Genomic DNA, 57,671 nt, shown 5'->3' on the forward strand with positions numbered 1-57,671 from the left:
ATTGTTTTCCTGTGCCATTTCTTTATACACATGAAAATAACCTGCGGGATAGTTCGAGCAAGAACAGACCGCAAATTTCACTTGATCGCTGCGTTGTGGCAAGGTTTTGGTCTGTCCTATAGCAGAAACCGTATTACCAAAGCGGAAACGGTAATAATATTTAGTCCCTGCCTGTAAACGATCTGCGTCCACTTTAACAGTAAAATCTTGCGCTGCGCTGGTTTGTACTTTGCCAGTATTTACCAATTGCTTAAACGCCTCATCGCTGGCAATTTCCCAAACCACTTCAATGCATGCTGCCATGTCACTTGGCGTTACACGTGTCCATAAAATGATACGATCATGCAGCGGATCACCACTGGCGACACCATGCAAAAACTGCACCTTTAATGCATTTTCTGCTGTATTTTCATTGTCATCACCACATGCAGTTAATGCGACTGGCAATGACAACGCCCCAAAACCAGCCAAACTTTTTTGAATCAGCTCTCGGCGAGTTAAGCGAATGTTCATGAATATTCCTTTTATTTTTCTTGAGCGCTCAACATAGAAATTTATGATTTCGCTTTGATCTCAAATTCATGAAATATTGATGACAAACAGCAGAAATATACTGCAAACCGAACTTTTTTCAAGCTAATAAGTTGAATTGATTGAAAAGAAAGCAATTGTAAATAAATTTACTTGCCAAGATTTATTTCGTCCTCTATTATTGCGCACATGCCCGAGTGGTGAAATCGGTAGACACAGGGGATTTAAAATCCCCCGCCCTCAAAGCGTGCCAGTTCGAGTCTGGCCTCGGGCACCATTTTAATGAATCAAATCATTCAAATGGTGCGAATAAAGAACTCCAGCATTAAGCTGGTTTTTTTATGCCTAAAAAATATAATATTTAAAACAATAACATTTATGTACTGATGATTTAAAATGTTTCTACAACGCTTTATCTTCTCTTTCAAATGGATGATCTGTTTATGCTGCTTGCTCAGTTTTGCAAGCCATGCACAAAATCCCAGCCTTGAGTCAGCAACCGAATCCGTAAACCCAATTGAAACTGATGCAGAATTTTATGATGTTTTTGCAGGAACAGTGCAATATAAAAATCAAGAATTACAATTACGTCGTTGCAGCTTAGGCAACAATTTATATTTATTAAATTTCCAAAATCCTGAAGATAAAAAGCAACTCAAAACTTTGCTGCAACAAAATACAAAGTTTTGGGTCAATTTAATTGCACAGCCGAATGAACATAATGGGCTATATACGTTGAATGTTCGGGAAATTGCAGAACTACATACACAGCAAAGTTGCCATTTGGATGATGTTTTAGATGATTTATTGAATCACCCATAAATTAGAGCTGAAAGAGAGTGACCTATCACCACTCTCTCGTTGCAATCAACTCTTCCGTTTCAATCTCGAAATAACCTTGATCTTGCAACACCATCATCATCGCCTCAGCAATATAATCTGCTGCGGTATCGTCCAAATCTGAATCCAGATCTTCAAATTGTGGTTTCATTTTATTAATGGCTTGCACGGTCTGATCTGCAAAATGATAAATATCGGTTTCAGATAAATTGGATTTAGACACGTGTTTTGCAAACTGTTGAATCAGTTGTTTTAACTCAGCAACTAAAATATCAGGATAAAACTCATCATCAAACATCGGGAGAAGTAAATCTGCAAACATACAAGCACTCAAAAATACAGAGATTCAAGCGTGCCTATATAGCATAAGCAGGGCTTTAATTCTAGCTTCGCCCCAAATCTATAAACAGCGATTAATTTGCTAACAGCATTGCTTGCCAGACTTTAATGGCATCAGACATAGCCTTAACATCATGCGCACGCACCATACAAGCACCTTGCTGAATACTGAGTAAATGTGCCGCTACAGAACCAACTGCACGCTGTGTTGGCTCTGCCCCACCCAAAGCTTCACCAATAAAGCGTTTACGAGACAATGCCGATAAAATTGGATACCCCATACCATTCAGTTGATACAACTCATTTAACAATTTCAAGTTCTGTTGTGCATTTTTAGCAAAACCAAAACCCGGATCAATCATGATATTTTCAGGCTTGACCCCTACCGCCAAAGCATCAGCGACACGTTGCTGCAATTCTGCAATCACATCTGCTGTGACATCATCATATTGATCTAAATTGTTCATGGTAGTCGGTTCACCACGCATGTGCATAATAATCACGGGAATATTTAACTCAGCGGCTGTGTGCAACGCATTGGGGCGGGTCAGCGCACGTACATCATTCCAGATATGCGCCCCTGCAGCTACGGCAGCACGAATCACTTCGGGCTGTGACGTATCAATCGAAAGTACCACATCATAAGCAGATAAGGCTTCTACCACAGGAACCACACGACGAATTTCTTCTTCTACACTCACAGGACTAGCTCCTGGACGTGTTGATTCGCCGCCAATATCAATCACGGTTGCACCTTCGGCTATCATTTCCAAAGCACGCGCCACAGCAGCATCTTTTTCATTATGTCGCCCACCATCACTAAACGAATCTGGTGTCACATTTAGAATTCCCATCACATGCGGCTGAGATAAATCTAAACGCAAACGTCCACATTGCAATACGCGCTTGGGTAATGGCATCAGCTGCATGCTGGTCTTCCTTTCAATTTGAAAAGCTTATTTTAACAAGGGTAATTTTGAAGATGTGGAATTCTTTTCAGTGCGCTTCAACATTACCAATATTCCTGTTGCAACGGCGCATAAACCACACGAATAAAAAAAGAGCCTTTATACAAAGACTCTTTTTAACATTATGTGAACTGATTAGCTCGCTGGTAATGGTGGCGGTGTGCTTGGACCATCAGTTGGTGTTACATCAATCACAGGATTGTCTGCAATATACACTTTCGGTGGCTGTGGCTCACGACCTTCCATAATGTCGCGGATTTGGTCACGATCAATGGTTTCCCATTCCAACAATGCTTTTACCATTGCGTGGGCAATATCTTGGTTATTTTCCAAAATATCGCGGGCAACTTTATATTGCTCATCAATAATACGACGAACTTCAGCATCCACTTGTTGCTGGGTGGCTTCAGAAATGGTACGGCTGCCTAAACTACCCATGAATGATTGTTGTGTATCGTCTTCATAGACCATTACGCCTAACTTGTCAGACATACCGTATTTGGTCACCATCGCACGTGCTAATTTAGTCGCACGCTCAAAGTCATTCGATGCACCTGTCGACATTTGATTAATAAAGACTTCTTCTGCAATACGACCACCAAACAAGATAGACAAGTCGTTCAGCATTTTGTCTTTATAATGGCTAGTTTGGTCATGTTCAGGCAATTGCCATGTCACACCCAATGCCCAGCCACGCGGCATAATCGTTACTTTATGCACAGGGTCTGTACCCGGCAGCATTTCAGCAACAATCGCATGACCTGCTTCATGATAAGCCGTTGCACGACGTTCTTCTTCACGCAGCACCATCGACTTACGTTCAGGGCCCATATACAACTTATCTTTAGCATCTTCAAAGTCGTGCATATCCACCGTATTTTTATTACGACGGGCAGCAAACAATGCAGCTTCATTCACAAGGTTTGCCAATTGCGCACCAGAGAAGCCTGGTGTACCACGTGCCAAGACTTTGACATCTACACCTGTAACTGAAGGCAGTTTTTTCAAGTGAACATTCAGAATTTGCTCACGACCTTTAATGTCTGGCAAGCCAACCATGACTTGACGGTCAAAACGACCTGGACGCAATAAAGCTTTATCCAGTACATCGGCACGGTTTGTCGCAGCGATAACAATAATGCCTTCATTGCCTTCAAAACCATCCATTTCAACAAGCATTTGGTTAAGTGTTTGCTCACGTTCATCGTGACCACCACCTGTACCTGAACCACGGTGACGACCTACCGCATCAATCTCATCAATAAAGATGATACACGGTGCATGACGTTTAGCTTGCTCGAACATATCACGGACACGAGAAGCACCCACACCCACGAACATTTCAACGAAGTCAGAACCAGAAATGCTAAAGAATGGCACTTTGGCTTCGCCAGCAATGGCTTTGGCCAATAAGGTTTTACCTGTACCCGGTGGACCCACCATCAACACACCTTTAGGAATAGTTGCACCTAAACGCTTGAATTTAGCAGGGTCTTTTAAGAAATCTACAATTTCAACCACTTCTTGTTTTGCTTCGTCACAACCTGCAACATCGGCAAATGTGACTTTAATTTGGTCTTCAGACAACATTTTGGCTTTAGATTTACCAAAGCTCATCGGGCCGTTTTTACCACCTGCACCGCCACCCATGTTGCGCATAAAGAACATGAATAACAAAATGATTAAAAGTACAGGGAAACTTGCGATCAATAGTTGCATTAACAAACCTTGACGTTGAGGTGCAGTACCTTCAACAACAACGTTGTTTTTAATCAGATTCGGCATCAGTTCAGGGTCTTGAACTGCTGGACGAATGCTTTCAAAGGACGAGCCGTTGACTTTTTCGCCACTAATTCTTTCGCCATCAATTGTGACTTGCTTAATTTGACCAGCATTCACCGCTGTAACGAACTCTGAATAGTTCATTGCAGTTGGCTTTTCACTGTTATTGATGTTGCTGAAAATTAGAATCAGCACACCAAGTATAATCAGCCACAATACGGCATTCTTGAAGAGATCGCTCAAAGCTTTATTCCCATATCAATCTAATTTGATCATGCCCGTTACTGGGTGACCTTTCATTCAAAAAGCTGAAGATCAGCTAGACAATTCATTAAAAACGTACAAAATGCACAATTTTTAACGGCTTGGCAAGTAAACTTTATTTAGACGCTTTTTTACGTCCTTGTCCAATAAGGAATACTTCTTTGGAACGCGCGCGTGAAGCAGCGGGTTTTGCTGTCTTTAACACATCAAAACTGTCCACGACCTGTTTACGAAATTCGTCAAATCCCGAACCTTGGAACACTTTGACCACAAACTGACCATTAGGTCCCAATACGCGATTGGCAAAATCGAGAGCCAACTCACATAAGTAAATTTGACGCGGTTGATCTACAGCTTTATTACCTGATGTATTGGGGGCCATATCGGAAATTACAACGTCTACCGTGCGTCCGTTTAAAATATTTAACAATTTTTCGAAAACTTCTTCTTCGCGGAAGTCACCTTGTAAAAAGGTCACATCTGGTAGTGCGTCCATTTCCAAAATATCGGAAGCGATCACCAAACCTTTGTCGCCGACAAGTTTCCCTGCGATTTGCGACCAACTACCCGGTGCTGCACCTAAGTCCACCACCGTCATGCCCGGTTTGATCAGTTTATATTTTTCTTGAATCTCAAGTAGTTTGTATGCAGCACGTGCACGATACCCTTCTTTTTGCGCTCTTTTCACAAAGGGATCATCTAGGTGCTCTCTCATCCACGCACGACTACTTTTGGATAACTTTTGGTTGGTAATGCGTGTTGCCATAACTCTCTTAGTAACGAATAGCCATCTAAATTGCGATTGTACGTGAAAATTAGCAAGCTTGCAGTAGACATCTGTATCTAAATGCCAATAACTAACAAGTTTTTTCTATTAAATCCATCACTTATTTCTGTACTATGGCATAAAAAACCTCTCTCATCACTAATGGATAAACCTAAGCAAATGTTCAATTTTGATATTTTTGTACTGCTGCAAGATCGCGGATTATTTGCATAGAATTTACAGCGTTTCAAATTGGCTTTTGTTATACTAAGCCGTTTTTAAAATTAGGTTATCTTTATGGCGGCTCTCTCTATTCAGGAACGCAAGCGTTTACGTCAAATTGGTCATGCACTTAACCCTGTAGTGATGGTTGGCGGTCAAGGTTTGACTGAAAATGTAATTGAAGAAACCAACCGTGCTTTAAACGATCACGAATTGATTAAAGTTAAAATTGGTGGTGAAGACCGTGAAGTACGTGCAGCTGTAATTACTGAAATTGCTGCAGCAACAGGTTCTGAAGTGGTACAAACAATTGGTAAAATTGCTTTACTTTATAAAAAAGCAGCAAAACAAAATGCCAAGTTGTCAAATTTAGTTCGTCACGCTCATTTGTCTAACTAAGCTTATATGGCAAGTTACGAACTCAGCGCCTTTGATCGTCAGTTTCAAGCGATTTCTTTGGTCGGTGCAATTGAACAACAAAGTCCGTTTAGCTTAAATGTAGGTTATTGGCTGCGTGATCCGAATCAATGGGTCGAATGGCCTGCATTGGTGGCTTCACATCCGCGTCAGGACTTTTTGTGGGAACAGACCTGCTTTGAAATTTTCATTGGCGTTCAGGGCGAAGATTTTTATCGTGAAATCAATCTCTCCCCTTCTCAAGCTTGGCAAGCCTATGCCTTTGAAGAATATCGTTATCCTGAGCAAATGCCACCTGTGGCCGCTTATGATATTGAGTTGAATCAGCTAAAACGTACGCATTACGGTTTAAATGTCAGTTTGGATTTAACCGAATTTATACTGAAACATAAACTGAAATGGACAGATTTGTTTATTGGGCTCACAGCTGTATTAAAAACCAGTCAGGGCGAGCAGTTTTATGCCATGCAACACAGCAGTCCTGCCGCCGATTTTCACAATAAGCGCGATTGGCTACATCAGTTCTAACTGTGATTAATAGTAGTTTAGATTGAAACAACTAGTTTTTGGTTTGAGCAAGAAATTTAAATAAAAAAGTGAGGCGCATGACCTCACTTTTTTTTATGGCTGAATCAGCAACAGATTAAACTGGATTATGCTTGATCAGTTTCATCATTAGTTTCAGTTTTTGATGGATTTACTTTTTTCCACGCTTCTAGTGTGTGCTCTTTAGAACGCTTAAAAGTTTCAGCCAATTGATCTTTGTGTTTTACTGAAATGCTGCTGACATCTTCTTTCAACTCTTTACCAAGTTTAGAAAGATCTTCAATAATTGCGCTAAATTCAGTTTTTACAAAGTCTTTTAATTCGCCTAAATCTTTAGGTGAACTACCAAATTGTGCTTTTAAAGCTTCAATTTTTTGCAACACATCTTGCTTTAACTGACCCAATTGCTCTTGCACGCTGGCATTGAGTTGTTTTGCTTCGGCTTGAAGTTTTTCTTGCGTTTCCGCAACTACATCAAGCACCTGCTCTTTGGCATCATGCGTTACTTTTTCAAGCCTTTCAGCGCCTTCACTTACTGCTTTGATTGCACTGTTTTGTGGTTCAGTGGCTGATTTATCTTGTTCAGTCATTCGCTTTTACCCAAGGTCGTTGTTGTTTATAAATTAAGCATAAGGCAATTTAGACTCAAATGGGTTTTGGATTGTCTAACAATCGTAGATTGCTTACATTTGGACTACACGCTAAAACATAAACCTAGCAAAAAAAGCAAGTCTTTTATCTTACATATTCGTTAGATTCACAATGGACTTTTGGCGAGTTCATGCGTATAATGCAATGTTAAGTTCAAGCGAGCAGACATAGGAGGGTAGGTTTAAATATTGACCTTCCTTTTTTTTCGTCTACTCGCTTTTTTACAGCCCTATTTTTGTGGTTTTAGTTCAGGAGCTTTGGTTTGAGCACCCCCGCCATTTTAGCCCTCGCCGACGGTACAATCTTTAAAGGTACGTCTATCGGTGCAACGGGAAGCACGACTGGTGAAGTCGTTTTTAACACTGCCATGACTGGCTATCAAGAAATTTTGACCGACCCGAGTTATGCACAACAACTTGTGACTTTAACTTACCCACATATTGGGAACACTGGTTGCAATGATGAAGATGTTGAGTCAGGTCGAATTCATAAAGTATGGGCAAACGGTTTAATTATCCGTGATTTGCCTTTATTGCACAGTAACTTCCGTTCTACTCAATCTTTAGGCGAATACTTACAACAACACAATGTTGTTGCAATTGCCGATATTGATACCCGTAAATTGACCCGTATTTTACGTTCCAAAGGTGCGCAAAACGGTTGTATTCTTGCTGGTGAAAATATCACTGAAGAAGAAGCAATTGCAAAAGCACGTGCATTTGGCGGCTTAAACGGCTTAGATCTTGCAAAAGTATGCTGCGACCCTGAAGGTTTTGAATGGACTGAAGGTTCATGGGAACTTGGCAAAGGCTTTACTCAACCTGAACTTAAATATCATGTGGTTGCATACGATTACGGTGTCAAAACCAACATCCTGCGTATGCTCGCAGACCGCGGTTGCAAATTAACCGTTGTTCCTGCACAAACCCCTGCTGAAAAAGTCCTTGCGTTAAACCCAGATGGCATTTTCTTGTCAAATGGCCCTGGCGATCCTGCTGCATGTGACTACGCAATTGAAGCTGTAAAAACAATTGTAGAAACCACGAATACTCCTGTATTTGGTATCTGTTTAGGTCACCAAATTCTTGCACTTGCATCAGGTGCAAAAACAATGAAAATGCCGCACGGTCACCACGGCGCAAACCATCCTGTACAGAACTTAGAAACTGGTACAGTGATGATTACTTCTCAGAACCACGGCTTCGCGGTAGATGAAAGCACCTTACCAAGCAATGTATGTTCAACGCATCGTTCATTGTTCGATGGCACAAACCAAGGTATTCATCGTACAGACAAGCCTGCATTTAGCTTCCAAGGTCACCCAGAAGCAAGTTCAGGTCCACATGACTGCGCACTCTTGTTCGATCATTTCATCGAACTTATTGAAGCCGCTAAGAAGTAATTAAGGAGCGAAATAATGCCTAAACGTACGGATATTAAAAGCATCTTAATTATTGGTGCTGGTCCTATTGTTATTGGTCAGGCTTGTGAGTTTGACTATTCTGGTGCTCAAGCATGTAAAGCGCTGCGTGAAGAAGGTTACCGCGTTATTTTGGTAAACTCGAACCCTGCGACCATCATGACTGACCCTGCAATGGCAGATGCAACTTATATCGAGCCAATCACTTGGCAGACTGTTGCAGCAATCATTGAAAAAGAACGTCCAGATGCAGTACTTCCGACCATGGGTGGTCAAACTGCATTGAACTGTGCGCTTGCATTAGATGCCAACGGTATTTTAGCCAAATACAATGTTGAATTAATTGGTGCAACCAAAGACGCGATTGAAAAAGCCGAAGACCGTAAATTGTTTGATGAAGCAATGCGCAAAATTGGTCTTGAGTGTCCAAAAGCAGCAATTGCTGAATCTATGGAAGAAGCACTTGAGATTCAATCTCGCTTTGGCTTCCCTGTGATTATTCGTCCATCATTCACCATGGGTGGTTCTGGTGGCGGTATCGCATATAACAAAGAAGAATTCCTTGAAATCTGTGAACGCGGTTTCGATCTTTCTCCAACCAAACAATTATTGATTGATGAATCACTTATTGGTTGGAAAGAATATGAGATGGAAGTTGTACGTGATAAAAACGACAACTGTATCATCGTATGTTCAATCGAAAACTTTGACCCAATGGGCGTGCACACTGGTGACTCAATCACCGTTGCTCCTGCGCAAACTTTGACGGACAAAGAATACCAATTGATGCGTAATGCATCTTTAGCGGTACTTCGTGAAATTGGTGTAGAAACAGGTGGTTCTAACGTTCAGTTCGGTATTTGCCCGAATACTGGTCGTATGGTTGTGATTGAGATGAATCCACGTGTATCTCGTTCATCTGCACTTGCATCTAAAGCCACTGGTTTCCCAATTGCAAAAGTTGCAGCGAAATTGGCTGTGGGTTATACCCTTGATGAACTGAAAAATGACATCACAGGCGGTACCACTCCTGCGGCATTTGAACCATCAATTGACTACGTTGTCACTAAAGTTCCACGTTTCAACTTTGAAAAGTTCCCTCAAGCAGACGCGACTTTAACCACGCAGATGAAATCTGTAGGTGAAGTCATGGCGATTGGTCGTAACTTCCAAGAATCTGTAAACAAAGCCCTTCGTGGTTTAGAAACTGGCGCTTGTGGTTTTGACGAACAAATTGAAGTGGGTGCTGAAGGCGCACGCGACAAGATTTTAGTTGAATTGAAAGTTCCAGGTCCTGAGCGTATTTGGTACGTGGCAGACGCATTCCGTCACGGCTTTAGCTTGGACGAAGTTTTTGAAGCGACCAAAATTGACCGTTGGTTCTTAATTCAAATTCAAGACATCGTGAACACTGAAAATGAAATCAAAACTTTAGGTTTTGGCGATCTAAACGCTGACAACATCCGTTCGTTCAAACGTAAAGGTTTATCTGACTTGCGTATTGCGAACTTGATGGGAATTTCACAAAAGCAATTCCGTAAACACCGTTGGAACTTGGGCGTAACCCCAGTTTACAAACGTGTGGATACCTGTGCTGCAGAGTTTGAATCTGACACAGCATATATGTATTCAACTTACGATGAAGAGTGTGAATCAAATCCTTCAGCGAAAGACAAGATCATGGTGATTGGCGGTGGTCCAAACCGTATTGGTCAAGGTATCGAATTCGATTACTGCTGTGTACACGCTGCGCTTGCAATGCGTGAAGATGGTTTTGAGACCATCATGGTGAACTGTAACCCTGAAACAGTATCTACCGATTACGACACTTCAGACCGTTTGTACTTTGAACCAATTACTTTGGAAGATGTACTTGAAATCGTACGTACTGAAAAGCCAAAAGGCATTATCGTACAGTACGGTGGTCAAACTCCATTGAAATTGGCACGCGCTTTAGAAGAGGCAGGTGCGCCAATTATCGGTACATCACCAGATGCAATTGACCGTGCAGAAGACCGTGAGCGTTTCCAGCAAATGATTCAACGTCTGCAATTGCGTCAGCCTAACAACAGCATTGTAAAATCTGCTGAAGAAGGTATCGCAGAAGCAGCGAAAGTGGGTTACCCGCTCGTTGTTCGTCCATCTTATGTATTGGGTGGTCGTGCAATGGAAATCGTGTATAACGAAGAAGAATTGAAACGCTACTTGCGTGATGCAGTTCAAGCATCTAACGATGCACCTGTACTGTTAGACCGTTTCTTGGATGATGCGATTGAAGTTGACGTAGACTGCGTATCTGACGGTAAAGATGTGGTTATTGGCGGTATTATGCAGCACATCGAACAAGCAGGTATTCACTCTGGCGACTCAGCATGTTCAATTCCACCTTATTCATTGTCAGATGAAGTACAGGACGAAATGCGTCGTCAAACTGTTGCAATGGCAAAAGAGTTGGGCGTTATTGGTCTAATGAACGTACAGTTTGCAGTGAAAGGCAATGACGTTTATATCTTGGAAGTGAACCCACGTGCATCACGTACTGTTCCGTTCGTTTCTAAGTGTATTGGCGAATCATTGGCTAAAGTTGCAGCACGTTGTATGGCAGGTCAATCTTTAGAAGCACAAGGCTTTACTAAAGAAATTATTCCGCAACACTTCTCTGTGAAAGAAGCTGTGTTCCCATTCAACAAGTTCCCTGGTGTAGACCCTGTGCTTGGGCCTGAGATGAAATCTACAGGTGAAGTGATGGGTGTGGGCAAAACTTTTGGTGAAGCATTCTATAAAGCTGTGTTAGGCTCGAATGATCGCTTACCAGGAATCCCAACTGAAGGCGAAGTAAAACATGCATTCTTATCTGTACGTGAGTCAGATAAACCGCATGTGGCGCGTATTGCAAAACAATTGGCTGATTTTGGCTTCAAACTTGTTGCAACGGGTGGTACGCATAAAGTCATCACCGATGCAGGTATTGAGTGTGAACGTGTGAATAAAGTGACTGAAGGTCGCCCACACATTGTAGACCGCTTGAAAAATGGTGAGATTCACCTCATCATCAATACTTCTGAAGGCAAACAAGCTCAGCAGGATTCATTCTCAATCCGTCGTTCTGCATTGCAAGGTAAAGTGTATTACACCACGACCTTGAATGGCGCAGATGCTGTATGCCAAGCCTTAGCGATTAAATTACCAATGGATGTATATCGCCTGCAAGATCTTACTGTAGGTTAATACATTTCAATAAAGTCCCGTCACCTTTCGGGTGGCGGGCTTTTTTCATTTATAGACTTCAATATTTTTAAAGAGGGACAACATGCAACGTTATCCTATGACGCCTGAAGGTAAACACGCTTTAGAGCAAGAATTACAACAACTTAAATCGGTTGAACGTCCACGTATTACTGCAGCGATTGCAGAAGCGCGTGAACATGGCGATTTAAAAGAAAATGCTGAATACCATGCCGCACGTGAACAGCAAGGTTTCTGCGAAGGTCGTATCCAAGACATCGAAGGTAAATTAGGCGCTTGCCAAGTAATTGATGTTAAAGAATTGGAACAAAACGGACGTGTGGTTTTTGGTGTGACTGTGACCATTGAAAACCTAGACACCGAAGAGCAAAAAACCTACAAAATTGTAGGTGATGATGAAGCTGATTTTAAAATCAATAAAATTTCAGTGAATTCGCCTATTGCACGCGGTTTGTTGGGCAAAAATGAAGGCGATGAAGCCAAAATTGTCACTCCGCAAGGCGAAGTGGAATATGAAATTGTGAATGTAGAATATCTTTAAGTTTTAATAAAGATGACTACACGCGATGCCCCTCTTTGAGGGGTTTTTTATTGCCTATAAATCATACAGCCGAGCTTATAGATTATACTGCGATAAAAATAGAGGAAAATAAGATGGAAAATCGCATCATTCATGCATTTGTTTATGCGCTTTCTGGGGCTGTGTTAGGACTGATTTTAATTCCAGTCTGGGGACTCTTTATCAATACACAAACCAGTCCTGTCAGTATCGTATTGGCATCATCACTCTTTTTTGCTATTTGGGGATTCTTATTTCCAAACAGTGTTAAAAATGTTTTTATGTATTTGTGGAATTTTTTAAGATAGATACTTTAAGCTTTCAAATCACTAAAGTGTAGTGGTCAACTAATATTTTGAACATTCCCTCTCCTTCTAGGAAAGGGCTAGGGAGAGGTTCAAAATTTCAGATATAATCCCCTCATCTCTCCACACGAAAAAACCATGTCCGAAACGCTGATTAATTCCCCTGTTAAACACTGGTGCGAATTTGAGTTCATCTCCAAAACTGTGAAAAACCCCAACATCCACATCAAAGGCAATTACTCTTATTATTCAGCCTATTGGGATCAGGGTTTTGAACGTTGTGTGGTGCGTTATTTACATGACAAACCTGCAACAGCAGACAAGCCAATTGATCAATTACATATTGGCAATTTTGTCTGTTTTGGTGCGGAATGCGTGATTATGATGGGTGGCAATCAATTGCATCGCAGTGACTGGGTTTCGGCTTTTCCGTTTGATACTCGCAGTTTTGTTGCGGCAGGTGATACCACAATTGGCGATGGCTGCTGGATTGGCAGTCGCGCCATGATTATGCAAGGTGTTGAACTAGGCGAAGGTGCAATTGTGGCGACAGGTGCAGTGGTTACGCAAGATGTACCGCCTTACGCTATTGTGGCAGGTGTGCCTGCCAAAGTAATTAAATACCGCTTTAGTGAAACAGAGATTGCTCAACTTTTGGCGCTAAAACTGTATGATTTTGATGAAAAATATTTACTGAAAATCCGCGAACAATTGCAGAGTAATGATGTCAATCAACTGATCGATTTTTTGACAAACACGCAAACAAAAAATGACTAAAACTTTAGTTGAATTGAAAGCACAGCTTCATAATTTCATGCTAAATTAAGGTGAAATAAGGACTTACAGCACTCAATTATCTTTATGAAATTACTGGGTTTTATTCTATATGAATTCAGCGTAAGATAAGACAGGACTCAGAGCGAATATTTTATTAAAGTATTGAAATTACAATAAGGAGAAACACTCATGGCTTACCAAAACATCCTCGTACCAGTGGACGGTTCTGAAACTTCTTTTGCCGCTGTTGCAAAAGCTGCTGAACTTGCAAAAGCATTTGGTAGTAAAATCACTGTGGTACAAGTACTTACACTTGACCCGTATATTGCTGCAGAATACATCACTGCAAACCAAACCAATGACTTGATTGAACGCGCTCGCGCTTCTATCGTAAAAACTTTAGAAGAAGCAAAGCAAAAATTCACTGAACAAGGTGTTGAAGCTGAAACTAAACTACTTGAAGGTCAAGTAATTGCACGCGAAATTACCAATGCTGCAAAAGACTTAAATGCTGACCTTATCGTGATTGGTTCACATGGCCGCACTGGCTTGAAAAAATTATTCTTAGGTAGCGTTGCGCAAAGCATCCTAAGTGAAGGTACAACACCTGTATTGGTTGTACGTCAATAAGATTGCGTGTTCCTCATTTCTACGGAAGTGAGGAACTTCCCCTCTCATTTAGATTTCTTTGTTTGTTCTAAAATTTTTATTTGCAGCACTCTATTCAGCAAATTTTCTCAGTATCACCATATCTCAATATTAAACGCTCGATTTAGCAGCTCAGTTTAATTCTGCCATTGGTATTGTTTTAAATTCACCTTTTCTGCAATTACCACAATCCCTTCTTCCTGTAATTTTAAAGTTTGTATATTTTCTCCTTGGGCGTTTAGTTTGCTTAGGCTAATTTTTCCTTGCGCATTAATCACCCGATGCCACGGCACAGTATGTTCTGCCGATAAATGCCTGAGGACATAACCGACCAAACGTGCATGTTTGGGCAGACCCACTAGGCGTGCCACTTGCCCATAGGTCGCAACCTGACCTGCTGGAATCAAACACACCACGTTCAAAATCATGTGTGCTAATTCATCACTCAGTTTACGGCTTAACGTTGTTTGCATCTATCCACTCGCATTCATTTAGCCTATAAAAAAGGAGCGACTGGCAGCACTCCTTTTGTTTATAAAACTTGATTTTTAAGTCAGTTAAATTGCGGCATTGAATGTATCACAATCACTGATCAAGCCTGATTTTAAGCCAGTCTGGAACCATTGTACGCGCTGTGCACTGGTACCATGCGTAAAGCTATCAGGCACGACTTGCCCACGTGCACGTTTTTGTAAATAGTCATCGCCAATTTTATGTGCCGCATCCATTGCTTCTTCAATATCACCTTGTTCGAGGAATTGAGTACGTTGATGGTTATGATGCGCCCACACTCCCGATAAACAGTCCGCTTGTAATTCCTGACGTACCGAAAGCTGATTACCCTGTACTTCGCTGACTTGCTGACGTGCTTTATGCACTTGTTCTGAAATCCCTAAAATGGTCTGAATATGATGACCAACTTCATGCGCCACCACATAGGCTTGAGCAAAATCGCCCGCCTGATCATTTCGGCTTAATTCAGTCTGATTTTGTTCACCACCAATGCCCATTTGCTGACGCATGGCTTGGAAGAATGAAGTATCAATATATACTTTTTGATCGGCAGGACAATAAAATGGCCCCATTGCCGATTGTGCCGTACCACAGCCAGAATTGACCACACCTGTAAATAACACCAGTTTAGGTGGTATATATTGGCTATTTAACTGCTGCTGAAACACTTGTGACCACGTATCTTCTGTATCGGCCAAAACAGTGCCCACAAACTCCATCGCCTCTTGTTGTTCAGGACTTGGATTATCTAAACCTTTAGTTTCAGCACTTTGCGCATGTGAGGTGACTTGCTTGGTCGCTTGATAAGCCGATTGCGGATCGATGCCAAAGAACTTCCATGCAACAAAGGCCACCACTAAGCCCAAAATACTGATACCGCCCGCTTTTGCTCCACCGCCACCACGGCGGTCTTCTACATTCGTGCTAACTCGACGACCTTTCCAACGCATTATTCTTATCCTTCTCTTAAACTCTGATAATAGATTAAGCCGATTTAGACTTTGACCACACTTTTTGAACAAGTGCGACCACAATCACCACCAAGATGCCTGCCAAAATACCCACGACAAGGTTCATCAACATTGGCGTGACTGAACCTACAATACTGCCCATCGTTGGGATGTCTTGTACATACTCTACCGTATCTTCTGTGAAATGGTGCACAAAAGGAATAGCATGATTGATAATTCCTCCACCAACCAAGAACATCGCTGCAGTACCCACCACAGATAAAGTCTTCATTAAAATTGGAGCAAATGCCAGTAAACCACTCCCAATACGTTGTTTAAAATTGGCAGCTTGTTCTGTGAGGTATAAACCAATGTCATCAATTTTGACAATTAACGCAACGAACCCATAGACACCCACCGTCATGGCAATCGCAATTAAACTTAATACTGTCACTTTGGTTAGAAAGCCTGCCGCAGCCACAGTCCCCAAAGAAATAACCACAATTTCCGCCGATAAAATAAAGTCAGTACGCACAGCACCTTTAATTTTTTCGGTTTCATAAGCCGCAAGGTCTTGCTCAGTTTGAATTAGCTCAAGTTGCGCTTCTTTAGCCGTTTGGGCTTTTTTGTGTTGTAAGGTGTGCATGATTTTTTCCACACCTTCATAACTTAAAAATAGACCACCAACCACCAATAAAGGATTGATTAACCACGGCGCAACGACACTAATTAATAACGCGAGCGGTACTAAAATTAGCTTATTGATGAATGAACCTTTAGCCACACGCCATACCACAGGCAACTCACGCTCTGCACGTACACCACTGACTTGCTGCGCATTCAACGCCAAATCATCGCCCAAAACCCCTGCGGTTTTTTTTGCAGCCATTTTGCTCATAACTGCCACATCATCTAAAACTGTTGCAATGTCATCTAATAAAAGTAATAAGCTGCTCGCCATTGCGTTGTTATCCTTATGCGATTTTCTATTTATTTTAAACTGTACGCAAATAAACTCTGTATTTACTTCATTAATTTTTTAAACGAATTCAATTCAATCTGTTTAAGGAAGTGACATTGAAAAATGTTATGCCTTACAATGTAGCAATTCATCGGTACATAGATGTCGTAGATACGACTTGGAATAAAAAATGAGTAATCAAGATAATCGTCCTGTGATTTTGACGGGCGATCGTCCGACTGGACAGCTACATTTAGGTCACTTTGTGGGTTCTTTACGTTCACGTGTAGGTTTACAAGACTCACATCATCAACACCTGTTACTTGCCGATGCTCAAGCCTTAACTGACAATGCCGATAACTTTGAAAAAGTCCGTCGTAATATTATTGAGGTAGCAACCGATTATTTAGCGGTGGGGATTGATCCAACAAAAACCACCATTTGCGTGCAATCTTGCCTGCCTGCATTAAACGAACTCACCATGTTGTATTTAAACTTCGTGACTGTGGCACGTTTGGAGCGTAACCCAACCATTAAATCTGAAATTCAGATGCGTGGTTTTGAGCGTGATATTCCTGCAGGTTTCCTGTGCTACCCTGTAGCTCAAGCAGCCGATATTACTGCATTTAAAGCAACGGTCGTTCCTGTAGGTGAAGACCAAATTCCAATGATTGAACAGACCAATGAAATTGTGCGTCGGGTGAATCGTCAAATTGGTCATGACTTGCTACCTGAATGTCAGGCATTGTTGTCAAATGTCGGACGTTTACCTGGTTTTGATGGTAAAGCGAAAATGTCAAAATCACTGGGCAATACCATTGTGTTAGATGCCACAGACAAAGACATTAAAAAAGCTGTCAATGCAATGTACACCGACCCAAATCACCTGCGTATCGAAGACCCAGGTCAGGTTGAAGGCAACGTAGTATTTACTTATTTAGATGCCTTCGATACCAACAAAGAAGAACTTGAAGAACTGAAAGCGCATTATCGTCGTGGTGGTTTGGGCGATGGTACGGTGAAAAAGCGTTTGGAAGGCATTCTAAAAGAATTGATTGGGCCGATCCGTGAACGTCGTATCGAACTTGCTAAAGATCCTGACTACATTATGGATATTTTGAAAACAGGCACCGACAAATGCCGTGATATTACCCAACAAACTTTAGATGAAGTGAAAGCTGGCTTGGGTGTATTCCGCTTCTAAGCATTTTGTAGATACAAATATTTTAAAGTCTCTTATTCACATGAATAAGAGACTTTTTATTTGAGTGAAAAATCAACACAAGCTGACTCGACTCACAAAAAACACTTATTACTTACGTGATTTAACATCACGTAACCTGAATACTGCGGAATAGTGTTCATTCTCAGTTTAGTATACTTACATGCTTTAGGAGCCATCCTAATTTCATAACATTTCTCCGTTATCGAAGCTGTGAAAGCAGATTCGTTTTTCATACGCAATGATCACCCCAATCATTGCGTATTTTTTTATTTGAATCAGCTGTTTATACAGCTTGTACAACAATAAAAATAATTTCCCGAGATGCAAAAAATTACTTGAACGGCTTTGTCGCACAAAGATTTCATAACTATATGATTTAAAAGTTTTGATTATTTTTTGATACAAAACTAAATTTATTTAAATCAGATGCTTACATATTTATGCAACAAAGCAATACCAAATTAACTCTTATCATATACTTTATCTCTCAAATGTGGCTAATTTTTCAACATAAAAAATCCCCAAAATTGGGGATTGAGTACTGAATAAAATCAAGATCTTCAAAATTTGTTATTTAAGCAAACCTTGATCTTTTAATACTTGCCACATGGTAGAACCCAATTCAGCAGGGCTACGCGTATAAGCAATTCCAGCACGCTCAAAGGCTGCAAATTTTTCTTCCGCAGTGCCTTTACCGCCTGAAATAATTGCACCCGCATGTCCCATACGCTTACCTTTAGGTGCTGTCACTCCTGCAATATAACCCACCACAGGTTTGCTAACATTCGACTGGATATATTCCGCAGCTTCTTCTTCTGCCGTACCACCAATTTCACCAATCATAACAATCGCATCGGTGTCTGGGTCGTCTTGGAACAATTTTAAAGCATCAATTTGGTTCATACCTGGAATTGGGTCACCACCAATCCCGATACAGGTCGATTGCCCTAAACCTAATTTGGTGGTTTGTGCCACAGCTTCATAGGTCAAAGTACCTGAACGTGAAATAATGCCAATTCGTCCTGGTTGATGAATATGCCCTGGCATGATGCCAATTTTACATTCACCTGGTGTAATCACACCTGGGCAGTTTGGTCCCACCAAACGTGTACCATTGCCATTGGTTTCTAAATAACGCTTGGCTTTGAGCATGTCGATGGTTGGCACACCTTCCGTAATCACCACAATCAAACCTACTCCAGAATCGACTGCTTCTACAATCGAATCTAAAACAAACGGTGCAGGCACATAAATCACCGATGCATCTGCACCTGTTTCACGTACAGCTTCTTTCATGGTGTTAAATACAGGTAATTCCAAATGGGTTTGACCACCTTTTCCTGGCGTTACCCCACCCACCACTTTAGTTCCATAATCAAGTGCTTGTGCTGAGTGAAAAGTACCATTTTTACCAGTGAAACCTTGTACCAATACTTTGGTGTCTTTATTAATTAATACGCTCATCCTGATTCTCCTTAAGCTTTCACTGCAGCAACAATTTTTTCTGCGGCATCAGACAAGCCGTTTGCAGAAATAAGTTTTAATCCTGATTCATCGAGTAATTTTGCACCAAGTTCCGAGTTGTTCCCTTCTAGGCGAACCACTACAGGTACTGTCACATTTACTTCCTGAACCGCTGCAATAATTGCTTCCGCAATCATGTCACAACGTACAATTCCACCAAAAATATTAATCAGTACGCCTTTAACCGAGTGATCTGCCAAAATAATTTTAAAGGCTTCAATTACGCGTTCTTTGGTTGCACCACCACCTACATCCAAGAAGTTCGCAGGCTGACCACCATAGAGTTTAATAATATCCATGGTTGCCATCGCCAAACCTGCACCATTCACCATACAACCAATATTACCTTCTAAGGCAACATAGTTCAGGTCAAATTCTGATGCACGCAATTCACGTTCATTTTCTTGTGTTTTATCGCGCAGTGCCAAGACTTCAGGCAAACGATACAGCGCATTGGAATCAATACCAACTTTGGCATCGACACATAAAATGTCGCCATTTTCACGTACAGACAATGGGTTAATTTCAAATAAGGCAAAATCATTGTCGATAAATGCCTGATAAGCCGCTGTCATAATCTTCACAAACTGCGTGATTTGACTGTCTTTGAGTTTTAATGCAAAAGCCACTTCACGTGCCTGAAATGGCAATAAACCCACTAAAGGATCAACTTCTACTTTAATAATTTTTTCTGGGGTTTCTTCTGCCACTTTCTCAATTTCAACACCACCTTCAGTAGATGCCATAAAAGTGACGCGACGGCTAGAACGATCTACCACTGCACCCAAATACAGTTCACGCTCTACAGGATAAACATCTTCAGCCACTAAAATACTATTTACAGGCTGACCATAGGCGTCGGTTTGATAGGTGACCAAACGTGTTCCAAGAATTTGGTTGGCATAGTCTGCTGCTTCTTGTGCAGATTTTACGACCTTCACGCCGCCGGCTTTACCGCGACCACCTGCATGCACCTGAGCTTTCATCACCGCAAATTTACCGCCCAGTTGCTCGAAAGCTTGCACGGCTTCTACGGCTGTAGTTGCCAAAATGCCTTCTTGTACTGGCATACCATATTTTTTTAATAGCGCTTTTGCTTGATACTCATGTAGATTCATTGACTAACCTTTTACTACTTCTTTTATTCAGTTATCACCACCAATATCAAACCGAAGTTTTAATATTGCTTTCCTTGTGTGGTGTTTTTCCTATGCTCTTTACTTTTAGATGATTATTCCCATAAATACAACCATCAAATGCAAAAAGAGCGGCCTAAGCCGCTCTTTTTAGTTTTATTTGCGTTTACGCTGAATCGCGTGAATCGCACGCCCATCTACAGCTAAAGCGGCTTCATGCACCACTTCAGAGAAGGTTGGGTGACCAAATGTCATTAATTGTAAATCTTCAACTGAAGATACAAACTCAAGTGCAATCATACCTTGGTGAACGATGTCAGACGCAGCAGGGCCAATCACGTGCATACCCAATAAACGATCTGTTTTTGCATCTGCAACAAACTTCACGAAACCAGCACCTTCGCCTGCAGCTAAAGCACGACCATTTACCGCGAAACCGAATTGACCAGTTTTCACTTCGTGGCCTTTTTCTTTCGCTTGCTCTTCAGTTAAACCAACCCACGCCGCTTCAGGGTGTGTGTAGATTACTGAAATGATTGTGTCGTAGTTGACTTGTGCAGCATGACCATGAATACGCTCAACTGCCATTACGCCTTCTTCCATTGCTTTGTGTGCAAGCATTGGACCACGTACCAAGTCACCAATTGCATATACACCTTCAACAGAAGTTGCACACCAATCGTTTACTTCAACCAAACCACGTTCAGTCAGTTTAATACCGCAGTCATCTGCCAATAAACCTTCAGCATAAGCACGACGACCTACACAAACGATCAATTTATCGAAAGTTTGTTCTTTGTCTTCGCCGCCTTGGGTATATTTAACAGTCACTTCACGACCATTAACTTCAGTACCTGAAACTTTCGCACCGATACGGATATCCATACCTTGCTTGGTCAATAGTTTTTGGTAGTCTTTTGCCAAAGCTTTGTCAGCCATTGGTAAGAATGCATCCATTGCTTCAAATACAACAACTTCTGCACCTAGACGACGCCATACTGAACCAAGTTCAAGACCAATTACGCCTGCACCAATCACACCTAAACGCTTAGGCACTTCTGGGAATTCTAATGCACCAGTAGAATCAACAATAATGTCTTGATCTACAGGAGCAACAGGAATATTTACAGGAACTGAACCAGTCGCAAGAATCACATACTTAGGCTCTAAAACTTGAGTTTCGCCTTCATGAGAAACGAACTCAACTTTTTTACCTGCAAGCAATTTACCCGTACCTTTTAACCACTCAACACCGTTACCTTTTAATAACTGATCAATACCGCCAGTTAATTGGTCAACGATTTTGTCTTTACGTGCTAATAGCTTCGCAAGGTCAAACTGTACTTCACCTGTAGTGATACCATGATCAGCCAAGTGATGAACCGTATCTTCATAACGATGTGAAGAATCAAGTAATGCTTTAGATGGGATACAGCCCACGTTTAAGCATGTACCACCCAAAGATGGTTTACCTTTGTGAATACGTTTTTCGATACACGCAACTTTAAAGCCAAGTTGAGCCGCACGAATTGCCGCTTCATAACCACCTGGGCCACCGCCAATAACAACAAGATCAAATTGTTGAGACATTTTTATCTCCAAAAATGGGCTTAGAGGATCGCTCCAAGCCCACTGATTTATTCTTTAGAATTAAAGGTCAAGGATGAGTTTAGCTGGCTCTTCTAACAATTCTTTGATTGTTACAAGGAAACCTACAGCTTCTTTACCATCAATTAAACGGTGGTCATAAGAAAGCGCTAAGTACATCATTGGCAAGATTTCAACTTGACCATTTACCGCCATAGGACGCTCTTGGATTTTGTGCATGCCCAAAATTGCAGTTTGTGGCGTGTTTAGAATTGGTGTAGATAACAATGAACCGAAAGTACCACCGTTAGTAATGGTGAATGTACCGCCAGTCATATCTTCAATACCTAGCTTACCGTCACGTGCTTTATAAGCATAGTCACGAATACCGTTTTCTACTTCAGCGTAGTTCATGCGGTCTGTATCACGTAATACAGGAACCACTAAACCACGGTCAGAAGAAACCGCAACACCGATGTCGTAGTAACCGTGATATACGATGTCTTCGCCATCAATAGAAGCGTTTACTGCTGGGTAACGTTTCAATGCTTCAGTTGCAGCTTTCACGAAGAAAGACATAAAGCCTAAACGTGCACCATGACGTTTTTCAAATGCGTCTTTGTATTGTGCACGCATTTCCATGATTGGCTTCATGTTCACTTCGTTGAATGTGGTTAACATTGCAGTTTCTTGAGTCGCTGCAAGTAAACGCTCTGCCACGCGCTTACGTAAACGTGTCATAGGAACACGTTTCTCGATACGCTCACCTACCGCAACGCTTAATGGCGCAGCTGCAGCAGCAGGTTTAGCTTGATGATTTGCAACATCTTCTTTAGTGATACGACCACCACGACCTGTACCAGAAACGTCTGCAGCATTGACACCTGTTTCAGTCAACGCTTTACGTACTGCTGGTGCTTGGTCAGCAACTGGTTGTGCACGCTCAACAACTGGCGCAGCGCCTGCTTCAGTTTTCGCCGCAGCTTGCTCTACTTGTGCTTCAGACTGAACTGCTTGAGTTTGAGCAGCGCCAGAAACAGCACCCGCTTCAAATTGAGCAATTACTTCGTCTGAAAGAACGGTGTCGCCTTCGTTTTTAATGATGACAGAGATCGTACCATCTGCAGGAGCGACTACTTCCAAAACAACTTTATCGGTTTCAATATCACAGATCACTTCATCACGTGAAACTGCTTCACCTGGTTGTTTGTGCCAAGTTGCAATCGTACCGTCTGCAACTGACTCTGGAAATACCGGTGCTTTAATTTCGGTTGCCATTATTTCGAATCTCCTGTTATTCAGCTACGATCGCAAGCGCGTCATTGATGAGCTGAGCTTGTTGTTTTGCATGCAAATATGGTGAACCACACGCTGGTGCTGCAGATGCTTCACGACCCGCATAACTAATGCGAATCTGTTTACCAGTTTTCATTACGTCATCATATAAACGTGGCGCGATGAATAACCAAGCACCTTGGTTCTTCGGCTCTTCTTGAGTCCAAACTAATTCTTTTACGTTTGGATAAGAAGCAAGAACTTCAGCAAGACGTTGTTCTGGATATGGGTACAACTGTTCAATACGAACAATTGCAGTATTGTTCAATTCTAATTCACGACGCTTTTCAAGCAAGTCGTAATACACTTTACCACCACACAATACCAAACGCGTCACGTCTGATTTGTTGATGTTGTCAATTTCATCAATCACAGTCTGGAATGTACCAGTTGCAAGCTCATCAAGGTTAGACACTGCTAACTTGTGACGAAGTAAAGACTTCGGCGACATGATGATCATTGGCTTACGGATTGGACGAATCGCCTGACGACGTAAAGCGTGGAAAATCTGTGCAGGTGTTGTTGGTGTCATCACTTGCATGTTTTCTTCCGCACAAAGCTGTAAGAAACGCTCTAAACGTGCAGATGAGTGCTCAGGACCTTGACCTTCAAAACCGTGTGGAAGAAGCATCGTTAAACCACACACACGCTCCCACTTGGTTTCGCCAGATGAAATGAACTGGTCAATCACCACTTGAGCACAGTTTGCGAAGTCACCAAATTGTGCTTCCCAAATGATCAAGCTCTTTGGAAGTGTCGTTGCATAACCGTATTCGAATGCCAATACTGCCATTTCAGACAATAAAGAGTCGTAGATTGCAACACGTGGTTGGTTCTCTTTGATATGGCATAACGGAATATAAGTTTTACCATCGACTTGGTTGTGCAATTTTGCGTGACGGTGTGAGAAAGTACCACGACCTACGTCTTCACCCGTCAAACGAACTAAATAACCTTCATCCAACAAAGTGGCATAAGCTAAAGTTTCAGCTGCACCCCAGTTCAGTGGCATTTCACCCGTTTGCATTTTTAAGCGATCATCAATCACTTTTGCAACTTGGCGCTGCATTACGAAACCTTCTGGAAGTTTACGCATGGTTTGACCAAGTTCTTTCAAACGCTCAACTGGGAAAGTCGTATCCCAAACGTCTGTATAGTCGTGGCCTAAGTACGGAGACCAATCTACAAACATTTTGGTATTTGGCTCAAGTACCAACGCATTCGCAACGTGATTACCCGCTTCTAAATCAGAACGGTAGTCTTCAACCATTTGATCTGCCGCAGCACGATCCAACACACCTTCTTGCACCAATTGGTCAGCATATAAAGTACGTGTTGTGGTCTTTTTGTTGATCACTTGATACATCATTGGCTGAGTTGCTGCTGGCTCGTCAGCTTCGTTGTGACCACGACGACGGTAGCAGAACAAATCAATCACGACGTCTTTACGGAACGTATGACGGAAATCGTGCGCCAATTGAGATACAAAAATCACAGCTTCAGGGTCATCGCCATTCACGTGGAAAATTGGCGCCTGAATCATTTTTGCAATGTCAGTACAGTATTCTGTAGAACGTGCGTCACGTGGGTCAGAAGTTGTGAAACCAACTTGGTTGTTAATCACAATGTGAACTGTACCACCTACGGTATAACCGCGAGTTTGTGACATTTGGAAGGTTTCTTGGTTAACACCTTGACCTGCAAATGCGGCATCACCGTGAACGATTAATGGCAATACATCATCACCACCAATGTCTTTACGACGTACTTGGCGCGCACGTACAGAACCTTCAACCACAGGTCCAACAATTTCTAAGTGCGATGGATTAAACGCAAGTGCCAAGTGCACTTCACCACCCGGAGTCATCACGTTAGATGAGAAACCTTGGTGATATTTTACGTCGCCAGAACCTTTTTTATGCAAGCTCTTACCTTCGAACTCACCAAATAGGTCTGCAGGGTTTTTACCCATGATGTTCACAAGCAGGTTCAAACGACCACGGTGTGGCATGCCAATGACGACTTCTTTACAGCCAACAGCACCCGCACGTTGAATGATTTCATTTACCATCGGGATAAATGATTCACCGCCTTCTACACCAAAGCGTTTCGCACCAACGTATTTATTACCTAGATATTTTTCTAGACCTTCAGCTGCTGTTAAGCGCTCAAGAACGTGTTTCTTTTGATCTGCAGTAAATGTGAACTTACCACGTGCGCTTTCTAAGCGTTGTTGAATCCAGCGTCTTTCTTTGGTATCAACAATGTGCATGTATTCTGCACCAATTGAACCGCAGTAGATCGCCTGCATGGCATCAACCATTTCGCCTAGTGTTGCTTCAGACTTACCAATTTCCAAATTACCTGTATGGAAAACAGTATCTAAATCAGACTTAGTTAAACCATGCGCAGCAAGATCAAGATCTGGCACATCTTCACGTTTTGCCAAACCTAGTGGATCTAATTTTGCTTTTTGGTGACCACGGTTACGGTAAGCAGCAATCAGTTGCAACACGCCAATTTGACGTTGTTCATGTTCAGAACTCACTGAACCTTGAACAATGGCTTGAACGCGATTTGAATTACGACCTAATAAAAGGAATTGCTCACGTACATTACTGTGTGGTTGATCACCCTTCGGGAATTTATCGAAATATTCGCGCCAATCAGCACCGACTGATTCCGGTGACGTCAAATAATGCTCGTAAAGTTCTTCAATATACGCTGCACTATCAGCGGAAAGTTCAGTGTCAAGACGCAGTGCGTCAGCAACTTCTTGCATTTGTGGACCCATTTCCTATTGCAAAAACATTTTCCAGGATGCTTTTTAAGCAAAACCCATGATTGATAATGTCAAATTGGTAACATGACATTAGTCCCCAGTTGACATATGTCATGAGGCGTTATCACTACATTAGGAAAACCCAATGTCATTTATGAATCATAACGCCCTCATTGGCATCATCACTCATTTATATACTCGACCCAAGCCGAGCAATTTTTTGCAAAATCGTTTTAGAAAAAATAAGTGCTCAGTCTTAGCTTTTCTAATACGACTTTTCTGCAATAGTCCTGATTTAATAACACATCATTTGCACTTAAAATGTTGATAAAATGTACAAAAATTCAACATTTTTCAGATATAGTCATTTGTTAATCGTAACATGATCTCAGAAATGCAATTGATTTTTTTGACACATACCTCCTATAAATTGGCGAAATACACTGATTCTATTTTCATCTAACATATGGTGCTTTATTTAAAAAACAGATGCAATTTAGACCAAAGTCCAACACCGCTATTTCAGATAAAATAAAAGAGAGCACATCTCTCAATCTGCCCTCTCACTTACACGTTACATGATAACATCTAAAAATAAATATTGCAGCTAAACTTGGCATTTGCCCATGCTTTACAACAAAATAGCAGCACTGGATTACAATTGTGTGCAACTTTAGTCGGCTAAATGCTGTTTTTGTCTATTTATCCAACAGTTATACCTAAAAAATATCAAATACTCACTTTTTAATCACTTCTTTGCATGCAACATTTTTCATTTACGTACTCATCAAAAACAAGCAACTTATCACACGACTTTTATCGTAATTTTGGCACAAAAAAAAGCACACCTAGGTGTGCTTTTCTCAACTGATCACGCAGTCTATTAGCCAGCCATATCTAAAAGCATGTTACGGATGTGACCGATTGCTTTAGTTGGGTTCAAGCCTTTAGGACATACAGATACACAGTTCATAATACCTTTACAACGGAACAAAGAGAATGGATCGTCAAGACGAGCCAAACGCTCTTGAGTTGCAGTATCACGCGAATCGATAATGAAACGATATGCATTCAACAACGCTGAAGGACCCAAGAACTTGTCTGGGTTCCACCAGAATGATGGGCATGAAGTTGAACAACATGCACAAAGAATACATTCATACAAACCATCAAGATGCTCACGCTCTTCTTGAGATTGTAAACGCTCTTTTGGTGGCGCAGGTTGGTTGTTGATCAAGAACGGATGAATCTTGTTGTACTGATCGTAGAACTGATTCATGTCTACAACCAAGTCTTTAATTACAGGAAGACCTGGAAGCGGACGAATTGTGATCACTTCTGGTAAATCGTTTAGGTTCCAAAGACACGCTAAACCATTTTTACCATTGATGTTTACACCATCAGAACCACAAATACCTTCACGACATGAACGACGGAATGTCAAAGATTCGTCTTGTACCTTCAATTCAAGAAGTGCATCAAGCAACATACGGTGCTTATCAGTCAATTCAAGCTTAAAAGTTTGCATGTACGGTGCTTTATCCTTATCAGGATCGTAGCGGTAGATATTAAATGTACGAGTACCTCTACTCATCTTACTTCTCCCAATTAGAATGTACGTGGTTTAGGTGGAATAGCAGCTACAGTAAGTGGCTTGTAACGTACTGGTTTGTACTCAAGACGGTTATCTGTAGAGAACCATAAAGTATGCTTCATCCACTCATCATCACGACGACCATAAGAATAAGTTGGGTGATCTGGTGGTAACTCAAAGTCTACAACCGTATGCGCACCACGACATTCTTTACGTGCAGCAGCTGAGATCAGTGTCGCTTTAGCAACTTCATACAAGTTTTCAACTTCTAATGCTTCTACACGTGCAGTGTTGAATACTTTAGATTTGTCTTTCAAATGAATGTTACGAACACGTGGCTCAAGCGCAAGAATTTGTTTCACACCTTCATCAAGCAATGCTGAAGTACGGAATACACCTGCGTGGTCTTGAACGATGTTACGAATTGCATCAGCAACTTCTTGAGCGTTTTCACCTGAAGTCGATTCGTCAAGTTTACGAATACGGTTCACAGTGTTTTCAAGTACAGTTGTTGGAAGTGGTTCGTACTCACCATCGTGTTGCTTAGTCACATACTCAATGATGTGTTGACCCGCAGCTTTACCAAATACAACCAAGTCAAGCAATGAGTTTGTACCTAAACGGTTAGCACCGTGTACAGATACACATGAACACTCACCAATTGCATAGAAACCTTTTACTGGTTTAGCAAAGTCACGGTCGCCCGCGTTGGTTGTATATGTATCAGTTTCTGCGTTATAGTTCGCAACCAACTCTTGAGTTTCACGGCTTTCTGGAACAACCACTTGACCATGAATATTGGTTGGAATACCACCCATTTGGTAATGGATTGTAGGAACAACAGGAATTGGCTCTTTAGTACAGTCAACGTTCGCGAATTTCTTACCAATCTCAAATACAGATGGAAGACGCTTCATGATTGTGTCTGCACCCAAGTGCGTCATATCAAGCAAGATGTAGTCTTTGTTTGGACCACAACCACGACCTTCTTTAATTTCTTGGTCCATAGAACGTGATACGAAGTCACGTGGCGCCAAGTCTTTCAAAGTTGGTGCATAACGCTCCATGAACGGTTCGCCTGAATCGTTACGAAGGATACCACCCTCACCACGACAGCCTTCCGTTAACAATACGCCCGCGCCCGCAACACCTGTTGGGTGGAACTGCCAGAATTCCATATCTTGTAATGGAATACCTGCACGCGCAGCCATACCAAGACCGTCACCAGTGTTGATATATGCGTTTGTAGATGCACGGTACACACGACCTGCACCACCTGTAGCAAACAATGTCGCTTTCGCTTGGAATACTGCGATTTTACCTGTTTCTTGGTCAATTGCAGTCACACCTAGTACATCGCCAGCTTCGTTACGGATCAAATCAAGAGCGATCCATTCTACGAAGAATTGAGTGCCCATTTTCACGTTGCTTTGATAAAGCGTGTGAAGAAGTGCGTGACCTGTACGGTCAGCTGCAGCACATGCACGTGGAACCGCTTTTTCACCGTAGTTTGCAGAGTGACCACCGAATGGACGTTGGTAAATTGTACCGTCTGCGTTACGGTCAAATGGCATACCCAAGTGTTCTAATTCATAAACCACTTGTGGCGCTTCACGCGTCATGAATTCAATCGCGTCTTGGTCGCCCAACCAGTCAGAACCTTTTACTGTGTCGTAAAAGTGGTAGTGCCAGTTATCTTCTTGCATGTTACCAAGAGATGCACCAATACCACCCTGCGCTGCAACAGTGTGTGAACGTGTAGGGAATACTTTGGTCAATACCGCAACTTTCAAACCTGCTTGAGCAAGTTGGTAAGATGCACGCATACCTGAACCACCACCACCAACGATGACTGCGTCAAAGAATTGGTGTGGAATATTTGTATAATCTTCTTTAGGGTTAATCGCGCCCATGATATTTTCCTATCAATTCGCCCAGAAAATCTGGATTGCCCAGATTGCGTATGCAAAAACAGCAATAATCACTGCTGAAGTCAGCACTAGGCGTAAACCTGAAGCTGAAGGACCCATTTGACGAGTAGTCACATAGTCAGTGAATACTTGCCACATACCGATCCAAGCATGTGCAACAAGAGATAAGACTGCCAATAAAGACATAATCTTCATTGGTAATGTCATCATAAAGCCGTACCACTGTTCAAAGTTGAATCCACCGTTAAGAAGAATCCAACCAAATACCACAACGGTATAAACAGCAAGAACAACAGCACTAATACGTTGGATAAACCAATCGCGAGAACCTGAACCCGTTAAACCTGTAGCACTTTTCATTAGATTACAATCCATACAAATGCTGCAACGATACCGATAGCAGACAAGATCAATGAAATAGTAGCTGCAATGCGACCACTTTGCAGTTCTTCTGCAAAACCAAGGTCAGCAAGTAAGTGCTTAACACCAGCAATGAAGTGATAGATTAAGCCGGCTACAAATACCCATACGATAAAGCGCACAAAGAAACCGTTAAAAATTTCTTGAACTTGAGCAAAACCTTCAGGTGAAGACAAAGACTTGTCTAACAACCATAAAAGTACCGGTACGAGTAAAAATACGATGACACCAGAAAGACGGTGTAGAATTGATGCAATAGCCACGGGCGATTTTAAGTTTACTTCTAAAACTTGACCCATGGACAAATTGACAGGTCTGTTGCTTTTCACAGCGGGCATCCTGTAAGTAAAAACTCCATCCGGAGTTTGTTGGAATAAATTCGAAGGAAAGCTGGCATTGTTAGGCAAATTCATGCCTAACCTTAAAACGACACTGAATTATAAAACGTCAACTGTTAAAATACAAACAACTCTACTCGGCTTTTTGGCTAAAAACCCTTTAAATAAGAATCATTAACAAGTATAAAAGCAAACCACTCGCCATCAATAGCCACACAAGCAAACATAAACCCATGTTTTTTCAATCAATTATTAAAATAAAAATTCTTAATGACACAATAAACAGCTTTAGAATATTTAGACTAAAGATAAATTTGTACTTTGTTTTTCTGATGTTCTTTGGGTTTTCACATACTTATATATAAGTATGTAGCGCTATATATGTATGCACTCTACTTCGTTGCAGCAATTTACAACCACAACACAAGACTCTTAGATCCAGACAGCCCATCACTTTGCTTTGGTCAAGGTACACCTGATCATGGATTAAACTTTAATGACGGCACATACCTCAATCTATTTATACAACTTATATTTACTTTAAACACAACACCCAAATAAATATTAAAAATGACAATCATCATGCGAAAGAATGACTTATCCAGTATTTTCTAATATTACACAAAACGAGAAACACTTAGTCTTATGCAAAAACCCATATTCTTTTGGCCAAAAACCAACGTTTTCTAAAAGTTTTTCTTTGTTTAATCAGTCATTTTTTGATCAATTAACATCTATTTTAAATACCCGACTTGCAGCCTGTATCCAAAAGACAAACCTGCCTGATGGCAATGCAAAAACGTGTAAGTTATGAGAATTAGATAAATTTAAGTTTTGGACTGCAACCCACCGCAGAATCACCACAGCAAAACCATTATTTAAAATTGCTTACAATTAATCCCAAACGATGATTTTTTTCTGCACATCCAACAAATTTTGACTTATGATACTGCGGCTGTGCTGTGATTTTATTGATTTTTTTACTGGAATTTTTTCGGCTTTTTCTGCAAACAGTCGTCTACTTAATCCATAAGTATAATTGACAAAATTTCAGTACTCTCTAATCTTAGAGCAAATTTTTAATCCGTCTGACTTGCGCATTAAAAGATTGATACTTCGAGTCAGATCAACATTCACCAGGACAGGAGATCTATTGAATGTCTGAAGCAACTGGCAAAAAAGCCGTATTACAGCTTGATGGAAAAGAAATTGAATTACCAATTTACAGCGGCACATTAGGCCCAGATGTAATTGACGTTAAGGATGTGTTGGCGGCAGGTCACTTTACTTTTGATCCTGGTTTTATGGCAACAGCGTCTTGCGAGTCTAAAATCACATTTATTGATGGTAACAAAGGTATTCTTTTACACCGTGGTTACCCAATTGACCAATTGGCAACTAAAGCTGACTACTTAGAAACTTGCTACTTATTATTAAATGGCGAGCTTCCAACAGCTGAACAAAAAGCTGATTTTGACGCAAAAGTTCGCAACCACACTATGGTTCACGACCAAGTTAAGCGTTTCTATAACGGTTTCCGTCGTGATGCTCACCCTATGGCAATCATGGTTGGTGTTGTTGGTGCGTTATCTGCGTTCTATCACAACAATTTGGACATCGAAGATGTTAACCACCGTGAAATCACAGCGATTCGTTTAATCGCGAAGATTCCTACTTTAGCGGCTTGGAGCTACAAGTACACAGTTGGTCAACCATTCGTTTACCCACGTAACGACTTAAGCTACGCAGAAAACTTCTTGTACATGATGTTTGCTACACCAGCAGACCGTGATTACAAAGTTAACCCTGTTCATGCACGCGCTATGGACCGTATTTTTACGCTGCACGCTGACCACGAACAAAACGCGTCTACTTCAACTGTACGTTTAGCTGGTTCTACTGGCGCTAACCCATACGCATGCATCTCTGCAGGTATTTCTGCACTTTGGGGTCCTGCTCACGGTGGTGCGAACGAAGCTGTTCTTAAGATGCTTGACGAAATCGGCTCTGTAGAAAACGTTGCAGACTTCATGGAAAAAGTGAAGACTAAAGAAGTGAAGCTTATGGGCTTCGGTCACCGCGTTTATAAAAACTTCGACCCACGTGCAACAGTAATGAAGCAAACTTGTGACGAAGTTCTTAACGACTTAGGTATCAACGATCCACAACTTGCACTTGCAATGGAACTTGAGCGTATTGCGTTATCTGATGAATACTTCATCAAGCGTAACTTATACCCTAACGTAGACTTCTATTCAGGTATCATTCTTAAAGCGATTGGTATCCCAACAGAAATGTTTACTGTAATTTTCGCTCTTGCACGTACTGTAGGCTGGATCAGCCACTGGTTAGAAATGCACAGCGGTCCTTACAAAATCGGTCGTCCACGTCAGCTTTACACAGGTTACACTCAACGCGACATCAACCGTTAATTCGGTTCGCGTTGTACCTTGTAAAACGAGTACGACTCAAAAAACCACCTTCGGGTGGTTTTTTTTATTTTTGAATATTTATCCACACTAGAATACAAAGCCTTGGTAGTTTGACTTAGACAACATAATTAAATTGGGTCACAACCCATTTTACGCTATATTTTTAATGTCAGCCTTTCATGATCAATTTACATGCTGCAACTGCATTTCTTATTTTTAAGTCTGCTCATGCGTTTTTTAAAACTTGCGCAGTTTAAATATCGCTACTTAACACCTGCAGAAATACAGCTCTGCCAGTCTGTGTTCGGCCATTTAATTGACTACAGCAAAGTCAGAGTCATGAATCACCCCTATTTACCTTGGCAACCACAACATATATTTATGGCACCCTGTGGTGATATTCATGTGCGCAATTTGCATTACCGTTCAGACTACACTCAAGCACATTTAGGCTATCAAGCCATTTTTATTCACGAAATGGCGCATGTCTTGCAATATCAACAGAAAATCAATGTCTTGCTACATGGCGCACTCTTACAAACGGCATATTATTTAAGCTTTAAACAGTACAATCCATATCGCTATCAATTGACTACAAACAAGCCTTTTTTTGCCTATAACATTGAACAACAAGGTGACATCGCTAAAGATATTTTCCTGAAAAAAATTGACAATATTATTCTGAATCCACCAAAACCAATTGCTTAACTGAATATTCTTTAACTTGAGCGATCAGGCTTAAAACCACAGACAAACCTAATCTTAAAATATAATAATTTCAAATAAATAGCATAAAAATTCTGTCACATTTCAATGATATTCTGCAGCATACAAGAATAAAGTGTATTCGATGCTAGCATCTATTCTAAATTACGATAAAATAGCAAAAGTCTCTATTTTTGCACCGCAAAATAAGATCTTTATCTGTTAGAGGCTTTGTTGCATAAATATGTAAGCATCTGATTTAAATAAATTTAATTTTGGATCAAAAAATAATCAAAACTTTTAAAATCATATAGTTATGAAATCTTTGTGCAACAAAGCCTCTGTTAGATAATAAATGGTTTTTATTTGTGCCTTTCGGCAGTCGTTTAATCCACAATACACTGCGCTGAAATTTTTATAACAATAATAATCAGTTGTTTATGTGTATTTTAAACCTATAGGAATAGGACTTAATTTAAATGAAATCTTTTAAAATTGCCCTTGCACAGTTCTCTCCACACATCGGCAATCTCGAAGCAAATGCGCAAAAAATGCTTGAACAGGCAAATGAAGCGAAAAAACAACACGCAGATCTGATTATTTTTCCTGAACTTTCTCTCTTGGGTTACCCAGCAGAAGATTTATTACTGCGCCCAAGCTTGAACAAACGCACTCAACAAGCATTTGAACAATTACGTGAAATTAAAGATATCGTTTTAGTTTTCGGTTTTGTGAATGAAACTGAAGATGGTCAACGCTTCAACTCTGCTGCAGTCATGAAAGATGGCAATATTCTTGGTATTTATAACAAACAAAATTTACCGAATTATGCCGTATTTGATGAGAAGCGTTATTTCGATGAAGGTCATCAACATCTGGTATTTGAATACCTTGGACATAAATTTGGTGTATTAATTTGCGAAGATTTATGGGCACTGCCAACGGTACAGCAACTCGCACAACTCAATGTTGAAACAGCATTGGTGCTCAATGCATCACCTTATGAAGTGGGCAAGCCACAACATCGTGTACAAACCATGACTGAGCTGGCTAAGCAACTCCATTTAAATGTCGTGTATGTGAACCAAGTGGGCGGTCAGGATGATTTAATCTTCGATGGTACCAGCTTCGTGATCAATCAAGCGGGCGATGTTGCACTACAAGCACCGACGTATCAGGAAGGTGTATTCTTCGTTGAGTATGATGCTGCTCAGAAATACTTTAAAACTGCAGAGATTAGCCCCGCTTTAGATACGTTGGCAGAAATTTACCAAGGCTTGGTTTTAGCTACACGTGACTATGTTCAACGTTCAGGCTTCCCTGGGGTTATTTTAGGTTTATCGGGTGGTATTGACTCTGCGCTGACACTTGCAATTGCAGTCGATGCCATTGGTGCAGACAAAGTACAAGCGGTGATGATGCCATATACTTATACTGCGCAAATCAGTGTTGAAGATGCGGCAGAGCAAGCCAAAGCTTTAGGCGTAACCTTCGGTATTGCGGAAATTCACCCTGTAGTAAATAGCTTCATGCAAACCTTGTATCCGTTCTTTGGTAATAGCCCAAGTGACACTACTGAGGAAAACTTACAAGCCCGTGCACGCGGTACGATTTTGATGGGACTTTCCAACAAATTTGGTAATTTAGTCCTGTCTACAGGCAATAAATCTGAACTGGCTGTTGGCTATTGCACCTTATACGGCGATATGGTCGGCGGTTATGCCGTACTTAAAGACGTGTATAAAACCATTGTATTTGAACTGGCAAAATACCGTAACAGTATTGCTGATGCGCCTGTTATTCCAGAGCGTGTGATTACTCGCCCACCTTCTGCAGAATTGCGCCCAGATCAGAAAGACCAAGACTCTTTACCACCGTACGAAATTTTGGATGCAATTTTATATGCCTACATTGAAGAAGACCAAAGCCAAGAAGATATCATTGGCAAAGGCTTTGAACGTGCGATGGTTGAGAAAGTCATTCAATTGGTTGATCGCAACGAGTACAAGCGTCGCCAAGGTGCATTAGGACCACGTATTAGTTCACGCGCTTTTGGTCGTGAACGTCGCTATCCGCTCGTCAATGGTTGGAAAGCAGGGATTTAACGCTAAAGCATTGCTTAAACAAAGATATAAAAAACCAAGCTACGGCTTGGTTTTTTTGTACCTGCCATTAAACCAATGCTGCAAAAAGTAGCCTAAAATTTTGACATAAAAAAAGACCAAGCTGAGAGCTTAGTCTATAAAAATGGTGGCTATGACGGGACTTGAACCTGTGACCCCCGCATTATGAGTGCGGTGCTCTAACCAACTGAGCTACATAGCCATAAACTGTGTGCGCATTATCTAAACTTAGCCCTGCATCGTCAAGTATTTTAACTTACAAACGCTCACAGTTTAAACAAATACTTTTCAATTTATTAGTTTTTAGGCAATTTACCTTTTTCTTACGGATTATCATCCACATTTACTGCAAAATTTATTCAAATGACCAGAGAAAATACTATGTCTGCTACTCTTCGTTTTAAATGGCTTGCTGTTGCAGGCTTAGCTTTGAGCTTAGGTGCATGTCAGGTCGTTGGGCCTATTTTGGTCGACTACAACGGTGTACGCCGTGACGTAGCACAATATATCAACTCGAAAATGAGCTACAGCTTTGCTGACAAACATGTATTGGTGGCCTATGCCAAAGGTCAGCAAAAGATTCTTACTGCAGATCGTCTCAGTCCTGAAGCCCAGCAGCAATTGGCCTATGAGCGTGCGGTGGGGCGTTATTGCGCATCACAACATATTTCACTGAAAAAGTTAAATCAGGTGGATGCCAAAATTTTTAGCTATCCTGATCAGCAAGCCAACTGGCAACATATTCAAAACCTGCAAATGCAAATTCAGCTCGACACCAACAACATAGATTGCACAGGTAAATTTTAAAGATAAAAAAAGACCACATTAGTGAATGTGGTCTGAAAAATGGTGGCTATGACGGGACTTGAACCTGTGACCCCCGCATTATGAGTGCGGTGCTCTAACCAACTGAGCTACATAGCCAAAAACTGTGCGCGCATTATCTGCTGTAATGCTATAGACGTCAAGCATTATCACACAACTATTGCTTAAAATTTGGTGAAGTGAACCGATAAGCCGGGTTCTGTCAAGAACGATCATTCCTCTAGGCGTACAATCACTCATACGCTCAAGCGACCTACCCGAATCCAGTACGGGCCGTACCTCAGGATTCCTATTTGGTCTTGCTTCTGGTGGGGTTTACCATGCCATGAACTGTTACCAGCCATGCGGTGCGCTCTTACCGCACCCTTTCACCCTTACCTTCAATTTCTTCCGAAAAAGAAACCATATGAAGGCGGTCTACTCTCTGCTGCACTTTCCGTCGGCTCACGCCGCCCAGGCGTTACCTGGCACCCTGCCCTATGAAGCCCGGACTTTCCTCCCCTGTTTCAGTCACGGAGACCTCCACAGCAGCGATCGTCTGGTTCACTTCGAAGGCGCATCTTAGCAAAATTATAAGTTAATTGCTTGCGCTTTTTTGAGCAATCAGTTTTTTATATTTTTCCAGCAATTGTTCCTGTGTTTCTACATGCTCTGGATCGAGCGGAATACAATCGACTGGGCAAAATAACTGACACTGCGGCTGCTCGTGATGTCCTACACATTCAGTACATAATGCTGGATTAATCTCATAAATCAGCTCACCCATATAAATTGCCTCATTTGGGCATACAGGTTCACAGACATCACAGTTAATACATTTATCGGTAATATATAAAGACACGCTACCAACCTTGTCGTAATTTACGCTCAAAGGCTTCGACCACAACAGGTGCAACAAATTTAGTCACATCACCTTTTAAGCGTGCAATTTCACGAACTAATGTAGAAGAAATAAATGAATATTGCTCTGAAGGAGTCAGAAATACCGCTTCATATTTCGCATCTAATTGACGGTTCATATTTGCCAACTGAAATTCGTATTCAAAATCTGAAACAGCACGCAAACCACGCAAAACTGCAGTCGCATTTTGCTCACGGAAAAAATTAACCAATAAACCATCAAATCCGACAAATTCAACATTAGGCAAATGCTTTAAAGATGCCTGTGCCAATTCCACACGTTCTTCCAAAGTAAAAATTGGATTTTTATGATGTCCAATGGCAATTGCGACCACGACTTCATCAAACATTTTTGCAGCACGTGTCACCAAGTCAATATGACCATTAGTAATCGGGTCAAAGGTGCCCGGATAAATTACGCGAGTTTTAGACATCCATTATGCTCTAGTTGGTTTTGTCAAAGTTAGTTTAACAAATACAAAAAACTTTAGTGAACAAAGTCTACCAAATTATGAAATATCAAAGCAGTTTAGCCAACAGTTGTGATGATTTTGATTTGTCAGCAAGCCTTGGTTTGAGGCACAATAGTCATAAGTTTGGAAGTAATTGAATATGGCGAAGCTAACTGTAGTTAAAAAAAATACGGGCGGAACAATTGCACAGAATAAACGTGCACGCCACGATTATTTTATTGAAGAAAAATTTGAAGCAGGACTTTCTTTGCAAGGTTGGGAAGTCAAATCTTTGCGCGCAGGACGTATGACTATTACCGAAAGTTATATCCTGTTTCGTGACAATGAAGCCTTTTTATTTGGTGCACAAATTCAACCACTCTTGTCGGCTTCAACGCATGTAGTGCCTGAAGCGACCCGTACCCGCAAACTCTTACTTTCACGACGTGAAATTGAAAAGTTGATGGGTGCAGTCAATCAAAAAGGTTATTCTTGCGTACCTTTAGCATGTTATTGGAAAGGCCCTTTAGCGAAGCTTGAAATTGCTTTGGTGAAAGGTAAACAATTGCACGATAAACGCGCTTCTGAAAAAGACCGCGATTGGCAGCGTGATAAAGCACGTTTGATGCACAAATAATTTTGCACATTCCGCCCATAAAAAATGCTCGAGATCAACATCGAGTATTTTTTATGGAAGTTGTAAAACTAAAAATGCTTAGTCTTTAAGTTTTAATTCCACCAAATATTTACCAAATTTGACTGCAGTTTCCAAATCACCTTCGGGTGGCGTAACTTCAACACTGGCATTATCAGACTGCGTCATTAAACCCAAAAAGCTCGACATGCGGTTAATATCGTGTGGACTACGCCCTGTCGGCATAAACGGTAAACCTGACCACAACATGCCATGCTGCATCGCAAATAAATTAATTTGTTGCAGCACCGCCAGTTTATCGCCACTTAAACCACCGCCATTGGTAAAACCTGCCGCCAGTTTACCCTGCCAAGTTCTGGCCAACCAACGCTTAGACGATTGCTCCATAAACTGTTTTAAAGCCGAAGTAATGCTGCCCATATAAGTTGGACAGCCCATAATGATAATATCGGCTTGATCTAGGCTATCCCATTCAATTTCAGCCACATCCATCAAAGTCACCTGAGCATCCATTTGCGCAGCACCTTGTGCAATATGCTGTGCCACCTTAGCAGTATGACCATAAGGACTGTGATAAACCACCGCCACACGAATAGCAGCGCAAGAAGATGTTGAATGAGTCACTGACATGAGAATGTTTAAAACCAAATAATTAAGTCAAGTTTAACACTAAGCCTGCATAAACACGAATGTTGCCATACGTCCTGTACGTGCTTGACGGCGGTAAGAATAGTAATCATCGGCTTGTTGATACGAGCACTGATCACCGCCCAAGACCGTTGTAACACCATGCTGCTGCAAAATAAAACGCGCGATCGCATACAAGTCAGCGAGATATTTACCTTGCTGCTGCCCTGCAATAAAAGCCGTGTCTAATTCAGGATATTTATCGCAAAATGCCTGTTTCACCTCAGCCCCAACTTCAAAACACGGCTGACTAATAGCCGCACCCAACCACGCCCATGTTGGCGCACTTTGCATTTCGACGATGGTGTTTTCGATAATACCGTTGGCAAGACCACGCCAGCCTGCATGCAGATTCGCAACCTCAGTGCCTTCGGCATTGCCCAAAACCACAGGTAAACAGTCTGCGGTCATCATCATTAAAGCATGCGCTTTACGCTGAGTGACCAAACCATCGCCTTCTAAAGCTTCACAAGTGATTTGCTCATTAATGGTCTGACACAACACGCTATGTGTTTGCGTCATCCACGTCATTTTATCGACCCCATATTCAGCAAACTCTGCCAGTAAACTCATACGATGCTGCTGCACACGCCATGCATCATCCTGCACATGCAGCGCCAGATTAAAACCAGATACATCGGCACAGTCTGTCGCTAAAGCTTGCACATGTTGTATGCGGGTTTGCCCAACATACACACCTGCAGGTAATCCTTGAACAAATTGCATAAATCTATCCTTAGTCGTTTTCTGGCATTGCCGTATCTGAGTTGATCTTGTTAATGCTGTCTATGCAACAATTAATAGGCAGCATTTTCACTGCGTAACACGTCTACCAATTGTTTAAAGTCTTCAGGCCACGGCGCTTCAAACATCATTTCTTCTTGAGTACGTGGATGCACCAAACCGAGTTTGACGGCATGTAAGGCCTGACGTTTAAAGTTACGCAAGGTATCGTTTAATAATGCCGATGCGCCTGCTGGCACACGTACACGTGGCGTATAAACAGGATCGCCAACCAAACCATAACCAATATAACTTAGATGCACACGAATTTGATGAGTACGTCCAGTTTCCAAACGCGCCTGAACACGAGTGAAATGCTGAAAGCGTTCTTTAACATTGTAATGTGTGACGGCGTCTTTGCCGCCCGGCAAAACAGCCATTTTCACTCGATCTACAGGATGGCGTTTAATCGGCTCATCGACAGTGCCTCCCGCAATCATGTTGCCGTACACCACCAAGTCGTATAAACGATAAACTGACTTTTTCGCCAGTTGCTTGGTCAAGGCAAACTGTGCTTCCAGATTTTTGGCAACCACCAGCAAACCCGAAGTATCTTTATCAATACGATGCACCAAACCTGCACGAGTTAACTCTGCCGATTTTGGATAATGATGCAGCAAGGCATTTACCAGAGTTCCAGAGCTATTTCCCGCCCCCGGATGCACCACCATGCCCACAGGTTTATTAATCACCATGATATCATCATCTTCATAAATAATATCCAGTGGAATATCTTCAGGCAGGCTGCGGGTTTGCGCTTCAAGCTCGACTTCTAGGGTAAGAAGCTCATCACCTTCACACTTATATTTAGGTTTGACCGTGTTACCATTTACCAACAAATGACCGTCTTTGAGCCACTGTTTTAGCTTTTCACGTGAAAATTCACTCCAAATGATGGCTGCAACTTGGTCGATGCGTAGTCCTAAGTGGCTGTCATCCAATTGAAATTGCAACGATAAACGTGTTGCAGTTGAGTCTGAAGTATGGTTATCTGCATCCTCAGCATCTTCAAGTAAATTGAACTCAGTTTCAGGTAAATTGGAATGGGTAGATTGTGCTTGACTCATTTGCTCATTCAGACAAAAGTGGTTTAATAGCGCAATTGTAGCTCATTGCCCGTATTAACAGAGGAATTTTTATGTCGCTACCACGTTATAAAATAACAATGCTTGCTCTTTCACTCGGCGTTGCGTCTGCAATTGTGGGCTGTAGCAGCAATCCAAAAAAAGAAGTGGTCGATACTGGTCCGCAATCTAGCGAACAGGTTTATATTGAAAAAGCAGAAAAAGCACTGGATCGTGGTCAATACACCGATGCCGTTAAGCATCTTGAAGCTTTAGAAACCTATTATCCAACGGGTGATTATGCGCAGCAAGCGCAGCTTGAATTGTTGTATGCAAAATTCCAGCAAAAAGATTATGAAGGCGCAATTGCTGTTGCAGATCGTTTTATCCGCATGAACCCGCAGCATCCTAAAGCCGATTATGCCTACTATGTACGTGGCGTAGCGAATATGGAACAAAACTATGATGGTTTGTTGCGTTATACCTCGCTCAAGCAAGCGCACCGTGATGTCAGCTATTTAAAACTAGCGTATCAAAACTTTGTCGATTTTATCCGTCGCTATCCATCAAGCACTTATGCGGTAGATGCTGCACAGCGTATGCAGTTTATTGGTCAGGAACTGGCAGAAGCCGAAATGAATGCAGCACGTTATAACATTAAACGTAAAGCATGGGTGGCTGCAGTAGAGCGTTCATTGTGGGTAGTTGAGCATTATCCGCAAACTCCGCAAATTCCAGAAGCGTTGGCAACGGTGGCTTATGGTTATGGCAAACTGGGCGATCAAGCCACAGCTCAGCAATATATTGATGTGTTGAAACTGAACTATCCAAATTTGGTTAAAGCAGATGGTAGCGTGAATTTACGTGCTGCCCGTCATGACGCAAGCTGGATTAACCGTGCAACTTTGGGTATTTTCGGACGTGAAGCGCAAAGCAGCACCGAAGCACAACAGTCAGATACTAAAGCACAAGCAGAGCCATCACGCAGCCTCACCAACCGTTTGAGTTTTGGCTTGCTCGATCGTCCAAAATCTCAAAACGACAGCACTGAATAAAACCATTCCGACTGATTTTTCAGTTTTGAAAAATGCAAAGGGCAAGTTATGATACTTGCCCTTTGTTCTTTTATGGGCTTGTTTCCTGTCCTAGAAAAAGATACAAAAGAGAATGCTCATTGAGTCAATCAGCACAGTCTGATGTATTCAACCTGTTCGGCGAACCTTTCACTACCAAGAGATAACAGACAAAACCGTATGGCCATTCCACAGCACACGATTGATCAAATTTTAGATCGCACTGATATTGTCGATCTGATTGGTCAGCGCGTGAAATTAAAAAAAACTGGTCGTACCTATTCGGGCTGCTGCCCGTTCCATCAGGAAAAAAGCCCGTCTTTTCACGTTTACCGTGACAAGCAGTATTATCATTGCTTTGGTTGTCAAGCAAATGGTAACGCCATCCGTTTTTTAATGGATATTGATAACCGAAATTTTGTAGATGTCATGAAAGACTTAGCCAGTCAAACAGGCATCGAACTCCCGAAAGATCAGCACGACAGCAAAAAACTCTCCTATAAACGTGAAGCCAAAAAGCCAGCAACAATTACAAAGCCAAAACCGCCTGTAAAAGATCAGCAGGAAACTGCTGCGGCTCCAACTGCAACAAACGAACATGCTAACGATGCTGACACGAGTGTGGGAATCGACTTTGATCCTTTTGCCGAGTTTCAAAGCACTGAATACTCAAGTTCTGAATTTCAGAACAGTACAGACCCGTTTGCAGGTTTTGAACAATGGGACGCCATACAGGAAGCACCTGCGCAGGAAGGTAACTTATACGACTTGCTCGAAAACGTGGCTCAATATTATGAGCAGCAATTACCGCATAGCCCTGCCGCACAACAGTATTTCCAAAAACGTGGTTTAACTGCACAAACCCTGCAATTCTGGCGTTTAGGCTATGCACCTGAAGACTGGCAACATTTGGAAAAAGCCTTTCCACAAGACATTGCAGGCTTAAAGCTTCTGGGCTTGATTCGTACCAGTGACAAAGGGCGTGACTTCGATTTACTGCGTGATCGGGTGATTTTTCCAATCCGTGACAGCAAAGGACGTGTGGTTGGCTTTGGTGGTCGCGCACTTAATGATGAAATCAAACCCAAATACATCAACTCGCCCGACTCAGAAGTGTTTCATAAAAACCAATTGCTCTATGGTTTATATGAAGGACGCAAACAAAAAGCCCAAGATTATTTAATGGTCGAAGGCTATATGGATGTGATTGCCTTGCAGCAATACGGCATTCATGGTGCTGTAGCGACACTCGGTACAGCCAGTAATACCGATCATTTAAACATTCTATTCCGCCAAAACAACCGCATTACCATCGCTTTTGATGGCGATGCCGCAGGTCAAAAAGCCGCACGTCGTACACTGGAAATTGCACTGCCTTTGCTCAATGATGGACGTGAACTGAAGTTCTTTGTTTTACCCAATGAGCACGACCCTGACTCACTTATTCGTCGTGAAGGCATCGAAAATTTCCGACGTTTATTAGATCAAGCACCTTTGCTATCAGATTTTGTCTTTGCGCATCTCACCCAAAACCATAATATCAGTACCCCTGAAGGCAAAAGTCAGGTCATGGGTGAACTGCGGCAGTTGACCGAACTTTTGCCCAAAACGGGTTCTTATCGCTATTTGCTGCAACAGTTTTTCCGTGAAAAGTTAGGCTTTAACCGTAAATGGCAGGCACAGACCAATAACGATGCATCTTTGAGTTTTAGCACCAAAGTCGATGCCGAAGAATATGTGATTGCGATTCTAATCAATCACCCGTATTTGTATATTCACTTTGAACCGTTACGTGCGCTGATTCCAAATGATCATCTGCTACACCAAATCTTAAATATTTTAAATACTATTTTTGATGATCTACCCGATGATCCTGAACAAGCCAAATATTATATTTTGGGTGCATGCTCAGCGTATCACTATGAATTACAGCGCATTTTACAACAAGCCAATGTCAGTGATTACACGACTTCTCCTGAACACGTCGATAAATTGGCGCAGGATTTTTCGACCAAATTGCAATACGACTGTTTACAGCAAAAAATTCGCTCCAAAAAATTCAGCAGTATTGAAGAAATGAAGCGATTGAAACATCAAATTTATGAAATTGATAAAAAAAGATCGCTGACCTTGTTAGAGGAATAAGCGATCTGGTCTGATTAGATTAAGTTTGTATCGTCAAAAATCTTTTTTGTAAATCACGTTAATCTTACTTATTTGCGACGACGTTTGGCAGTCGCTGCTAAATTTTCCTGCATAAACTCAAAACATTCAGGCTCATCACCTTTGGCTGCTTCACGCAATAAAATAGAAGTTGGATGCAGCAGTTTTTGGGTTAAACGATAGGAAAATTCTTGCATAACTTGTGCAGCATCTTCACCTTTGGCAATACGCGCCATCGCCAAATTTAATTCTTCCTGACGCAAGCTTTCGCCATGTTCACGGTAAGCATGAATGGTCGCACCTGCTTGCTGAACTTTTTGATGGGTCACCAACTCAGTCACAAGCTGATTGACCATTAGCTCTGCTTCCACAGCCGCCTGACGACGCTGCGCCAAGTTTTCATCAATCACGCTTTGCAGGTCATCGACCCCGTACAAATACACGCCATCCAAATTTTCAATTTTAGGATCAATATCACGTGGTACGGCCAAATCGACCAACAACATTTGCTGATAGCGACGTTTCTTTAACGCTGCTTTCACTTCAGGATAAGCAATCACCTGATGCAAACTACCCGTACAGCTTGAAATTACATCAGCGCGGTGTAAATTGGCTGCTAACTGATCAAATTCAATAATTTCAACTTCAACCCGATGCGCAATTTCTTGTGCCAAAGTTTCGGCGCGGGCGCGGGTACGGTTACAAATTAAAATTTTAGCGACGCCCATCTCAGCTAAATGCTTCGCTACAAGGCTATTCATTTCGCCTGCTGCCACCACCATCACGGTTAGTTTTTCAGGATGGCTAAATACTTGTAACGCCAGTTGCGCTACCGCATAACCCATAGACACGGCATGGCTGCCTACGGCAGTTTCTGAACGTACCCGTTTGGCAGCATAAAACGCATATTCAAAAATTCGGTTGAGTTGTTGCGAAACCGTATGTGAGTCTTTGGCTAAAGACAGCGCAGTTTTGACCTGACCTAAAATTTGCGGCTCACCCAACATGAGTGAATCTAGCCCACTGGCTACGCGCATTAAATGCGACACCGCCTGTGCATTTTCATAACGATAAACATGACGACTCAATTGCTTCGCATCAATACCATTGACGTGTGCAAGCCAATCCAACACCTGTTCTGGATGTTCAGACATGGCGTAGACTTCGGTACGGTTGCAGGTAGACACCACCACCAAATCATTCAGTTCGGGATGTTGGCTTTGCTCAGCAAGTAAGGCACTTAACTTTTCTGGGTTAAATGCAATTTGCTCGCGCAACTCTACAGAGGCGGTTTGATGGTTGACACCCAATGCAAAGAAAGACATATCAGATCATCATTTCGCTAAATTTATGCTATTGTGCAATAACGGTGTCATAAAAAGCATTACTTGGATCAAGAAAAATTGCGTCAAACAAATAGCCGACCATACGGCGCGACAATTAAGCAATATTCTACCACATTCTTACTGGTCGGTAGCATGGCTTCAGTTGCTCATCTTAGAGCATCTGAAGAAATTTATCATGCAAATTCAAATTATAATGCGGTAAAACAAACCATGGTGGCAGAATTTGCCTTGGCTTATGGCGATATTCCAACTGCATTACACAACTACACGGTCTTGGCAATTAAGAACAATTCGACTTCCATTAAACAACGCGCCCTGAATATTGCCATTGAACAAAATGACCTACGTGCCGCATTAGATATTGCAACACATTGGGTGGTACAAGAACCATCCGATGTCCCTGCACTGTTTTATTTGGCGCACATTGCACTCAAAGCGCATGAATATGACTTGGCTGCAGAAACCTTAGATAAAATTCTAAATATTGATGCCACGGCTGACTTAGAACAAATTTTGGCGGGAATTTCCCCTGAATCTGTAGAAGACCGTGAATTTCTGATTCAAGCCCTGCGCACCAGCAAAGCCAAAGACAATCCATCTATTTTGGTATTGATTGCAGGTTTAAAAGCGCAAAATGGACAATATCAAGCCGCGCTCGACACCATTAACAGAGCGTTGCGCAAACGCCCGAAAGTCACTGGCTATATTTTAATGAAAGCCAATTTGTTGAGCGTACTTGGCAATGAAGAAGAAACGGCAGCTTGGTATGCAAAATCCAGCCGTAAACACAAAAATAATTTTGAAGTCCGTTTAGCCGAAGCCAAATATTTGGTCAAAAAAAATGAAGCAACTTTGGCGCTAACAAAGCTAGAAGCTATTTTAAAAAAATGGCCTACGGAAGATGAAGCCTTATTTATTGCAGGTTTGACCAGTATTGACTTGAAACAATACGAAAAAGCCGAAAAATATTTAGTAGAGTTGCGCTATTCAGCCCAATATCAAAACGAAGCCTATTTCTATTTGGCAGTCAATGCCGAGCGTAAACAGCACTTTGAAACAGCCAAAGCCTATTATCGTTTGGTGGATGGTAGCCTCTATACGGTTTCACGTCGCAACATGATCAGTATTTTTGCCCAGCAAGATAAACTGAACGATGCCCTGCGCTTTTTAACGCAGGAACGGGTCAACTATCCGCAGCATGCCAGTTTTTTATATCAGGCACAGGCCGATATTTTAAAACGCATGGACAATAAAAAAGCAGCTCTGCGTTTGTTAGATGAAGCCATCAAAAACCTGCCCGATGATCCTGACCTGATCTATTCAGAAGTCTTACTATTGGATGCACATCAGGAAAAAGACAAACTGGATCAACTGCTCACCAAGTTACTGGAAATTGAGCCGAACAGCCCAACCTATTTAAATGCCTACGCCTATACTCTTGCACTGCAAAATCGTCGTTTGGATGAAGCGCGTCGCTATGTAGAGCAAGCACTTGAGTTTGCACCTGAACAAGCCTCTATTTTAGATACTTTAGGTTATGTCAGCTATTTGCAAAATGACTACACTGCTTCGGCACAGGCTTTGGAAAAAGCCTACGCGCTGAGTCATAGTGCCGCGATTGGCTCACGTTATGCAAAATCGTTGTATATGCAAGGAGATATTCAAAAATTCAGCCAAGTGTTACAACAATTACAACAAAATCATCCGAATGATCCGCAATTGCAACAATTAAATTCGCTATTGTTACCGCAGCCAGTTAAAAAGAGTTAAAAGATTCATGCGTTTATTTTCAAAATTAGGATTAACCCTTTTTGCCACCAGTAGCCTTGTACTGACAGGTTGTCAGCCTTTCGTACAAAAACCAGCCAACATTTCACAGCAAGTTGAAGCCGAAAATCAATTTAACCTACAAGGCAAAATTGGTGTGCGCACTCCGCAGCAATCTGGCAGTGCCTTTTTTACTTGGGTACAGCAGCAACAGCAGTTTGATATTGAACTGAGCGGCATTTTGGGCGTTGGTAAAACGCAAATTAGCGGACAACCAGGACAAGTCACCCTCAACAATGCCAAAACAGGGATAATTTATGCCGAAAGTCCTGAAGAACTGTTAGAACAAGCCACAGGTTGGCAAGCGCCCATCACCCACTTGGTCGATTGGGTACAAGCCCGACCTGCAACGGTCAATGCCCAAATTCAAAAAGACCCCCAACAGCGCCCGACTCAATTTATTGAAGATGGTTGGACGGTCGATTTGAGCTATAACGACAGTGCTAGTTTGCCAAACCGTCTGATTTTGAAACAAGCACTTGAATCAGGGCAAGAAAACCGTATTACAATGCTCATCCAAAATCGTTAATCACTTGCCAAGTTTCGCCATGATTCGTGTACCCTCACCTGCCAAATTAAATCTGTTTTTGCACATTACTGGGCGTCGTGACAACGGCTACCATGAATTGCAGACGATTTTTCAACTGATTGATTTATACGACTGGTTAGAATTTGAAGTCAATGCTACGCAGACTGTTCAAATTCAGGGCTTAAATAGTGTCGATTTAGAGCAAAACCTGATTTACAAAGCCACGCAAATTTTAAAACCTTACGCGAAACAAGCCACAGGTTTAAATATTTCAATTGAGAAGTACATCCCTATGGGTGCAGGGCTTGGCGGAGGTTCATCCAATGCCGCAACCACCTTAATTGTAGTCAATCAACTTTGGCAATGTGGCTTGGATACTCAAAAACTAGCTGAACTTGGTTTACAGCTCGGAGCAGATGTACCGATCTTTGTGCATGGTCGTAATGCATGGGCAGAAGGCATTGGTGAACAGTTAACATTCATAGACTTAGCCCCAAAACAATATATTGTGTTAAAACCTGACTGTTTTATCAGCACTCAACTACTTTTTTCACAAAAAACATTGACAAGAAACACGAAGCCCACTAAATTCTGCGGCTATCAGATAAAGCCATCTGACTTTGGAAATAATTTTGAGCCTGTGGCACGAAATTTATACCCCGAAGTTGATGAAGCAATGCGTTATTTAGACCAATTTGGTCAAGCAAAGCTTACAGGTACAGGTGCTTGTGTCTTTACTGAAGTGACTGCAGAAATGAATGTAGACGACATTTTGGCACACTCACCATGTACTGCGTACGTTGTGAACAGCTTAGATGAATCTCCATTACGACATTTCACAGTACAATAGGGGTATCGCCAAGTGGTAAGGCACCGGTTTTTGATATCGGCATCCGTTGGTTCGAATCCAGCTACCCCTGCCATCTCTTTCACCTGTAGATTACTGTATTAGGGGTATCGCCAAGTGGTAAGGCACCGGTTTTTGATATCGGCATCCGTTGGTTCGAATCCAGCTACCCCTGCCATCTTACAGTGATCAAATCTAGGGGTATCGCCAAGTGGTAAGGCACCGGTTTTTGATATCGGCATCCGTTGGTTCGAATCCAGCTACCCCTGCCATTTTCTCGCATTAGACAGAACCCCCAATATTACCGCTATCCTGTTAATTTACCTTGACAGAACGCAGTAAAAATATTAAAGTTCTGCCGCATTAGGGGTATCGCCAAGTGGTAAGGCACCGGTTTTTGATATCGGCATCCGTTGGTTCGAATCCAGCTACCCCTGCCATCTATTCTTACATACACCAACCGCCAAGGGTGCTTCATGCCCAATCTTGTCGTTTTTAGTGGAACCGCGCATCCACAATTCGCTCAAAAAGTCGTAAGCCACTTGCACATTCCTTTAGGTGCTGCATCAGTTTCTACCTTCTCTGATGGTGAGATTGCTGTAGAGATTACCGAGAATGTCCGTGGTAAAGACGTATTTATCGTACAACCTACTTGTGCGCCAACCAATGACAACCTCATGGAAATCTTGGTGATGGCTGACGCGTTGCGTCGAGCAAGTGCAGGTCGTATTACTGCTGTTATTCCTTACTTCGGTTATGCCCGCCAAGACCGTCGTCCTCGTTCTACACGTGTTCCAATTACCGCTAAAGTGGTTGCAGATATGCTCACCACTGTAGGGATTGACCGTGTGGTGATGATTGACTTGCACGCAGACCAAATTCAAGGTTTCTTCGACATCCCTGTAGACAACATTTATGGTACGCCTGCGTTATTGGCTGACCTGCGTCAACAGTCACACGACAACCTCATGGTGGTTTCACCAGACGTTGGTGGTGTGGTTCGTGCGCGCGCTGTTGCAAAACAAATGGGTGATATTGATCTTGCAATTATCGATAAACGTCGTCAAAAAGCGAATGAATCACAAGTGATGCATTTGATTGGTGATGTAAAAGATCGTGACTGTGTCATTGTAGATGACATGGTAGATACTGCAGGTACATTATGCAAAGCTGCCGATGCACTCAAAACTTTTGGTGCTCGCCGCGTTGTTGCTTATGCTACCCACCCTGTACTTTCAGGCAAAGCGATTGAAAACCTGAAAAATTCTGTCATTGATGAATTGGTTGTTACCGACACCATTCCTCTTTCAGAAGAAGCTCAAGCACTTGGTAAAATTCGCCAAGTATCTGTAGCAAGCATGGTTGCAGAAACAATTCGTCGTATTAACAACGAAGAATCTATTAGCGCAATGTTCGATTCTTATCTATAATAGAGCGCTAAATTTTCAAAGCCCTGCCACTTGGCAGGGCTTTCTATCACTAGATTGGTCGCAGATCTAGTTTATTTAAACTCAAAATAAGGATGTCTATTATGGCAAACTTCGTATTAAACGCTCAAGCGCGTGAAGCAGCTAACCAAGGGAAAGGTGCGAGCCGCCGCCTTCGTCACGCTGCATTAGTTCCAGCTATCATTTATGGTGGCGACGCTGAGCCTGTAACAATCACTTTAGAACTTCGTGAGCTTGTAAAAGCTTTAGAAAGCAATGCTTTCTTTGAAGAAGTTGTAGAAATCAAAGTAGGCGACAAAGTTGAAAACGTGAAAATCCAAGCGTTACAACGTCACCCTGCTAAAAACACACCTATGCACGCTGACTTCAAACGCGCATAAGTGTTCATGGTATAATTAGTGGCTAATATTTCACTGATTGTTGGTTTGGGCAACCCTGGTAAAGAGTATGCCCAAACCCGCCATAATGCAGGCTTCTGGTTTGTAGAACGCCTTGCAGATCAATATGGCATTACATTAAAAGCCGATCCTAAATTTCACGGGATCAGCGGACGTGGTAATATCGAAGGTCAAGACGTTCGTCTGTTATTACCCACAACCTTTATGAATCGTTCTGGTCAAAGTGTTGTTCCCTTCGCCAAATTCTATCAAATTGCACCTGAAGCAATGCTGATTGCTCATGATGAACTGGATATGAACCCAGGGATCATTCGCCTAAAAACGGGTGGTGGTCATGGTGGACATAATGGTTTACGTGACATCGTGCCGCACACAGGTCCAAACTTCCATCGTTTACGCATTGGTATTGGGCATCCGGGTTCAAAAGAACGCGTGTCTGGTCATGTACTGAGCAAAGCACCAAGTAGCGAGCAAACTTTAATGGATGATGCACTTGCACATGCATTAGGTCGTATCAAGTTACTGGTCAATGGCGAAGTACAACAAGCCATGAATCAAATCAATGCCTATAAACCGAACTGATGAATCCACAATTGTTGAACAATCACACTTGCCATGTCGCAATTTTCAGAGCAAAATGCGCTTTCTGCTCGGAACTGACATCCAGCAAGCAGTGTTTGAATTCAACCATAAGATAAAATCTTAGGTCCACTAAGGAGACGCTCACCATGCTATCTCGTTTATTAAAATGCAAAATCCACCGTGCTTTTGTAACTCATGCAGAACTTCACTACGAAGGTTCATGTGCAATTGACGGAACACTCATGGATTTGGCTGGCATTCGTGAATATGAAGAAATCCACGTATGGAACGTGACCAATGGTAAGCGCTTCACAACTTATGCAATTCGTGGTGAAGACAACTCAGGCATCATTTCAGTCAATGGTGGTGCTGCACACCAAGCCGATGTAGGCGATATTATTATTATTGCAACCTTTGGTGACTTCACTGAAGCAGAAGCCAATGCGCACGAACCACGTTTGGTCTATGCAAACCCAGACAATACCGTGAGCCACACTGCAAACTGTATTCCTGTACAAGTGGCTTAAGCCATTCCTGTATAAAATAAAAAACTCGCAAATTTTGCGAGTTTTTTTATGGCTCAATAAAAGTCTTTCTAGTCTTTAATCGCAAGAATTACAAATTAGTCATCGTGCAAGCTATGCAATAAGCTATGGCTAATACCATCAGCCCTTAAAAATGCAAAATCATAACTTGCGGTTGCAAGCGCCAACACGCGACGCTCAAATTCCTGCCACAAAGGTCGCACTTCTTTGTAGTGAATGCCCAAGCCACTTTCATCGGTAAAATGTCGATTTTTTTCACAAATTTTCAGTGCATGATACAACTTACGCCCTTTTGAAGCATCATCACGTAAACGCACCCGCTTAGAGCGGATAAACCCTTCGACATGACGCAGGTCAGCAAAAGGCAACATAGGCACTAAAATCTGATCAAGCTGTGCATCTAAACGACGCCAAACGGCAGTGTGTTGTTCAGACGTATAACTGTTCCATTGAATCACTTCATGGTTAAAGCGACGGCAACCTCGACAGACAGCATCACCAAACACCGTAGAACAACGACCTGCACACGGGGTTAAAGTGGCAATTTGACGATCCTTACTCAACACAACACTCCAATATTTAACAACACCTGTTGGCGCATCAACATGAACACAACATTCTTCTTTGAAACGAGTGGCATCATACCCCGTTCTGCTCCATTTTTAAAATGTTGTGTCGTGCTTTAAAACCATGTACCGCACTCGGTTTTCTCGCATATTCACACAAAGCAGGTTAGAATATGCGCCTTAAATTTTTGTCTTTCATCTATTGGAGTACTCCATGAACGCTACTGTAGAACAGCTTGCACCTGTAGAACAGCCAGCGACCACGACTTGGGTTGTTGCCGCACTTTATCAATTCAAAGAAGTTGCAGATCCTGCCGATCTTCAACAACGCTTATTAGATTTGGTAAATTCAATCAACCTTTGCGGTACTCTTATTGTGGCAGGTGAAGGCATTAATGGAACTGTAGCGGGTGATCGTGCCGCGATTGATCAAGTTCACCAATTTCTGTTGGATGAAGGCTTTACCGCAATGGAATACAAAGAGTCACATAGCTCTGAAAAGCCATTCCGTAAAATGAAAATCAAGCTGAAAAAAGAAATTGTGACTTTGGGTGTAGAAGTAAAACCACGTGATTTAGTCGGTCACTACCTAGACCCGAAAGAATGGAATGAACTGATTGCCCGTGACGATGTCATTCTGATTGATACCCGTAATGACTATGAATACAAAGCAGGAACGTTTAAGGGCGCAATTGACCCGAAAACCGAAACTTTCCGTGAATTTCCAGAATATGTGAAACAAAACCTAGAACAGCATAAAGATAAAAAAATTGCGATGTTCTGCACAGGCGGGATTCGTTGTGAAAAATCGACGTCATTATTGTTGCAAGAAGGTTTTACCGAGGTTTATCACTTAAAAGGTGGCGTACTTAAATACTTAGAAGAAACACCAGCCGATGAAAGCTTATGGGAAGGTGAATGTTTCGTATTTGATGGCCGTACTGCGGTGACACATGGTATGCAAGAAGGTCAAAACACCAAATGTCATGCTTGCGGTTGGCCATTACTGCCTGAAGAAGTTGAATTACCAAGCTATGAACACGGTGTATCTTGTGTGTACTGTATTGATAAAACCAGTGAGAAACAAAAAGAAGGTTTCCGTATGCGCCAATCACAAATTGCCGCAGCTAAACGTAAACGCCTGTAATCCGTACAGGCTCATACACATCAACAAGGTCTAACAAAAGCCATGTTGATGTTGTATCGACCACTCTAATCATATTGAAAAAGTCCTCATCCAGTATGGGGATTTTTTATGTCTACATATATGCTTCACGCAAGATTACATAGAACATAAAAATACAACGCTTGTTTACCAAGCATTGCGCAATATCCCCAGATTGGGTGATAGCATTCAATCAAAATAAGCCACAAAATCTGTGGCTATATTGGTGCAGATGTTCAGCACAAACTCAACATCTCCCATAACCCAAAATTCAAGGATCGTTATGTATTCCTAAATTTATATGCCGCAATCAGGAGTGACGCTATGCCTAAAACAACAATTTCAAATTCAATGCACACACTACGTTTTACGCCTGTAAAATCTGTGACTGCTACGCATAGCGCAACAATGCAAGATGGTTTGGAACATGAATCTCATACTTTTATTGTGGCTTTAGGTGCAATTTTAGGCGGTATTATTGCGGCATTTGTTGGCTATCATCTACAAGCGCATTTCTTGAATTACGCCCTGCTCTGTGCCATTCCTATACTTGTGGCATATAGCTTAAGACGTGTATATATCTATACCCTGACCCATGCAGAGCTTGATTAAGTCTAAATTGCGCAAGACTTTACTGTTCGTCCAATACTGCTTAGGATAGAAGCACTTTTCTAAAGCACAACTTGCATGAACTTAACTGAATGGATTATTTCCATTATGGAACAACTGGGCTACCTTGGTATTGCCCTGTTAATGTTTCTGGATAATGTTTTTCCACCCGTTCCTTCTGAAATTATTATGCCCTCTGCAGGCTATTCTGCATCGCAAGGGCAATTACTGCTATTGGGTGTCATCATTGCAGGCTGTATCGGCTCGTTGTTCGCAGCGGCAGTGTTATATTGGGTAGGTTATCGCTGCAAACATGAAAGTATTTACCACTGGGTCAATCGCTACGGTAAATATCTATGGATTAAAGAACAAGACGTCCGAAACTCCCTGCATTGGTTTGAACAATATGGACATCGGATTGTATTTTTTGGGCGCATGATTCCCGCTATTCGTTCTCTCATCAGTATTCCTGCAGGCATGAGCCACATGCCATTTTGGAAATTTATGTTTTATAGTGGTTTAGGCACAATAATTTGGACCACTTTTTTAGCCTGCGTGGGTTATTATTTTGGTGAAAACCAACAATTGATGCAGCAAATTTTCAGTCAAGTCAGTCATGTCATTATTGGCTTGGTGCTCTTAGTTATCGCCATTCTTTTATACCGTAGGCATAAACGTAAAATGCGTGGTTAATGTGCGTGTTGCTGTGCAATTGAATCAATTTTTTGGGGAAAATCAGACATGAAACCATATTTATTATTTTTTGCTGCGGTTTACAGTATTGCGCTGGTCTTACTCATCACCGTATTGATTTTTGGTCTGAACTTAGGCGGCTTAACCCTGCTCCCTGCATTAATTGCCGCAGCATTCATTAGCGCAGGACATTTTGTCAAAAAAGAACAACGCTTACCGAGCAGTGATGAAAAAATTCAACTGGTTTGGGGCTCAAGTGCGGTCGCGATTATTATTGGCAGCTTCTTTGTTTTTTTCTTGGTGCTGATGAATCCGAATGCAGAAGCCATTTTAAAAGCTGCAGATAAAGCAGGACTAGCACTGGCTGCGGTGGTGATGCTGTGTTTGATTGCGATTCATGGTGCAGTTTTTCATGTTGCCTATGGTTGGTATGCGAACCGTTATTATCAAAAAAAGTACTTATAAGCTTACCTAAAGTACGTATTTCACACTGAACCGCAACATCAAACACTTAAAATCAACATCAGGCTGATATATCACACATAAATTTACGTCTGACATGCGCTGTAACTGAAATGCATTCTGAATAGGCTATAAGCCTACATTGTAGCAGCGTAGATTAAGCCTATTCATAGCGATTTATGAATATAGGAACGCTATAACGCATACAAAGATAAAAAGGTGATTCGAATGTCAGATTTTGAACGCAATGAAAAAATTGACCGTGATGTGGTTAAGAACTTACCAAAAGAAGAACGTGATCGCTTAAATGCCGATCCAATTACAGGAGAACCTGGTGCACACCCTGTCGGTACTGGTTTAGGTGCTGTTGGCGGTGCGGCTACTGGTGCAACAGTAGGTGCGCTGGGTGGTCCAGTAGGTGCTGTGGTCGGTGGTGCTGTAGGCGCTGTAGTGGGTGGTTTGGCAGGTAAAGGTGCAGCAGAAGTTGTGAACCCTACCGAAGAAGAAGCTTACTGGCGTACCAATAGCTTAAATACAACCTACTTTACAGAAACACGCAACCATTATCATGATTTAGATTATGATCGTGACTATCAAAATGCCTATCGCATTGGTTATGAAAACCGCCCACATTATGATACGCACACACGTTTCGAAGATGTTGAGCCCGATCTAAGAAGCAAATGGGGGCAAATTAAAGGCAGTTCACGCTTAACGTGGGAACAAGCTAAATTTGCTGTCAAAGATGCTTGGGATCGTGCGACACGCTAATTGGTAACATGATCATTGAAGCGCCATAATAAAAAACGCACTGCGATTTGCGCAGTGCGTTTTTTTTATGAGGATTACATATTACACAATATGTAAACCAAGCCATTAATCAGGCGTGTGGTACATCAAATATAATTCATTCAGGTTTTCAGGAATTTCTTCTGCAATTTCGTCCATTAACTGACCATTGCGACGGAAAGATTCCATTTGTGGATCTTCTTCATCAATGCCGCTAAACACCATCATTGGCAAAGTTAAATCAACCAATTGCTCTTCAAATTCAGGCGTAAACCATGCTTCTTCGTTTAAGAACATCGCATCGACAAAGCCAACGCTCCAATCACCCAAACTTGAATCAACTTCTGCTTCTTCAATTTCAAATGGAAACTCAATGCCTTCTTCATTGGCTAAACTTTGGCGAATGCTTTCTAACCAAGCCTGAATTTGCGCAATAATTTCAGCAGGCACTTTCTTTTGGTTGCCTTCAAACAATTCATTTAACCATGGGTCAAATTGAGGTCCAACTGCAATGGCACACAAGAAACCATGCGTTGCAGCGAAGTCTAGACCATACTCGTTTTGGTCACCATCTAGATATTCACTTAACAGGTCTAAATCTAAAGCAGTCATTTCAAATCCATCGGTGTCAATTTAGGGGTGTAGCATAGCATTTTCAATGCCCGATACAGTACCTGATTTTAGTCATCTTCGTCGTCAAAATCGTCGTCATCGTCAAAATCATAATCAAAATCTTTGAGCTCACGTTCCAAACGACGTTGTGCGAGTAAATCATCAATCAAACGGCGCTTTTCTAAAGATTCTTTCGCGCTTATTTTGTTTGATGCCTCATCGAAATTAACATCATCATCACCGTAGTTATCATCTAGTTCAAAATCTGTAGAAGACACTAAAACTACCTCAGAATGAAAAAATGTGAAGGGTCTAGCCGCTATTTATCTGCCTTTATAAATATTGTCAAGTTTTATTTATTTTTTTCAAAAAACTGCAACATAGACAGCTTGCAACATTGCGGCAAATTTGTGTATTTATGAACAAGTTAGTATCATTATTTGAGATTCGCCCCAATCATAAAAATATTTTGCGGGCAAAAAGGAAATTGACTTGAAAAACAGTAATGAAGCCCCATATTCCTATCACAATCTTCATTCAAACATCATTTTAAAATCATGCTTGATTGATCAATTCACCCCCTATTTAAAGCGAATTGTGCTATCATGCACGGTTTTTCACTGCCACAGATTCAACGAAGAGTAAGCAAAGATGAGCGATATGAATTCCCCTACTTCGCAAGTAGCGGCTCTGATTAGCCGAGGCAAAGAGCAAGGTTACCTAACTTACGCTGAGGTTAACGATCATCTCCCGGACTCAATCACAGAAAGCGAGCAGATTGAAGACATTATTCAAATGCTTCAAGACGTCGGTA

The 57,671-nt window shown here is 41.8% G+C and carries 57 protein-coding genes, 7 tRNA genes and 1 other RNA gene (2 of these 65 cut by a window edge); 35 read left to right on the top strand and 30 right to left on the bottom strand.

The features are described from left to right. On the bottom strand, nucleotides 1-513 hold the beginning of the coding sequence (locus HYG89_RS04040) for an alkaline phosphatase (RefSeq protein ID WP_178866157.1). Its footprint begins 1,260 nt before the window's first position; only the first 513 of its 1,773 coding nucleotides appear in the window; it begins with the start codon at nucleotides 511-513; its stop codon lies off the left edge, out of view. Nucleotides 514-722: 209 nt separating this feature from the next. Here HYG89_RS04040 and HYG89_RS04045 point away from each other — a divergent pair. Continuing rightward, nucleotides 723-808, top strand: a tRNA-Leu gene (locus tag HYG89_RS04045). A 119-nt stretch (nucleotides 809-927) separates the two neighbouring features. Beyond that, a complete protein-coding gene (locus HYG89_RS04050; protein ID WP_096900997.1) occupies nucleotides 928-1,353 on the top strand; it encodes a hypothetical protein in 426 nt (141 codons plus the stop codon). A 25-nt stretch (nucleotides 1,354-1,378) separates the two neighbouring features. Here HYG89_RS04050 and HYG89_RS04055 read toward each other — a convergent pair whose 3' ends face one another. From HYG89_RS04055 to rlmE, 4 genes are all read right to left on the bottom strand, one after another. Next, nucleotides 1,379-1,693, bottom strand: coding sequence for a DUF5713 family protein (locus tag HYG89_RS04055; RefSeq protein WP_096900998.1), 315 nt, complete (start codon nucleotides 1,691-1,693; stop codon nucleotides 1,379-1,381). Between the two features lie 91 nt (nucleotides 1,694-1,784). After that, a complete protein-coding gene (gene folP, locus HYG89_RS04060) occupies nucleotides 1,785-2,639 on the bottom strand; it encodes a dihydropteroate synthase (RefSeq protein ID WP_218644915.1) in 855 nt (284 codons plus the stop codon). Nucleotides 2,640-2,813: 174 nt separating this feature from the next. Further along, complete coding sequence (gene ftsH / locus HYG89_RS04065) at nucleotides 2,814-4,703, bottom strand: ATP-dependent zinc metalloprotease FtsH (protein ID WP_004972155.1); 1,890 nt, start codon at nucleotides 4,701-4,703, stop codon at nucleotides 2,814-2,816. 136 nt (nucleotides 4,704-4,839) lie between these two features. Continuing rightward, the gene (gene rlmE / locus HYG89_RS04070; RefSeq protein WP_004972157.1) at nucleotides 4,840-5,490 is read right to left on the bottom strand and encodes a 23S rRNA (uridine(2552)-2'-O)-methyltransferase RlmE; all 651 of its coding nucleotides are present in this window, start codon (nucleotides 5,488-5,490) and stop codon (nucleotides 4,840-4,842) included. 297 nt (nucleotides 5,491-5,787) lie between these two features. Here rlmE and yhbY point away from each other — a divergent pair, with 297 nt between their 5' ends. Then, nucleotides 5,788-6,111, top strand: coding sequence for a ribosome assembly RNA-binding protein YhbY (yhbY, locus tag HYG89_RS04075; RefSeq protein WP_004972158.1), 324 nt, complete (start codon nucleotides 5,788-5,790; stop codon nucleotides 6,109-6,111). A 6-nt stretch (nucleotides 6,112-6,117) separates the two neighbouring features. After that, a complete protein-coding gene (locus HYG89_RS04080; RefSeq protein WP_131260669.1) occupies nucleotides 6,118-6,657 on the top strand; it encodes a DOMON-like domain-containing protein in 540 nt (179 codons plus the stop codon). A 125-nt stretch (nucleotides 6,658-6,782) separates the two neighbouring features. Here the strand turns inward: HYG89_RS04080 and HYG89_RS04085 are convergent, their stop codons facing one another. Then, nucleotides 6,783-7,265 carry a hypothetical protein gene (locus HYG89_RS04085; protein WP_167845852.1) on the bottom strand — a complete coding sequence of 161 codons (483 nt, stop codon included), beginning with the start codon at nucleotides 7,263-7,265 and terminating at the stop codon, nucleotides 6,783-6,785. Between the two features lie 323 nt (nucleotides 7,266-7,588). On the opposite strand from HYG89_RS04085, the gene carA reads away from it, so the two are divergent. The 6 genes from carA to HYG89_RS04115 all read left to right on the top strand — a co-directional run bounded on the left by carA (nucleotide 7,589) and on the right by HYG89_RS04115 (nucleotide 14,263). Beyond that, the gene (gene carA / locus HYG89_RS04090) at nucleotides 7,589-8,728 is read left to right on the top strand and encodes a glutamine-hydrolyzing carbamoyl-phosphate synthase small subunit (RefSeq protein ID WP_154320968.1); all 1,140 of its coding nucleotides are present in this window, start codon (nucleotides 7,589-7,591) and stop codon (nucleotides 8,726-8,728) included. A 15-nt stretch (nucleotides 8,729-8,743) separates the two neighbouring features. Continuing rightward, the gene (gene carB / locus HYG89_RS04095) at nucleotides 8,744-11,974 is read left to right on the top strand and encodes a carbamoyl-phosphate synthase large subunit (protein WP_004972166.1); all 3,231 of its coding nucleotides are present in this window, start codon (nucleotides 8,744-8,746) and stop codon (nucleotides 11,972-11,974) included. 82 nt (nucleotides 11,975-12,056) lie between these two features. Next, nucleotides 12,057-12,533: a transcription elongation factor GreA gene (greA, locus tag HYG89_RS04100; RefSeq protein WP_004972169.1), complete on the top strand. Its 477-nt coding sequence runs from the start codon at nucleotides 12,057-12,059 to the stop codon at nucleotides 12,531-12,533. Nucleotides 12,534-12,646: 113 nt separating this feature from the next. Continuing rightward, nucleotides 12,647-12,859: a hypothetical protein gene (locus HYG89_RS04105; protein ID WP_004972171.1), complete on the top strand. Its 213-nt coding sequence runs from the start codon at nucleotides 12,647-12,649 to the stop codon at nucleotides 12,857-12,859. Nucleotides 12,860-12,994: 135 nt separating this feature from the next. Next, entirely contained in the window at nucleotides 12,995-13,633 is a 639-nt protein-coding gene (locus HYG89_RS04110) for a CatB-related O-acetyltransferase (protein ID WP_096901002.1), read from the top strand. A gap of 189 nt (nucleotides 13,634-13,822) precedes the next feature. Then, complete coding sequence (locus tag HYG89_RS04115) at nucleotides 13,823-14,263, top strand: universal stress protein (RefSeq protein ID WP_004972175.1); 441 nt, start codon at nucleotides 13,823-13,825, stop codon at nucleotides 14,261-14,263. A gap of 155 nt (nucleotides 14,264-14,418) precedes the next feature. Here HYG89_RS04115 and HYG89_RS04120 read toward each other — a convergent pair whose 3' ends face one another. The 3 genes from HYG89_RS04120 to HYG89_RS04130 form a co-directional block, all read right to left on the bottom strand. Next, the gene (locus tag HYG89_RS04120) at nucleotides 14,419-14,754 is read right to left on the bottom strand and encodes an MGMT family protein (RefSeq protein ID WP_178866159.1); all 336 of its coding nucleotides are present in this window, start codon (nucleotides 14,752-14,754) and stop codon (nucleotides 14,419-14,421) included. An 84-nt stretch (nucleotides 14,755-14,838) separates the two neighbouring features. Continuing rightward, nucleotides 14,839-15,744: a neutral zinc metallopeptidase gene (locus HYG89_RS04125; protein ID WP_136144278.1), complete on the bottom strand. Its 906-nt coding sequence runs from the start codon at nucleotides 15,742-15,744 to the stop codon at nucleotides 14,839-14,841. 34 nt (nucleotides 15,745-15,778) lie between these two features. Then, on the bottom strand, nucleotides 15,779-16,705 hold the full coding sequence (locus HYG89_RS04130) for a DUF808 domain-containing protein (RefSeq protein WP_004972181.1): 927 nt from the start codon (nucleotides 16,703-16,705) through the stop codon (nucleotides 15,779-15,781). A 190-nt stretch (nucleotides 16,706-16,895) separates the two neighbouring features. Here HYG89_RS04130 and trpS point away from each other — a divergent pair, with 190 nt between their 5' ends. Further along, nucleotides 16,896-17,909 carry a tryptophan--tRNA ligase gene (gene trpS / locus HYG89_RS04135; RefSeq protein WP_004972183.1) on the top strand — a complete coding sequence of 338 codons (1,014 nt, stop codon included), beginning with the start codon at nucleotides 16,896-16,898 and terminating at the stop codon, nucleotides 17,907-17,909. A gap of 591 nt (nucleotides 17,910-18,500) precedes the next feature. On the opposite strand, the gene sucD is transcribed toward trpS, so the two are convergent. From sucD to sdhC, 9 genes are all read right to left on the bottom strand, one after another. Then, nucleotides 18,501-19,394 carry a succinate--CoA ligase subunit alpha gene (gene sucD / locus HYG89_RS04140; protein ID WP_136144279.1) on the bottom strand — a complete coding sequence of 298 codons (894 nt, stop codon included), beginning with the start codon at nucleotides 19,392-19,394 and terminating at the stop codon, nucleotides 18,501-18,503. Nucleotides 19,395-19,405: 11 nt separating this feature from the next. After that, nucleotides 19,406-20,572 (bottom strand): ADP-forming succinate--CoA ligase subunit beta, encoded by a 1,167-nt coding sequence (gene sucC / locus HYG89_RS04145; protein WP_070153939.1) that lies wholly within the window; start codon nucleotides 20,570-20,572, stop codon nucleotides 19,406-19,408. Between the two features lie 174 nt (nucleotides 20,573-20,746). Continuing rightward, nucleotides 20,747-22,180 carry a dihydrolipoyl dehydrogenase gene (lpdA, locus tag HYG89_RS04150; protein ID WP_004972188.1) on the bottom strand — a complete coding sequence of 478 codons (1,434 nt, stop codon included), beginning with the start codon at nucleotides 22,178-22,180 and terminating at the stop codon, nucleotides 20,747-20,749. A gap of 60 nt (nucleotides 22,181-22,240) precedes the next feature. Beyond that, nucleotides 22,241-23,455: a 2-oxoglutarate dehydrogenase complex dihydrolipoyllysine-residue succinyltransferase gene (gene odhB / locus HYG89_RS04155; RefSeq protein WP_178866161.1), complete on the bottom strand. Its 1,215-nt coding sequence runs from the start codon at nucleotides 23,453-23,455 to the stop codon at nucleotides 22,241-22,243. A 16-nt stretch (nucleotides 23,456-23,471) separates the two neighbouring features. Beyond that, nucleotides 23,472-26,294 carry a 2-oxoglutarate dehydrogenase E1 component gene (locus HYG89_RS04160; RefSeq protein WP_178866163.1) on the bottom strand — a complete coding sequence of 941 codons (2,823 nt, stop codon included), beginning with the start codon at nucleotides 26,292-26,294 and terminating at the stop codon, nucleotides 23,472-23,474. Nucleotides 26,295-27,177: 883 nt separating this feature from the next. Further along, nucleotides 27,178-27,888 (bottom strand): succinate dehydrogenase iron-sulfur subunit, encoded by a 711-nt coding sequence (locus HYG89_RS04165; protein ID WP_004972196.1) that lies wholly within the window; start codon nucleotides 27,886-27,888, stop codon nucleotides 27,178-27,180. A 14-nt stretch (nucleotides 27,889-27,902) separates the two neighbouring features. Next, nucleotides 27,903-29,801 carry an FAD-binding protein gene (locus HYG89_RS04170; protein WP_004972199.1) on the bottom strand — a complete coding sequence of 633 codons (1,899 nt, stop codon included), beginning with the start codon at nucleotides 29,799-29,801 and terminating at the stop codon, nucleotides 27,903-27,905. Nucleotides 29,802-29,813: 12 nt separating this feature from the next. Continuing rightward, a complete protein-coding gene (sdhD, locus tag HYG89_RS04175; RefSeq protein ID WP_004972200.1) occupies nucleotides 29,814-30,179 on the bottom strand; it encodes a succinate dehydrogenase, hydrophobic membrane anchor protein in 366 nt (121 codons plus the stop codon). Next, complete coding sequence (gene sdhC / locus HYG89_RS04180; RefSeq protein WP_026438062.1) at nucleotides 30,179-30,577, bottom strand: succinate dehydrogenase, cytochrome b556 subunit; 399 nt, start codon at nucleotides 30,575-30,577, stop codon at nucleotides 30,179-30,181. The genes sdhD and sdhC overlap by 1 nt, the downstream gene beginning before the upstream one ends. Nucleotides 30,578-31,734: 1,157 nt before the next feature. Between sdhC and gltA the strand changes: the two genes are divergently transcribed. The 3 genes from gltA to HYG89_RS04195 all read left to right on the top strand — a co-directional run bounded on the left by gltA (nucleotide 31,735) and on the right by HYG89_RS04195 (nucleotide 35,819). After that, the gene (gene gltA / locus HYG89_RS04185) at nucleotides 31,735-33,009 is read left to right on the top strand and encodes a citrate synthase (RefSeq protein WP_096901013.1); all 1,275 of its coding nucleotides are present in this window, start codon (nucleotides 31,735-31,737) and stop codon (nucleotides 33,007-33,009) included. A gap of 192 nt (nucleotides 33,010-33,201) precedes the next feature. After that, the gene (locus HYG89_RS04190; protein ID WP_178318539.1) at nucleotides 33,202-33,717 is read left to right on the top strand and encodes a hypothetical protein; all 516 of its coding nucleotides are present in this window, start codon (nucleotides 33,202-33,204) and stop codon (nucleotides 33,715-33,717) included. A gap of 476 nt (nucleotides 33,718-34,193) precedes the next feature. Continuing rightward, complete coding sequence (locus HYG89_RS04195; protein ID WP_178866165.1) at nucleotides 34,194-35,819, top strand: NAD+ synthase; 1,626 nt, start codon at nucleotides 34,194-34,196, stop codon at nucleotides 35,817-35,819. Nucleotides 35,820-35,962: 143 nt separating this feature from the next. Here the strand turns inward: HYG89_RS04195 and HYG89_RS04200 are convergent. Then, nucleotides 35,963-36,039 (bottom strand) — tRNA-Met (locus HYG89_RS04200). Nucleotides 36,040-36,218: 179 nt separating this feature from the next. On the opposite strand from HYG89_RS04200, the gene HYG89_RS04205 reads away from it, so the two are divergent. Continuing rightward, nucleotides 36,219-36,644, top strand: a complete 426-nt coding sequence (locus HYG89_RS04205; RefSeq protein WP_178866167.1) for a hypothetical protein — start codon at nucleotides 36,219-36,221, stop codon at nucleotides 36,642-36,644. A gap of 40 nt (nucleotides 36,645-36,684) precedes the next feature. On the opposite strand, the gene HYG89_RS04210 is transcribed toward HYG89_RS04205, so the two are convergent. From HYG89_RS04210 to coaD, 4 genes are all read right to left on the bottom strand, one after another. Further along, a tRNA-Met gene (locus HYG89_RS04210) sits at nucleotides 36,685-36,761 on the bottom strand. 73 nt (nucleotides 36,762-36,834) lie between these two features. After that, an RNA gene (gene rnpB, locus HYG89_RS04215) (RNase P RNA component class A) lies at nucleotides 36,835-37,212 on the bottom strand. Between the two features lie 27 nt (nucleotides 37,213-37,239). Beyond that, nucleotides 37,240-37,503: a YfhL family 4Fe-4S dicluster ferredoxin gene (locus tag HYG89_RS04220; protein WP_178866168.1), complete on the bottom strand. Its 264-nt coding sequence runs from the start codon at nucleotides 37,501-37,503 to the stop codon at nucleotides 37,240-37,242. A gap of 1 nt (nucleotide 37,504) precedes the next feature. Then, nucleotides 37,505-37,996 carry a pantetheine-phosphate adenylyltransferase gene (coaD, locus tag HYG89_RS04225; protein ID WP_004972207.1) on the bottom strand — a complete coding sequence of 164 codons (492 nt, stop codon included), beginning with the start codon at nucleotides 37,994-37,996 and terminating at the stop codon, nucleotides 37,505-37,507. A gap of 178 nt (nucleotides 37,997-38,174) precedes the next feature. Here coaD and smpB point away from each other — a divergent pair, with 178 nt between their 5' ends. Next, on the top strand, nucleotides 38,175-38,651 hold the full coding sequence (gene smpB, locus HYG89_RS04230) for an SsrA-binding protein SmpB (protein WP_004972209.1): 477 nt from the start codon (nucleotides 38,175-38,177) through the stop codon (nucleotides 38,649-38,651). 78 nt (nucleotides 38,652-38,729) lie between these two features. Here smpB and HYG89_RS04235 read toward each other — a convergent pair whose 3' ends face one another. From HYG89_RS04235 to rluD, 3 genes are all read right to left on the bottom strand, one after another. Beyond that, on the bottom strand, nucleotides 38,730-39,299 hold the full coding sequence (locus HYG89_RS04235; RefSeq protein ID WP_004972210.1) for a flavodoxin family protein: 570 nt from the start codon (nucleotides 39,297-39,299) through the stop codon (nucleotides 38,730-38,732). 39 nt (nucleotides 39,300-39,338) lie between these two features. Continuing rightward, nucleotides 39,339-40,082: a peptidoglycan editing factor PgeF gene (gene pgeF, locus HYG89_RS04240; protein ID WP_167845845.1), complete on the bottom strand. Its 744-nt coding sequence runs from the start codon at nucleotides 40,080-40,082 to the stop codon at nucleotides 39,339-39,341. 71 nt (nucleotides 40,083-40,153) lie between these two features. After that, nucleotides 40,154-41,206 (bottom strand): 23S rRNA pseudouridine(1911/1915/1917) synthase RluD, encoded by a 1,053-nt coding sequence (gene rluD, locus HYG89_RS04245; protein ID WP_004972212.1) that lies wholly within the window; start codon nucleotides 41,204-41,206, stop codon nucleotides 40,154-40,156. A gap of 71 nt (nucleotides 41,207-41,277) precedes the next feature. Here rluD and HYG89_RS04250 point away from each other — a divergent pair, with 71 nt between their 5' ends. Both HYG89_RS04250 and HYG89_RS04255 read left to right on the top strand, forming a co-directional pair. Next, nucleotides 41,278-42,258 carry an outer membrane protein assembly factor BamD gene (locus HYG89_RS04250; protein ID WP_178866169.1) on the top strand — a complete coding sequence of 327 codons (981 nt, stop codon included), beginning with the start codon at nucleotides 41,278-41,280 and terminating at the stop codon, nucleotides 42,256-42,258. A gap of 198 nt (nucleotides 42,259-42,456) precedes the next feature. Further along, nucleotides 42,457-44,421, top strand: coding sequence for a DNA primase (locus tag HYG89_RS04255; protein WP_178866211.1), 1,965 nt, complete (start codon nucleotides 42,457-42,459; stop codon nucleotides 44,419-44,421). A gap of 68 nt (nucleotides 44,422-44,489) precedes the next feature. Here HYG89_RS04255 and hemA read toward each other — a convergent pair whose 3' ends face one another. Beyond that, nucleotides 44,490-45,764: a glutamyl-tRNA reductase gene (hemA, locus tag HYG89_RS04260; RefSeq protein ID WP_004972216.1), complete on the bottom strand. Its 1,275-nt coding sequence runs from the start codon at nucleotides 45,762-45,764 to the stop codon at nucleotides 44,490-44,492. Nucleotides 45,765-45,842: 78 nt separating this feature from the next. Between hemA and HYG89_RS04265 the strand changes: the two genes are divergently transcribed. The 11 genes from HYG89_RS04265 to panD all read left to right on the top strand — a co-directional run bounded on the left by HYG89_RS04265 (nucleotide 45,843) and on the right by panD (nucleotide 51,943). Then, entirely contained in the window at nucleotides 45,843-47,555 is a 1,713-nt protein-coding gene (locus HYG89_RS04265; protein ID WP_178866170.1) for a tetratricopeptide repeat protein, read from the top strand. 7 nt (nucleotides 47,556-47,562) lie between these two features. Beyond that, entirely contained in the window at nucleotides 47,563-48,141 is a 579-nt protein-coding gene (gene lolB, locus HYG89_RS04270) for a lipoprotein insertase outer membrane protein LolB (RefSeq protein WP_178866171.1), read from the top strand. A 19-nt stretch (nucleotides 48,142-48,160) separates the two neighbouring features. Then, nucleotides 48,161-48,991, top strand: coding sequence for a 4-(cytidine 5'-diphospho)-2-C-methyl-D-erythritol kinase (ispE, locus tag HYG89_RS04275; protein WP_104853142.1), 831 nt, complete (start codon nucleotides 48,161-48,163; stop codon nucleotides 48,989-48,991). Further along, nucleotides 48,990-49,064 (top strand) — tRNA-Gln (locus HYG89_RS04280). The genes ispE and HYG89_RS04280 overlap by 2 nt, the downstream gene beginning before the upstream one ends. Before the next feature lie 27 nt (nucleotides 49,065-49,091). Then, a tRNA-Gln gene (locus HYG89_RS04285) sits at nucleotides 49,092-49,166 on the top strand. A 19-nt stretch (nucleotides 49,167-49,185) separates the two neighbouring features. Further along, nucleotides 49,186-49,260: transfer RNA gene (locus HYG89_RS04290), tRNA-Gln, on the top strand. A 93-nt stretch (nucleotides 49,261-49,353) separates the two neighbouring features. Then, nucleotides 49,354-49,428: transfer RNA gene (locus HYG89_RS04295), tRNA-Gln, on the top strand. 36 nt (nucleotides 49,429-49,464) lie between these two features. Then, the gene (locus tag HYG89_RS04300; protein ID WP_004972226.1) at nucleotides 49,465-50,418 is read left to right on the top strand and encodes a ribose-phosphate pyrophosphokinase; all 954 of its coding nucleotides are present in this window, start codon (nucleotides 49,465-49,467) and stop codon (nucleotides 50,416-50,418) included. Between the two features lie 101 nt (nucleotides 50,419-50,519). After that, a complete protein-coding gene (gene rplY / locus HYG89_RS04305; protein WP_004972228.1) occupies nucleotides 50,520-50,816 on the top strand; it encodes a 50S ribosomal protein L25 in 297 nt (98 codons plus the stop codon). A gap of 18 nt (nucleotides 50,817-50,834) precedes the next feature. After that, nucleotides 50,835-51,416 (top strand): aminoacyl-tRNA hydrolase, encoded by a 582-nt coding sequence (gene pth, locus HYG89_RS04310; protein ID WP_004972230.1) that lies wholly within the window; start codon nucleotides 50,835-50,837, stop codon nucleotides 51,414-51,416. A gap of 146 nt (nucleotides 51,417-51,562) precedes the next feature. Beyond that, nucleotides 51,563-51,943: an aspartate 1-decarboxylase gene (gene panD / locus HYG89_RS04315; RefSeq protein ID WP_004972232.1), complete on the top strand. Its 381-nt coding sequence runs from the start codon at nucleotides 51,563-51,565 to the stop codon at nucleotides 51,941-51,943. A 95-nt stretch (nucleotides 51,944-52,038) separates the two neighbouring features. Here panD and HYG89_RS04320 read toward each other — a convergent pair whose 3' ends face one another. Beyond that, on the bottom strand, nucleotides 52,039-52,524 hold the full coding sequence (locus HYG89_RS04320) for a DUF1289 domain-containing protein (RefSeq protein WP_004972234.1): 486 nt from the start codon (nucleotides 52,522-52,524) through the stop codon (nucleotides 52,039-52,041). Nucleotides 52,525-52,741: 217 nt separating this feature from the next. Between HYG89_RS04320 and HYG89_RS04325 the strand changes: the two genes are divergently transcribed. The 5 genes from HYG89_RS04325 to HYG89_RS04345 all read left to right on the top strand — a co-directional run bounded on the left by HYG89_RS04325 (nucleotide 52,742) and on the right by HYG89_RS04345 (nucleotide 56,227). Further along, the gene (locus tag HYG89_RS04325) at nucleotides 52,742-53,674 is read left to right on the top strand and encodes a rhodanese-related sulfurtransferase (RefSeq protein ID WP_004972236.1); all 933 of its coding nucleotides are present in this window, start codon (nucleotides 52,742-52,744) and stop codon (nucleotides 53,672-53,674) included. 342 nt (nucleotides 53,675-54,016) lie between these two features. Continuing rightward, nucleotides 54,017-54,304, top strand: coding sequence for a hypothetical protein (locus HYG89_RS04330; RefSeq protein WP_096901025.1), 288 nt, complete (start codon nucleotides 54,017-54,019; stop codon nucleotides 54,302-54,304). Nucleotides 54,305-54,379: 75 nt separating this feature from the next. Next, nucleotides 54,380-54,994, top strand: a complete 615-nt coding sequence (locus HYG89_RS04335) for a DedA family protein (protein WP_178866172.1) — start codon at nucleotides 54,380-54,382, stop codon at nucleotides 54,992-54,994. 48 nt (nucleotides 54,995-55,042) lie between these two features. Then, entirely contained in the window at nucleotides 55,043-55,459 is a 417-nt protein-coding gene (locus HYG89_RS04340) for an ABZJ_00895 family protein (RefSeq protein ID WP_178866173.1), read from the top strand. Nucleotides 55,460-55,684: 225 nt separating this feature from the next. Then, nucleotides 55,685-56,227, top strand: coding sequence for a hypothetical protein (locus HYG89_RS04345; RefSeq protein WP_131260684.1), 543 nt, complete (start codon nucleotides 55,685-55,687; stop codon nucleotides 56,225-56,227). Between the two features lie 105 nt (nucleotides 56,228-56,332). Here the strand turns inward: HYG89_RS04345 and HYG89_RS04350 are convergent, their stop codons facing one another. Continuing rightward, the gene (locus tag HYG89_RS04350; RefSeq protein WP_004972244.1) at nucleotides 56,333-56,857 is read right to left on the bottom strand and encodes a YecA family protein; all 525 of its coding nucleotides are present in this window, start codon (nucleotides 56,855-56,857) and stop codon (nucleotides 56,333-56,335) included. Nucleotides 56,858-56,925: 68 nt separating this feature from the next. Then, nucleotides 56,926-57,135, bottom strand: coding sequence for a PA3496 family putative envelope integrity protein (locus HYG89_RS04355; protein WP_004972246.1), 210 nt, complete (start codon nucleotides 57,133-57,135; stop codon nucleotides 56,926-56,928). Between the two features lie 373 nt (nucleotides 57,136-57,508). Between HYG89_RS04355 and rpoD the strand changes: the two genes are divergently transcribed. Continuing rightward, nucleotides 57,509-57,671 carry the 5' end (the start) of an RNA polymerase sigma factor RpoD gene (gene rpoD / locus HYG89_RS04360; RefSeq protein ID WP_004972247.1) on the top strand. 1,724 nt of this gene lie beyond the right edge of the window, so 163 of the gene's 1,887 nt are visible here — the first part of the coding sequence; its start codon is at nucleotides 57,509-57,511; its stop codon lies off the right edge, out of view.

This window comes from Acinetobacter sp. SwsAc5 (genome assembly GCF_013391485.1).
Classification (GTDB): domain Bacteria; phylum Pseudomonadota; class Gammaproteobacteria; order Pseudomonadales; family Moraxellaceae; genus Acinetobacter; species Acinetobacter towneri.

Coding starts and splice junctions, on each gene's coding strand:
- carB (WP_004972166.1), top strand. CDS start 8,744: ATGCCTAAACGTACGGATATTAAAAGCATCTTAATTATTGGTGCTGGT.
- coaD (WP_004972207.1), bottom strand. CDS start 37,996: ATGTCTAAAACTCGCGTAATTTATCCGGGCACCTTTGACCCGATTACT.
- HYG89_RS04335 (WP_178866172.1), top strand. CDS start 54,380: ATGAACTTAACTGAATGGATTATTTCCATTATGGAACAACTGGGCTAC.
- HYG89_RS04205 (WP_178866167.1), top strand. CDS start 36,219: ATGTCTGCTACTCTTCGTTTTAAATGGCTTGCTGTTGCAGGCTTAGCT.
- HYG89_RS04080 (WP_131260669.1), top strand. CDS start 6,118: ATGGCAAGTTACGAACTCAGCGCCTTTGATCGTCAGTTTCAAGCGATT.
- HYG89_RS04195 (WP_178866165.1), top strand. CDS start 34,194: ATGAAATCTTTTAAAATTGCCCTTGCACAGTTCTCTCCACACATCGGC.
- HYG89_RS04165 (WP_004972196.1), bottom strand. CDS start 27,888: ATGAGTAGAGGTACTCGTACATTTAATATCTACCGCTACGATCCTGAT.
- lpdA (WP_004972188.1), bottom strand. CDS start 22,180: ATGTCTCAACAATTTGATCTTGTTGTTATTGGCGGTGGCCCAGGTGGT.
- HYG89_RS04115 (WP_004972175.1), top strand. CDS start 13,823: ATGGCTTACCAAAACATCCTCGTACCAGTGGACGGTTCTGAAACTTCT.
- sdhD (WP_004972200.1), bottom strand. CDS start 30,179: ATGAAAAGTGCTACAGGTTTAACGGGTTCAGGTTCTCGCGATTGGTTT.
- sucC (WP_070153939.1), bottom strand. CDS start 20,572: ATGAATCTACATGAGTATCAAGCAAAAGCGCTATTAAAAAAATATGGT.
- HYG89_RS04120 (WP_178866159.1), bottom strand. CDS start 14,754: ATGCAAACAACGTTAAGCCGTAAACTGAGTGATGAATTAGCACACATG.
- HYG89_RS04235 (WP_004972210.1), bottom strand. CDS start 39,299: ATGTCAGTGACTCATTCAACATCTTCTTGCGCTGCTATTCGTGTGGCG.
- trpS (WP_004972183.1), top strand. CDS start 16,896: ATGAGTAATCAAGATAATCGTCCTGTGATTTTGACGGGCGATCGTCCG.
- HYG89_RS04255 (WP_178866211.1), top strand. CDS start 42,457: ATGGCCATTCCACAGCACACGATTGATCAAATTTTAGATCGCACTGAT.
- lolB (WP_178866171.1), top strand. CDS start 47,563: ATGCGTTTATTTTCAAAATTAGGATTAACCCTTTTTGCCACCAGTAGC.
- hemA (WP_004972216.1), bottom strand. CDS start 45,764: ATGTCTTTCTTTGCATTGGGTGTCAACCATCAAACCGCCTCTGTAGAG.
- folP (WP_218644915.1), bottom strand. CDS start 2,639: ATGCAGCTGATGCCATTACCCAAGCGCGTATTGCAATGTGGACGTTTG.
- HYG89_RS04055 (WP_096900998.1), bottom strand. CDS start 1,693: ATGTTTGCAGATTTACTTCTCCCGATGTTTGATGATGAGTTTTATCCT.
- ispE (WP_104853142.1), top strand. CDS start 48,161: ATGATTCGTGTACCCTCACCTGCCAAATTAAATCTGTTTTTGCACATT.
- HYG89_RS04170 (WP_004972199.1), bottom strand. CDS start 29,801: ATGGGCGCGATTAACCCTAAAGAAGATTATACAAATATTCCACACCAA.
- HYG89_RS04250 (WP_178866169.1), top strand. CDS start 41,278: ATGTCGCTACCACGTTATAAAATAACAATGCTTGCTCTTTCACTCGGC.
- HYG89_RS04345 (WP_131260684.1), top strand. CDS start 55,685: ATGTCAGATTTTGAACGCAATGAAAAAATTGACCGTGATGTGGTTAAG.
- panD (WP_004972232.1), top strand. CDS start 51,563: ATGCTATCTCGTTTATTAAAATGCAAAATCCACCGTGCTTTTGTAACT.
- HYG89_RS04190 (WP_178318539.1), top strand. CDS start 33,202: ATGCTGCAACTGCATTTCTTATTTTTAAGTCTGCTCATGCGTTTTTTA.
- HYG89_RS04050 (WP_096900997.1), top strand. CDS start 928: ATGTTTCTACAACGCTTTATCTTCTCTTTCAAATGGATGATCTGTTTA.
- sdhC (WP_026438062.1), bottom strand. CDS start 30,577: ATGCCCGCTGTGAAAAGCAACAGACCTGTCAATTTGTCCATGGGTCAA.
- rluD (WP_004972212.1), bottom strand. CDS start 41,206: ATGAGTCAAGCACAATCTACCCATTCCAATTTACCTGAAACTGAGTTC.
- HYG89_RS04160 (WP_178866163.1), bottom strand. CDS start 26,294: ATGCAAGAAGTTGCTGACGCACTGCGTCTTGACACTGAACTTTCCGCT.
- pgeF (WP_167845845.1), bottom strand. CDS start 40,082: ATGCAATTTGTTCAAGGATTACCTGCAGGTGTGTATGTTGGGCAAACC.
- rplY (WP_004972228.1), top strand. CDS start 50,520: ATGGCAAACTTCGTATTAAACGCTCAAGCGCGTGAAGCAGCTAACCAA.
- odhB (WP_178866161.1), bottom strand. CDS start 23,455: ATGGCAACCGAAATTAAAGCACCGGTATTTCCAGAGTCAGTTGCAGAC.
- HYG89_RS04125 (WP_136144278.1), bottom strand. CDS start 15,744: ATGCGTTGGAAAGGTCGTCGAGTTAGCACGAATGTAGAAGACCGCCGT.
- HYG89_RS04110 (WP_096901002.1), top strand. CDS start 12,995: ATGTCCGAAACGCTGATTAATTCCCCTGTTAAACACTGGTGCGAATTT.
- HYG89_RS04085 (WP_167845852.1), bottom strand. CDS start 7,265: ATGACTGAACAAGATAAATCAGCCACTGAACCACAAAACAGTGCAATC.
- HYG89_RS04105 (WP_004972171.1), top strand. CDS start 12,647: ATGGAAAATCGCATCATTCATGCATTTGTTTATGCGCTTTCTGGGGCT.
- HYG89_RS04130 (WP_004972181.1), bottom strand. CDS start 16,705: ATGGCGAGCAGCTTATTACTTTTATTAGATGACATTGCAACAGTTTTA.
- sucD (WP_136144279.1), bottom strand. CDS start 19,394: ATGAGCGTATTAATTAATAAAGACACCAAAGTATTGGTACAAGGTTTC.
- rlmE (WP_004972157.1), bottom strand. CDS start 5,490: ATGGCAACACGCATTACCAACCAAAAGTTATCCAAAAGTAGTCGTGCG.
- HYG89_RS04300 (WP_004972226.1), top strand. CDS start 49,465: ATGCCCAATCTTGTCGTTTTTAGTGGAACCGCGCATCCACAATTCGCT.
- HYG89_RS04325 (WP_004972236.1), top strand. CDS start 52,742: ATGAACGCTACTGTAGAACAGCTTGCACCTGTAGAACAGCCAGCGACC.
- HYG89_RS04340 (WP_178866173.1), top strand. CDS start 55,043: ATGAAACCATATTTATTATTTTTTGCTGCGGTTTACAGTATTGCGCTG.
- yhbY (WP_004972158.1), top strand. CDS start 5,788: ATGGCGGCTCTCTCTATTCAGGAACGCAAGCGTTTACGTCAAATTGGT.
- gltA (WP_096901013.1), top strand. CDS start 31,735: ATGTCTGAAGCAACTGGCAAAAAAGCCGTATTACAGCTTGATGGAAAA.
- smpB (WP_004972209.1), top strand. CDS start 38,175: ATGGCGAAGCTAACTGTAGTTAAAAAAAATACGGGCGGAACAATTGCA.
- HYG89_RS04330 (WP_096901025.1), top strand. CDS start 54,017: ATGCCTAAAACAACAATTTCAAATTCAATGCACACACTACGTTTTACG.
- HYG89_RS04350 (WP_004972244.1), bottom strand. CDS start 56,857: ATGACTGCTTTAGATTTAGACCTGTTAAGTGAATATCTAGATGGTGAC.
- greA (WP_004972169.1), top strand. CDS start 12,057: ATGCAACGTTATCCTATGACGCCTGAAGGTAAACACGCTTTAGAGCAA.